This is a genomic window from Myxococcus llanfairpwllgwyngyllgogerychwyrndrobwllllantysiliogogogochensis (genome assembly GCF_006636215.1).
GTDB classification, from domain to species: domain Bacteria; phylum Myxococcota; class Myxococcia; order Myxococcales; family Myxococcaceae; genus Myxococcus; species Myxococcus llanfairpwllgwyngyllgogerychwyrndrobwllllantysiliogogogochensis.
The window spans coordinates 1-57,440 of record NZ_VIFM01000038.1; the positions used below are offsets into that span (position 1 = coordinate 1).

At 68.1% G+C, this 57,440-nt stretch carries 47 protein-coding genes and 6 tRNA genes (1 of these 53 running past the window's edge); 13 read left to right on the forward strand and 40 right to left on the reverse strand.

What is annotated here, in order from left to right; all coding sequences use genetic code 11:
* Positions 1-1,005 (forward strand): sigma-54 interaction domain-containing protein (locus FJV41_RS12195; protein WP_141642632.1); only part of this gene is annotated, 1,005 nt, incomplete at its 5' end.
* A 3-nt stretch (positions 1,006-1,008) separates the two neighbouring features.
* On the opposite strand, the gene FJV41_RS12200 is transcribed toward FJV41_RS12195, so the two are convergent.
* The 4 genes from FJV41_RS12200 to FJV41_RS12215 form a co-directional block, all read right to left on the reverse strand.
* Positions 1,009-2,406 carry a serine/threonine-protein kinase gene (locus FJV41_RS12200; RefSeq protein WP_141642633.1) on the reverse strand — a complete coding sequence of 466 codons (1,398 nt, stop codon included), beginning with the start codon at positions 2,404-2,406 and terminating at the stop codon, positions 1,009-1,011.
* 3 nt (positions 2,407-2,409) lie between these two features.
* Positions 2,410-3,906, reverse strand: a complete 1,497-nt coding sequence (locus FJV41_RS12205; protein WP_141642634.1) for a hypothetical protein — start codon at positions 3,904-3,906, stop codon at positions 2,410-2,412.
* Positions 3,907-4,069: 163 nt separating this feature from the next.
* Positions 4,070-7,951 (reverse strand): serine/threonine-protein kinase, encoded by a 3,882-nt coding sequence (locus FJV41_RS12210; protein WP_141642635.1) that lies wholly within the window; start codon positions 7,949-7,951, stop codon positions 4,070-4,072.
* 15 nt (positions 7,952-7,966) lie between these two features.
* Positions 7,967-9,838, reverse strand: coding sequence for an OPT family oligopeptide transporter (locus FJV41_RS12215; protein WP_141642636.1), 1,872 nt, complete (start codon positions 9,836-9,838; stop codon positions 7,967-7,969).
* Between the two features lie 364 nt (positions 9,839-10,202).
* Between FJV41_RS12215 and FJV41_RS12220 the strand changes: the two genes are divergently transcribed.
* Positions 10,203-11,462: an NHL repeat-containing protein gene (locus FJV41_RS12220; RefSeq protein ID WP_181790585.1), complete on the forward strand. Its 1,260-nt coding sequence runs from the start codon at positions 10,203-10,205 to the stop codon at positions 11,460-11,462.
* Positions 11,463-11,486: 24 nt separating this feature from the next.
* Here FJV41_RS12220 and FJV41_RS12225 read toward each other — a convergent pair whose 3' ends face one another.
* The 29 genes from FJV41_RS12225 to FJV41_RS12365 form a co-directional block, all read right to left on the reverse strand.
* The gene (locus FJV41_RS12225) at positions 11,487-12,491 is read right to left on the reverse strand and encodes a carbohydrate kinase family protein (protein ID WP_141642638.1); all 1,005 of its coding nucleotides are present in this window, start codon (positions 12,489-12,491) and stop codon (positions 11,487-11,489) included.
* 35 nt (positions 12,492-12,526) lie between these two features.
* The gene (recO, locus tag FJV41_RS12230; protein ID WP_141642639.1) at positions 12,527-13,261 is read right to left on the reverse strand and encodes a DNA repair protein RecO; all 735 of its coding nucleotides are present in this window, start codon (positions 13,259-13,261) and stop codon (positions 12,527-12,529) included.
* A gap of 8 nt (positions 13,262-13,269) precedes the next feature.
* Entirely contained in the window at positions 13,270-13,656 is a 387-nt protein-coding gene (locus FJV41_RS12235) for a helix-turn-helix domain-containing protein (RefSeq protein ID WP_141642640.1), read from the reverse strand.
* A gap of 19 nt (positions 13,657-13,675) precedes the next feature.
* A complete protein-coding gene (tgl, locus tag FJV41_RS12240) occupies positions 13,676-14,437 on the reverse strand; it encodes a social motility TPR repeat lipoprotein Tgl (protein WP_141642641.1) in 762 nt (253 codons plus the stop codon).
* A gap of 42 nt (positions 14,438-14,479) precedes the next feature.
* Entirely contained in the window at positions 14,480-14,944 is a 465-nt protein-coding gene (locus FJV41_RS12245) for a social motility and stimulation tgl protein (RefSeq protein WP_141642642.1), read from the reverse strand.
* Between the two features lie 28 nt (positions 14,945-14,972).
* Positions 14,973-15,704, reverse strand: a complete 732-nt coding sequence (locus tag FJV41_RS12250; RefSeq protein WP_141642643.1) for a hypothetical protein — start codon at positions 15,702-15,704, stop codon at positions 14,973-14,975.
* 126 nt (positions 15,705-15,830) lie between these two features.
* Positions 15,831-16,574 carry a lytic transglycosylase domain-containing protein gene (locus FJV41_RS12255; protein ID WP_141642644.1) on the reverse strand — a complete coding sequence of 248 codons (744 nt, stop codon included), beginning with the start codon at positions 16,572-16,574 and terminating at the stop codon, positions 15,831-15,833.
* Positions 16,571-16,921, reverse strand: a complete 351-nt coding sequence (locus FJV41_RS12260) for a phasin family protein (RefSeq protein ID WP_141642645.1) — start codon at positions 16,919-16,921, stop codon at positions 16,571-16,573. The genes FJV41_RS12255 and FJV41_RS12260 overlap by 4 nt, the downstream gene beginning before the upstream one ends.
* Positions 16,922-17,091: 170 nt before the next feature.
* On the reverse strand, positions 17,092-17,577 hold the full coding sequence (locus FJV41_RS12265; RefSeq protein WP_141642646.1) for a hypothetical protein: 486 nt from the start codon (positions 17,575-17,577) through the stop codon (positions 17,092-17,094).
* A 216-nt stretch (positions 17,578-17,793) separates the two neighbouring features.
* Positions 17,794-22,008, reverse strand: coding sequence for a DNA-directed RNA polymerase subunit beta' (gene rpoC, locus FJV41_RS12270; protein WP_141642647.1), 4,215 nt, complete (start codon positions 22,006-22,008; stop codon positions 17,794-17,796).
* Between the two features lie 130 nt (positions 22,009-22,138).
* A complete protein-coding gene (gene rpoB, locus FJV41_RS12275; RefSeq protein ID WP_141642648.1) occupies positions 22,139-26,371 on the reverse strand; it encodes a DNA-directed RNA polymerase subunit beta in 4,233 nt (1,410 codons plus the stop codon).
* Positions 26,372-26,550: 179 nt separating this feature from the next.
* The gene (gene rplL, locus FJV41_RS12280; RefSeq protein ID WP_141642649.1) at positions 26,551-26,922 is read right to left on the reverse strand and encodes a 50S ribosomal protein L7/L12; all 372 of its coding nucleotides are present in this window, start codon (positions 26,920-26,922) and stop codon (positions 26,551-26,553) included.
* Between the two features lie 100 nt (positions 26,923-27,022).
* Positions 27,023-27,544 carry a 50S ribosomal protein L10 gene (gene rplJ, locus FJV41_RS12285; RefSeq protein WP_141642650.1) on the reverse strand — a complete coding sequence of 174 codons (522 nt, stop codon included), beginning with the start codon at positions 27,542-27,544 and terminating at the stop codon, positions 27,023-27,025.
* 388 nt (positions 27,545-27,932) lie between these two features.
* On the reverse strand, positions 27,933-28,646 hold the full coding sequence (gene rplA / locus FJV41_RS12290; protein WP_141642651.1) for a 50S ribosomal protein L1: 714 nt from the start codon (positions 28,644-28,646) through the stop codon (positions 27,933-27,935).
* A 34-nt stretch (positions 28,647-28,680) separates the two neighbouring features.
* On the reverse strand, positions 28,681-29,127 hold the full coding sequence (gene rplK, locus FJV41_RS12295; protein ID WP_141642652.1) for a 50S ribosomal protein L11: 447 nt from the start codon (positions 29,125-29,127) through the stop codon (positions 28,681-28,683).
* A gap of 134 nt (positions 29,128-29,261) precedes the next feature.
* Positions 29,262-29,804 carry a transcription termination/antitermination protein NusG gene (gene nusG / locus FJV41_RS12300; protein WP_011553122.1) on the reverse strand — a complete coding sequence of 181 codons (543 nt, stop codon included), beginning with the start codon at positions 29,802-29,804 and terminating at the stop codon, positions 29,262-29,264.
* Positions 29,804-30,247 (reverse strand): preprotein translocase subunit SecE, encoded by a 444-nt coding sequence (secE, locus tag FJV41_RS12305; RefSeq protein ID WP_141642653.1) that lies wholly within the window; start codon positions 30,245-30,247, stop codon positions 29,804-29,806. The genes nusG and secE overlap by 1 nt, the downstream gene beginning before the upstream one ends.
* A 101-nt stretch (positions 30,248-30,348) precedes the next feature.
* Positions 30,349-30,424, reverse strand: a tRNA-Trp gene (locus FJV41_RS12310).
* A gap of 23 nt (positions 30,425-30,447) precedes the next feature.
* Entirely contained in the window at positions 30,448-30,612 is a 165-nt protein-coding gene (gene rpmG, locus FJV41_RS12315) for a 50S ribosomal protein L33 (protein ID WP_046713307.1), read from the reverse strand.
* Between the two features lie 101 nt (positions 30,613-30,713).
* On the reverse strand, positions 30,714-31,904 hold the full coding sequence (tuf, locus tag FJV41_RS12320; RefSeq protein ID WP_141642654.1) for an elongation factor Tu: 1,191 nt from the start codon (positions 31,902-31,904) through the stop codon (positions 30,714-30,716).
* 17 nt (positions 31,905-31,921) lie between these two features.
* Positions 31,922-31,997, reverse strand: a tRNA-Thr gene (locus tag FJV41_RS12325).
* 26 nt (positions 31,998-32,023) lie between these two features.
* Positions 32,024-32,099, reverse strand: a tRNA-Gly gene (locus FJV41_RS12330).
* Positions 32,100-32,108: 9 nt separating this feature from the next.
* A tRNA-Tyr gene (locus tag FJV41_RS12335) sits at positions 32,109-32,192 on the reverse strand.
* 76 nt (positions 32,193-32,268) lie between these two features.
* Positions 32,269-32,341 (reverse strand) — tRNA-Thr (locus FJV41_RS12340).
* Between the two features lie 136 nt (positions 32,342-32,477).
* The gene (rlmB, locus tag FJV41_RS12345) at positions 32,478-33,281 is read right to left on the reverse strand and encodes a 23S rRNA (guanosine(2251)-2'-O)-methyltransferase RlmB (RefSeq protein ID WP_141642655.1); all 804 of its coding nucleotides are present in this window, start codon (positions 33,279-33,281) and stop codon (positions 32,478-32,480) included.
* A gap of 5 nt (positions 33,282-33,286) precedes the next feature.
* Positions 33,287-33,736, reverse strand: coding sequence for a hypothetical protein (locus FJV41_RS12350; RefSeq protein WP_141642656.1), 450 nt, complete (start codon positions 33,734-33,736; stop codon positions 33,287-33,289).
* 63 nt (positions 33,737-33,799) lie between these two features.
* Positions 33,800-34,801, reverse strand: a complete 1,002-nt coding sequence (locus FJV41_RS12355) for an ATP-grasp domain-containing protein (RefSeq protein WP_141642657.1) — start codon at positions 34,799-34,801, stop codon at positions 33,800-33,802.
* Between the two features lie 84 nt (positions 34,802-34,885).
* A complete protein-coding gene (gene cglB / locus FJV41_RS12360) occupies positions 34,886-36,169 on the reverse strand; it encodes an adventurous gliding motility lipoprotein CglB (protein WP_141642658.1) in 1,284 nt (427 codons plus the stop codon).
* A 253-nt stretch (positions 36,170-36,422) separates the two neighbouring features.
* Positions 36,423-36,815, reverse strand: a complete 393-nt coding sequence (locus FJV41_RS12365) for a hypothetical protein (RefSeq protein WP_141642659.1) — start codon at positions 36,813-36,815, stop codon at positions 36,423-36,425.
* An 82-nt stretch (positions 36,816-36,897) separates the two neighbouring features.
* On the opposite strand from FJV41_RS12365, the gene FJV41_RS12370 reads away from it, so the two are divergent.
* From FJV41_RS12370 to hrpB, 4 genes are all read left to right on the forward strand, one after another.
* The gene (locus FJV41_RS12370) at positions 36,898-37,563 is read left to right on the forward strand and encodes a HEAT repeat domain-containing protein (protein WP_141642660.1); all 666 of its coding nucleotides are present in this window, start codon (positions 36,898-36,900) and stop codon (positions 37,561-37,563) included.
* A 50-nt stretch (positions 37,564-37,613) separates the two neighbouring features.
* Positions 37,614-38,318 (forward strand): HAD family hydrolase, encoded by a 705-nt coding sequence (locus FJV41_RS12375; RefSeq protein WP_141642661.1) that lies wholly within the window; start codon positions 37,614-37,616, stop codon positions 38,316-38,318.
* Between the two features lie 72 nt (positions 38,319-38,390).
* The gene (locus FJV41_RS12380) at positions 38,391-40,019 is read left to right on the forward strand and encodes a hypothetical protein (RefSeq protein WP_141642662.1); all 1,629 of its coding nucleotides are present in this window, start codon (positions 38,391-38,393) and stop codon (positions 40,017-40,019) included.
* Between the two features lie 35 nt (positions 40,020-40,054).
* The gene (hrpB, locus tag FJV41_RS12385; protein WP_141642663.1) at positions 40,055-42,619 is read left to right on the forward strand and encodes an ATP-dependent helicase HrpB; all 2,565 of its coding nucleotides are present in this window, start codon (positions 40,055-40,057) and stop codon (positions 42,617-42,619) included.
* Here the strand turns inward: hrpB and FJV41_RS12390 are convergent, their stop codons facing one another.
* Positions 42,620-43,096, reverse strand: a complete 477-nt coding sequence (locus FJV41_RS12390) for a GNAT family N-acetyltransferase (protein ID WP_141642664.1) — start codon at positions 43,094-43,096, stop codon at positions 42,620-42,622. It abuts the gene before it with no gap.
* Positions 43,097-43,174: 78 nt separating this feature from the next.
* Between FJV41_RS12390 and FJV41_RS12395 the strand changes: the two genes are divergently transcribed.
* The 3 genes from FJV41_RS12395 to FJV41_RS12405 all read left to right on the forward strand — a co-directional run bounded on the left by FJV41_RS12395 (position 43,175) and on the right by FJV41_RS12405 (position 46,363).
* On the forward strand, positions 43,175-44,359 hold the full coding sequence (locus tag FJV41_RS12395; protein WP_141642665.1) for an MFS transporter: 1,185 nt from the start codon (positions 43,175-43,177) through the stop codon (positions 44,357-44,359).
* A 15-nt stretch (positions 44,360-44,374) separates the two neighbouring features.
* Positions 44,375-45,427 (forward strand): hypothetical protein, encoded by a 1,053-nt coding sequence (locus FJV41_RS12400; RefSeq protein WP_141642666.1) that lies wholly within the window; start codon positions 44,375-44,377, stop codon positions 45,425-45,427.
* Positions 45,428-45,562: 135 nt separating this feature from the next.
* Positions 45,563-46,363, forward strand: coding sequence for a hypothetical protein (locus FJV41_RS12405; RefSeq protein ID WP_141642667.1), 801 nt, complete (start codon positions 45,563-45,565; stop codon positions 46,361-46,363).
* 86 nt (positions 46,364-46,449) lie between these two features.
* Here FJV41_RS12405 and fdxA read toward each other — a convergent pair whose 3' ends face one another.
* From fdxA to FJV41_RS12425, 4 genes are all read right to left on the reverse strand, one after another.
* Positions 46,450-46,788 carry a ferredoxin FdxA gene (gene fdxA, locus FJV41_RS12410; RefSeq protein WP_141642668.1) on the reverse strand — a complete coding sequence of 113 codons (339 nt, stop codon included), beginning with the start codon at positions 46,786-46,788 and terminating at the stop codon, positions 46,450-46,452.
* Between the two features lie 108 nt (positions 46,789-46,896).
* Complete coding sequence (asd, locus tag FJV41_RS12415; protein ID WP_141642669.1) at positions 46,897-47,985, reverse strand: aspartate-semialdehyde dehydrogenase; 1,089 nt, start codon at positions 47,983-47,985, stop codon at positions 46,897-46,899.
* Between the two features lie 72 nt (positions 47,986-48,057).
* A complete protein-coding gene (locus FJV41_RS12420) occupies positions 48,058-48,408 on the reverse strand; it encodes a rhodanese-like domain-containing protein (protein ID WP_141642670.1) in 351 nt (116 codons plus the stop codon).
* A 105-nt stretch (positions 48,409-48,513) separates the two neighbouring features.
* Complete coding sequence (locus FJV41_RS12425) at positions 48,514-49,665, reverse strand: acyl-CoA dehydrogenase family protein (protein WP_141642671.1); 1,152 nt, start codon at positions 49,663-49,665, stop codon at positions 48,514-48,516.
* A gap of 148 nt (positions 49,666-49,813) precedes the next feature.
* Between FJV41_RS12425 and FJV41_RS12430 the strand changes: the two genes are divergently transcribed.
* Positions 49,814-49,885: transfer RNA gene (locus tag FJV41_RS12430), tRNA-Cys, on the forward strand.
* Between the two features lie 119 nt (positions 49,886-50,004).
* Here the strand turns inward: FJV41_RS12430 and FJV41_RS12435 are convergent.
* Positions 50,005-51,687, reverse strand: coding sequence for a right-handed parallel beta-helix repeat-containing protein (locus tag FJV41_RS12435; protein WP_246137166.1), 1,683 nt, complete (start codon positions 51,685-51,687; stop codon positions 50,005-50,007).
* A 120-nt stretch (positions 51,688-51,807) separates the two neighbouring features.
* Here FJV41_RS12435 and FJV41_RS12440 point away from each other — a divergent pair, with 120 nt between their 5' ends.
* The 3 genes from FJV41_RS12440 (at position 51,808) to FJV41_RS12450 (ending at position 55,978) form a co-directional block, all read left to right on the forward strand.
* Entirely contained in the window at positions 51,808-53,607 is a 1,800-nt protein-coding gene (locus tag FJV41_RS12440; RefSeq protein ID WP_246137167.1) for a SpoIID/LytB domain-containing protein, read from the forward strand.
* Positions 53,608-53,727: 120 nt separating this feature from the next.
* Positions 53,728-54,972, forward strand: a complete 1,245-nt coding sequence (locus FJV41_RS12445; protein ID WP_141642674.1) for an energy transducer TonB family protein — start codon at positions 53,728-53,730, stop codon at positions 54,970-54,972.
* 70 nt (positions 54,973-55,042) lie between these two features.
* The gene (locus FJV41_RS12450; protein ID WP_141642675.1) at positions 55,043-55,978 is read left to right on the forward strand and encodes a cation diffusion facilitator family transporter; all 936 of its coding nucleotides are present in this window, start codon (positions 55,043-55,045) and stop codon (positions 55,976-55,978) included.
* A 158-nt stretch (positions 55,979-56,136) separates the two neighbouring features.
* Here the strand turns inward: FJV41_RS12450 and gcvP are convergent, their stop codons facing one another.
* Positions 56,137-57,440 carry the 3' end of an aminomethyl-transferring glycine dehydrogenase gene (gcvP, locus tag FJV41_RS12455; RefSeq protein ID WP_141642681.1) on the reverse strand. Its footprint extends 1,603 nt past the window's final position, so 1,304 of the gene's 2,907 nt are visible here — the last part of the coding sequence; its start codon lies beyond the right edge, outside the window; its stop codon occupies positions 56,137-56,139.

The following is a 57,440-nucleotide window of genomic DNA, read 5'->3' on the forward strand; positions in this document are numbered from 1 at the left end:
GGCCGCGTGGTGCTGCGGTTCGACTTCAGCGCGGAGAACAACCGGCTGCCGGTGTCGGAGAGCACGCGCTTCGGGACGCTCGTGGGCGCCTCCGTGGCCATGCGCGTGTGCTTCGCGATGATGGAGCGCGCCGCGTCTCGCGACGTCACGGTGCTGCTGGAGGGCGAGACGGGCACGGGCAAGAGCCAGGCCGCGCAGGCCATCCACGACGCGGGCCGCCGCAAGGACGGACCCTTCCTCGTGGTGGACTGCGGCGCCATCCCCGCGCACCTCCTGGAGAGCGAGCTGTTCGGCCACGAGAAGGGCGCCTTCACCGGCGCCGTCCATCGCCGCGCGGGCGTCTTCGAGGAAGCCATTGGCGGCACCGTCTTCCTCGACGAGATTGGCGAGCTGCCCGCGGAGCTGCAGCCCAAGCTGCTGCGCGTGCTGGAGAACCGGGAGATTCGCCGCGTCGGCAGCAACACGTACCAGCCGGTGGACGTGCGGCTGATGGCGGCCACGCATCGTGACTTGCGCGCGGAGGTCAACGCGGGACGCTTCCGCTCGGACCTCTTCTTCCGGCTCGCGGTGCTGCGCATCCCCCTGCCCCCGCTGCGTCAGCGTCCGGAGGACCTGCCCCTGCTGGTGGAGGGCATCCTCGGCTCGCTGGGCGCGGACCGGGAGCGCACGGCCTCGCTGCGCACGCCGGACTTCCTGGCACGGCTGCGCTACGCGGCGTGGCCCGGCAACGTGCGCGAGCTGCGCAACTACCTGGAGCGCTGCCTCGTCTTCGAGGAAGCCGTGGAGCTGACCGAGGACGAGTCGCGCTCGGGCAACCCCATGGAGGTGGACCCCAGCCTGCCCTACGCGGACCAGCGCCGCCGCGCGGTGGACGACTTCGAGCGGCGCTATCTGCGCGCGCTGCTGGAGAAGCACCAGGGCAAGGTGGCCCAGGCCGCCGTCACCGCGGGCATGGACCGGGTGCATCTCTACCGACTGCTGCGCCGCCACGGCATCAAGCCGTGAGCGTCAGCGTCGGCCGGTGACGCGGGACCAGATGGCTCCGCCGCCCGGCAACGGCGCGGCGAGGAAGCCCGACTCCAAGTCCCTCAGCGCCGCCCCGGTGGCCACCAGCCCCGCGTCCTGGAAGTCCGCGACCCAGCCGGGAAGGTGCAGCAGGCTGCCGTCCGCGCTCCCGCGTCCCTCTGAACTGGGAAGGCGGTCCACGTGGACGGTGATGGCCAGCTCCACGGGCACGCCGTCCGCATCGCGAGAGTCGCGCGCGCCCTCCAGCAGCGACAGGGCCGCCGCCAGCACGCGCTCGCGCACGGCGCGCTCGGAGACGGCGTCGTCGGGCAGAGGCGCCAGCGCCATGAGGCAGCCGCTCCCCTCCAGCCGCACCTCGAGCCCCGCCTCCCGAGCCACCGCGCCGGTCCGCTCCAGCAGGGAGTCCATCCGCTCCAGCAGCGCGGAGTCGGGGGCCCGCGACAGTCGCGCTTCCGCGTAGAGCGCCACCGCGTGGCCCTGGGCCTCGCGCGGCTTCTCTCCTCCCACCGCGCGCCGCAGGTCCTCCAGCAGCACGACGACGTCCGGGTAGCGGTCCTCGCGATTCTTGGCCAGACAGCGCAGCACCACGTCGTCCAGCGCCTCGGGCACCGGGGCTCGCTCGCCGGGCCTCGGAGGGGGCGCGTGCAGGTGCTGCTCCTCGACTTCATGCCGGGTGGCGCCCTGGAAGGGAGGCTGTCCGGTGACGAGCTGGAACAGCAGCACGCCCAGCGCGTACAGGTCCGTGCGGGCATCGGGCGCCTCACCGCGAATCTGCTCCGGCGCCATGGACAGCGGCGTGCCCAGGGCCACGCCCGTATGGGTGAGCGACGAAGCACCGGGCGAGTCCGCCGTCAGCCCCTTCGCCACGCCGAAGTCCACCAGCTTCACCACGAGAGCCTCGCTGCTCCCGGACAGCTTCATCACGTTCTGCGCCTTGAGGTCCCGGTGCACCACGCCCGCGGCATGGGCCACCCGCAGTGCGGCGCCCACCTGCTCCAGCACCTCCAGCGCCTCACGTGAGGACAGAGGCCCCCGCGCCGCCAGCTCCGCGGCCAGGTCCCTGCCCTCCAGCCACTCCATGGCGATGAAGGGCCTGCCATCCGGGAGCTCGCCATAGTCGTGCACACCGACGATGTGCGGATGACTCAGCCGCTGGAGCGTGGCCGCCTCGCGACGGAAGCGGCGCAGCGCGGTGTCCGTCGTCAGCGCCGACGACTGGAGGACCTTCAGCGCCGAGGCGCCTCCGCCTCCCACGTCCCGAGCACGATAGAGGGTGGAGACCGGGCCTCGGTAGTGGACGCGCTCCACCACCCAACGACCCACCAGGGCTCCTGGCCGCAGCTCCTCGCCATAGAGCGACTCCACGCCTCCCGTCGTCATGGACTAGCGCTCCTTGCGCGGTCGCACCGTGCGGCCGCACAGCTTGCCCGTTTGGTCATCGCTCACGGGCCCACACGGGTCATGGAGGAACGTGGTCACCGGCTCCTTCCAGACGTTCCCGTAGGGGTCCTTGCACCGCTCGTAGTCGCCGTCTCCGGGCACCTGCGGGCCGTCATTCACCTCGCACCTGCCTGGCAGGGACGGCTTCACAGCGGAGCCCCAGCACGGCCCCGCGACGGTGGCCGCGCAGTTGGCGCCAGCGTTGGGGAGCGCGCAGACGCGATGCGAGGAGTACGCCGCGCCGTCGCCCCAGGAAGGGTCGTAGCAGGAGTACATCTTCCTGTAGATGGCACCTTCGATGATGGCGTCGTCGCCGACCACGACGAAACGCGGTCGCTCGCCACCGACCTGCACCTCCTCCACGGACACCTTGGTGGCCAGGGCCTTCGGGTCGAAGACGTTGCCGTAGAAGGCGCCCTCGCGCACCGCGAACACTTGCGACTCGGACAGCGCATATCGCGTGGGCGAGTCAGCTGACACGTCCACGCTCGCGGTGCCCGCGTCGTCGCTGTCCCACGGCGCCGTCATCACGCTGTAGTAGCCCTCCGCGGGGCAGGTGAAGGTGACAATGGGTTCCGAGCCCGCGCAGCTCGAGTCCCCTTCGCCCAGATTGGTGGTGCGGGCCGAATCGCAGCCGACGACTCCCGAGCAGACGCGCAACACCATCTGGGCACCCGAGCTGGAACCCACCGCCGGGCCGGGGCACGAGACAACGCCCCCCGCGCCCAACGACACCGTCGACCCCGGGATACACACGCCGATGCCGTCGGCCGTCCAGCCACAGTCGCGCTGAGCGCCCGTCTCGCTCGCGGTACACGGGGCGAAGCTGTCGAGCTTCACGGCCGTGGTCGGCTCGTACTCGGCGGGCTTCGTCATGGCCTCCAGGTAGAAGATGCTCGGGTCTCCTGGCACCTCGCCCCGGATGGACAACTCCACTCGGCGGCCCAGCGCGTTGTTGCGCGACAGGAGGCACGCGGAGACCCGGTTGAGACACGCCTGCGAGGGAGCCGACGTGAGCCACTGCGTGCACAGGCCCGCCTTGCCACCCCACACGCGGGGGCCCGGGTTCGAACCTCGGGGGTTGTAGTACCAGAGCGTCTGGTTGGGCCCCAGCGCGCAGCTCACCAGGTACTCCATGAACTTCTGCGCGTCCGGGTCATGCAGCTGCTTGAGGATGCGCGGGTCTCCTCCCGACACGCTGAAGAGATCCACCAGCTTCGTCGTCGCCAGCAGCCCGTTGGCTTCGGGGTTGGTGCCGATGGCATTGAGGACGAGCGCGTCGGTGGACAGGGAGTTGGCGATGCGAATCTCCGCCTGGCTCTCTCCGACCTCGGGTGCAGGAGGGGTGGTGGGCCCACTTCCTCCTCCACCACAGCCGGCCAGGACCAGGCACAGCACGGACACGATTCCCGACGGGGGGCGACGGACAGTGACACCCATGGACGCTCCTCCAGTGAAAAACACGGAATTGGCGAAATACCCCCTACAGAAGCACGCTCCAGGCCAGCGCGCCGCCGGTCACCTTGCCGTCTCGAAGCCGCCCTGGCAGGTCGCCCGCTGTAGCGCGGAAGGTCACGTCCGCGCGGCTTTGTAGCGGCTCGCGCTACACCCGCCTCGCTACGTCCTGGAGGGCGACGAGCCGGGGGCGCCACAGGGGCGCGGCCGACACAGCGCTCTCGGCCTGGGCCAACCAGATGAGGCCCTCCGCCAGCTTGCGGGCGGCGAAGGCGGAGTGCGCGGCCTGGAGGAGCAGCTCCGCCTTCTCGTCGGGGGAGGCCAGCTCTCGCGCCTCTTCCTCCAGGGCATGCCAGGCCCGGGACTCATGTGAGCCCGCACCGGCCTCGGCCTCCCGCACCTGGAGCTCCACCAACCGACGCATCACCGCGGTGGGAGGCAGGGACGCCGGAGGACAATGGGACTCAATCCAGCGCAGTTGTCGGGACGCCTCTCCCAGGTCGCCCAGCGCGGCGCCGATGCGCGCGAGCAGCAACGCATCCAGGGGCACCGGGTGCTCGAGGAAGAAGCGAACCCCCAGCTCGTGCGAGCGACGCGCCAGCGGCAGGGCCTCCGCCAATCGCCCTTGCATGTAGAGCACCTCCGCGAGGTTGAAGGTGGACCAGCGCTCCACCTGGGCGTGGCCCAGCTCGCGGCCCAGGCCCATGGCGCGGCGCAGGTCTCCTTCCATTCGCGTCACGTCGCCCTGCCCCAGCCACAACAACACGCGGTTGATGAGGGTGGCGGCCAGGTGCAGCGCATCGCCGGCGGCCTCGCAGCGCGACACGGCCTCCTCGAAACGAGCGGCGGCTTCCTCCGTGCGCTGGAGGAAGGTCAGCGCGGAGCCCAGCATGGCCAGGGCGACGACGAGCGTCTCATGCTCGCGCGCGCCCTCGGCGCCCTCGACGACGGAGGAGAGGATGCGCGCCGCCGGGCCCCACTCTCCCTGACGCACGTGCAGACGGCCCCGGGCCAGCGAGCAGCGCAGGGACAGGCGCGGGTCATCGAGGTGCTCGATTCGCTCCAGCGCCTCGCGCGCGCACGCCGTCGAGCCATCCACGTCCTCCATCCAGTCGCGCGCGGTGGCCTCCTCCAGCAGCAGGTCCAACGACAGGGCCATGTCGCCGCGCCCCTCCGCGAGGACTCGCGCCGCGGCCAGGTCTCCGAGCCCTTCATGGAAGCGCTGCAGGCGATGCCGCACACGGCCGCGTCCGGCCAGCGCGAGTGCCCGGCGCCCCGTGTCTTCCTCCAGCAGCAACGAAAGGGCGCGCGTGAAGTGCTGCTCCGCCTCCACCGACTGGTGCGCGCGACGCGCCTCCTCGGCCAGCACCAGGAAGGCGATGGCGGCCTCCTCGTGCGCGCCACAGGCCGCGGCATGGTGCGCGCGACGACGGCGCTCCGCGGGCGAGTTGCCCGAGGTGGCCTGGCGCGCGGCGGCATGCAGCGCACGGCGCGTCGCGGGAGGAAGGAGCGCTTCGAGCGCCTCGCGCAGAAGCGGATGACGGAAGGCGAAGCGCCCCAGGCCCATGGGTCGCAGCAGTCCGGCGCGAGCGAGTCGTTGCAAGCCCGCGCCCGCGTCCAGCGAGGTGGCCACGCCCACCTGCTCATCGCGCGGTTCCAGGTACCGCAGGGCCGCGTCCACGCGCGTGACATCCAGCTCGGAGCCCAGCACCGCGCACAGGCGAGCCAGCACGCCATGGGCCTCGGGCAGTCCCGCGAGCACGCGCGTGGCCAGGCGCTGGAACAGCGGCGTCACCGACACGTCCAGCAGCGCGTCCGGGGCGATGTACCAACCCCCGCCCGGCGCGGCACGCAGCGCCCCGGCGGTCCTCAGTGCGACCGCCAGCTCCACCAGGGACAGGGGCACGCCCTGGGCCAGTTGCTCCAGGCGCGCCAGCACGGGCTCGGGGACATGCTCCGCCGGACGAAGCAGGTGCAGGAGCAAGGCGCGACTGGCCTCGGGCGGCAGGGGCGGCAGGACATGCCGCGACGCGTGCGCGCTGCGTTCGCCCAGGTGAGGACGCAGCCCGAGCAGCGCGGGTCGAGCCACCACGCAGACCCAAAGGGGGGCGGACGCGCCAGCCAGCGTGGCCACTTCCAGCGCATCCAGGCTGGTGGGGTCGGCCAGATGGGCGTCATCCAGCAACAACACGCGAGGTGTCTCTCGCGCGCGGTGTCGGAGCGCCTCGGCGAGCCAGCGCGCGGCGGCGTGGCGAGCATCGGCGAGGGGAATGGGCCCGGAGCGGGGAGTCTCGGGGAGCGGCGATGCGCCCTCGCCGACAGAGGCTCGCAGCACGTCCAGCAATGCCTCCGGAGCCGAGACGTCCGGAGCCGCCGCGCGCAGACGGAAGACCTGGGCACGGCCCTCGGCCTCCAACCGTGTCGCGAGCGCCTCGATGACCCGCGACTTGCCTTGCCCCACGTCACCGGTGAGGACCGAGAAACCGGGTACGCCGAGGGTGAGGCTGCGCGTGGCCTCCTGGACGAGCAGGTCGACCAACGGCTCGCGCCCCACGAGCGGAGGCGGCTCCGACACGGAGCTGGAGGCCCCGCTGTCGAGCAACCGCAGTCGTCCGCCGATGGGCGTGGACTCGACGACGCTCGCCTCCGAGGAAGCCACCGCCTCGGTGGCCCCTGGCTCCAGTCGCGCGGCCGCGGCGGCGGTGACACGTGTCTCTCCCGGCACCCAGTCCGTGGGCCACCAGTCGCCCGTCACGTCGAGGGCGTGCCCCGCCATCCGCAGCGTGGAGGTCCCCACAAGGACATGCAGCTCCGCGAGGTGGAGGACCGCCGAGGACTCGCCCTCTTCCACCAGTCGCCGCGCGGTGAGCGCGCCGGCGCGGACGTTCGCTTCGGCGGTGAGCGACTCGGCGAAGGCGATGACATAGCCACCGCGCTTCACACGCGCGATGATGCCTCCTTGCGGTTCGATGGCGGCCAGCACCGCATCCACGGACAGCGAGGCATGCAGGCCCAGCAGCGCCACGTGCCGGACTCCCGAGCCGACGACCTGGAGCGCCGAGGCGGAGGGGACTTCGCCGGGCTGGACGACGCTCGGTGAGACCGCGACGTGACAGGCCGCATCGAAGGCGGCGAGCACATCGGGAGCCCGGGCGAAGCGCTCCGTCGGGGACTTGGCCAGACACGTGCGCAGCACCTCATCGAGCGCGGGAGGAAGCGCGCAACGCTCCGAGACACGGGGCGGTCTCAAGCTGACGTGGCCGTGGCGGATCTGCTCGGGGCTGCCGACAAAGGGGGGGGCGCCCGTGAGCAACTCGAAGAGGAGGACTCCCAGCGAGTAGATGTCGGCCGACGTGCTGGCGAGCCTGGCATCGAGACACTGCTCTGGAGCCATGTAGAGCGGCGTGCCCAGCCGCTGTCCCGCGGGGGTCACGCCCGGAGGAAGCTCGTCCTCCAGGTCGTCGCCCTCGACGTCATAGAAACGCGCCAGGCCCAGGTCGAGCAGGCTGAGCGCGCCACCTTCGCGCAGGAAGACGTTCTCCGGCTTGAGGTCCCGGTGCGCGACGCCCGCGGCATGCGTCCGCTCCAGCGCCGAGCACAACCCACGGAGCATCTCCCGGACATGCGACAGCGACGCGGCGCCGGAGCCGGGCAGCGCGGCCATCCACGCGGCGAGCGTCTGGCCATGCAGGTGTTCCATCACCAGGAAGGGACGCCCGCGAGCCACGCCGTGCTCGAGCAGCTCCGGCACGGTGGGAGGCCCCACGCGGCGCAGGGCGGTGGCCTCGCGAGCGAAGCGCTCGTGGTGAGGTCCATGGCCCAGCTTCAGGGCCACCTCGCGACCATCCGAGTCCCGATACGCGGTGAAGACCTGCGAGAAGCCACCGCTGCCCAGGGGCGCGGCGACGCGCACGCCAGGAACGTCCGCGAGCGGCAGTCCTTCGTTGGCAGGGCCGCCAGCATCTCGCGAGCCGTGCACGGGACAGGCCGCGCCCGGCAAAAGGCGGCGGTAGCAGTTCGGGCAGCGCATCGGTGGAACGTGACGCTACCAGAGCGTTTGCAGCAGGACGATGGCAACGCCGACCAGTCCCTCGCCCGCGATGGTCCCCGCGGCCAGTGTCGCCACGCGTCCCTCCGCTGTCGTGGATTTCACGTATCCCACCAAGGCGGAAACAAGCCCGCCAAGGAAGAGACTCAGCGAGTACGAGGGTGCCAACAGACACGCGAGCCCCATGCCCAGAGGCGAGGGCACCCAGCGCCGGGCACGCTGGGGGAGCAGCCTCTCCGCGAGGACGAGCACGACGGCGGCGAGCGCGGCCCAACCCACGGCCGCGCGGGTCGCGGGCTCCAGATTTCCCAGCCCGGAGGACAGGACTCGCGCGACGCTCGCGGTGATGAACGCGGCGGGTGCGGGGAAGCGCTCGCCTCCAAGTGCCTCACGGTCTGGCACGAGCAGGAAGAACAGCGGCACCACCGCGAGCGCTCCCACCACCGAGCCGAGCAACTGCGCGAGGAACAGGCGTCGGGGATGCGCACCCAGCAGGTGCCCTGTCTTCAGGTCCGTGAGGAGGTCCGCGGCCGAGGACGCCGAGTTGACGGTGATGCCCGCGGTCGCGAGGTTGGCGTGGATGTTGTGCGGCAGCAGGACGCCGTAGGTGAGCTGGGTCACCTGGCTGAGCGCGCCCACCGGAGTGGCATCCGTCTCGCCGGTGACACGACAGGAGATGAGGCACAGGACGAACGACAGCGCGATGGCGAGCGCCGCGTGCGCGAGCGGAACACCGAAGCCTCGATGGGCCACGAGCAGGGTCGCGGGCGTCACCACGCAGAGGCCCGCGAGGAGCCACCTGTGCGGCACCTGGAGCGCGTCCACGGGATGCGGTGGAGAGGTGCGGCGGGAGAACAGCCCGCGGAAGGCCCGCCGGAGGACACGGCCTTCGAGCAGGAAATGGAGCAAGGACGCGGTGGCGAGCATGGCGGCGCCAGGCCACAGACTCCACTCGAGGAAGTTCCCTTTCTCCACGGACACGAGCCCGGAGGCGAACACGCGCGGCGCCACGACTCCGTGAATCAGCAGCGCGCCCAGCAGGAGCGACGCCGTGGTGCGAGGCCCAAGCAGCGCGCCCGCGCCAATGGGCAACAGGCTCACCTCCAGCCCGAAGCCAAGCCGCTCCAGGGGCAAGCCACCCCACGAGCCCGGAAATGGAATCGAGAGAGGAAGCCGTCCCAGTCCATCACGGACCACGGTGACGAGCCCTGAGAGCAGGCCTCCCAGTCCGAGCAGACGCAATCGAGGCGTCGCTTCAGCCCCCGTCGAATGCAGCGCGCGAATGGTGGTGGCGGCGGCCGTTCCGGAGGCGAAGGGAAGTTGCTCGTGGTCGACGAGCTGCCGCTTGAAGGGCACGGCGAAGAGGACCCCGAGCGCGGACAGGAAGAACGTCCACGCGAGGAGTGTCGGACCGGAGGGATGCTGGCCGGTGACGATGAGCCAGGCGCCCTGCACGGAGACGAGCGCGCCGCCCGTGGCATAGCCGGCCGCGGAGGCCACCGTCTGCGCATTGCACGTCTCCAGCGGAGACAGGGGCGCGCCAGCGAGGCCCGGGGTGAGGCGGCGCAGGAGCCCATGCGATGCATGTGCGAGCAACGCTGCGGTGATGGCGACACCGAAGGCGAGTCCGGTCTTGAGTCCGACGTAGAGGTTGGTGGCACAGGTGATGACGCCGATGCCCGCGCCTAGCAGTACGGAGCGCGCGGTGAACTGCGGCAGTCGGTCCCCCTGGTAGACGTGGGTCAGCCAGTAGGAGTCCGTGGCCTCGGGTGAGTCCCCCGGGATGCTCAGCAGCGTCAGGGACTCGGGAGACGGCGCCAGGGGCGACGCCTCTTCCTCGGGCGAGGCATGCGGTGAGGGCAAGGCCATGGGCTGCCCCATCTTTTCATCCCGACCCCCTCCAGGACGAGCCCCTCCCCGTCACCGGCCCGTTTCAGGAATCCACCGCGCGCCAGTGCGTCGGCGACCATGAACGGCCCTCATGCGCGGGCTCCTCTCCGGCGTCCCGAACAGGTCACAAGAAGTCCTCGTACACGACAGCCGCGAGAGCAGGCGCCTCGACTCCGACATGAGCGGCCCGTGCGCCTTGTATCCGACGGATGGGCCTTTCTAGCCTGTCCGCATGAACTCGATATTCAGGCTTTCATCCGCCCTGTGGCTCGTGGCCCTGGTGGCGGCATGCGATGGCGGCACCGGGGCGGAAGTGGCCACGCCAGCGGAGCCTCTCGCACGGATGCAGCCTCTCGAGCTCAATCGCCGCGAATGGACCGCGACCCATGGCGGGGTCGACGGGTTTGGAGACCTGGCGGTTCAACCGGATGGCCACACCGCGCTCGTGGGCACGGCGAACTCGGACATTCTCGTCGCGCGGTTCGACCCACAGGGGCAACTCTTATGGAGCCGGCGATTTGGCGACGAGAACTACCAACAGGCCACGGGCATCACCGTCGACTCGGAGGGCAACCTGGTCATCACGGGTGACTACTGGGGCTTGCTGGACTTTGGAGGAGGCCCGCTGCCCTGCCGTGGCGAGCCCGGCTACCCCCGCGCCTTCGTGGCGAAGTTCGCGGCCTCTGGCGAGCATGTCTGGAGCCGGTGCTTCGGAGATGGTGGGCAACAGCAGACGGGCACGCTCGCTGTGGCATCCGACGGAGACGTGTACGTGAGCGGCTACTTCGCGGGCTCCATCGACTACGGCGACGGGCCGATTCCGGCGAAGGGGCCCTTGAACCAGTTCGTCGTGCGGCTCGCGGGAAGCAGCGGAGCGCCCGTGTGGAACAACCTCTACGAGGCAGGTCCCGTGAGCACCCTCGCGTCGCTGGCGGTGGACGCGGAGGGCAACCTCTTCATCAGCAGCGGCTATGTGGACACGCTGTCGTTCCACGGCGTGCCCTGGCTGTCCGAGCCGGGCTTCAACGTCTACGTGCTGAAGCTGGACGCCCATGGCGAGCCCCTCTGGGCGAAGAGCTTCGGCCCGCTGAGAAACCAGACCTTCTGGCGGCTGGCCGCGGACCCGTCGGGCAACGTCGTGGCGACGGGCGCGTTCATCGGCACGGTGGACCACGGAGGAGGTCCACTCTCGAGCGGCGACGGCGATGTGTTCGTCGTCTCGCTGGATGGCGAGGGCCACCATCGCTGGAGCCGGAGCTTCGGCGGCCCGGGCTTCGACTGGGGATATGACGTGGACGTCGACTTCGCGGGGAGCGTGGTCGTGACGGGCTCGTTCAGCACGTCCATCGACTTCGGCGAAGGGCTTCTGACGAGCGCGGGCGGCGATGACATCTTCGTGGCGAAGCTGGGCCGCGATGGAGAGACGCGCTGGGGTCGCGCGTTCGGCGACGTCGGCAATCAATCCGCGATGCGCGTGGGAAGCGTGGGGCTGCGAGATGTCGTCCTGTGGGGGCGGCTCGTCGGCACCCTCGACTTCGGCTCGGGCCCGGTGACGGGGAGGTCCTCGTCGGACAGCTTCGTGACGAGAATCACCCCACCATAGGCGAGCCCCCTGCCCTGTCGCGCCTCAACGAGCGACGGGGCGCGAAGGCCACACCGACGTGAGTTCTTCCGCGCGAGGCAGTCCCTCCACGGCACCCGGCTTCTCGACGACACGGGCGGCGACTTCGCAGGCGAACGTTGTCAGTGCCACGAGTTCCTCGCGCGTGGCGGACTCCAGCGCGCGGGCGCCGCCGTACCACCGCACCAGGCCGTGGAGCAGCGCCGCGACGAAGCCATCCCCTGCTCCGGTGGTGTCCACCACCCGGGCCCGTGGCGCGGGGACCTGAACCCGCTCACCGCGCCACAGGAACAGCGCGCCGCGCTCGCCCAGCGTCACCACCGGCAGCCGCACGCCGAGGGACGACAGTCGCGTCAGGGCCTCCTCGGGAGACTCCGTGCCCGTGACGAAGCCAATCTCTTCCTCGGACAGCTTCACCACGGTGCACAGGGGCAACATCCGCGCGAGCAGCCCCTTGAGCTGCTCCGGGTCCTCCCACGCGTGCAGGCGAAGGTTGGGGTCGCAGCTCACGATGCGGTCCGCGTCACGCGCCAGGGTGAGCATCCGCACCGTGGCCGAGCGGGCCTCATCGCGCTGCAAGGAGTTGGAGCCACAGTGCACGGCCCGAGCCTTGAGCAGGAAGTCCGCGTCCACGTCGGTGTCGCCCAGGAGGAACTCCGCGGAGCGCGTCCGGAAGAAGGTGAAGCTGCGTTCACCTTTCGCATCCAGGGAGATGAACACCAGCCCCGTGCGAGCGTCCGGTGTCTGGCGCAGGTGGCTCACATTCACGCCCTCGTGAGCGAGTCGCTCGCGCAGGAAGTGGCCGAACTCGTCCGCACCCACCACGCCCAGCATGGCGGACCGAAGCCCCAGCCGAGCCAGCCCCACCGCGACGTTGGCGGGCGAGCCACCCGGACAGGGATGCCACGCGCCGACCTCGCGCACGCGCTTGCCCTGTTCGGAGGGAAGGAAGTCCACCAGCGTCTCACCGAAGCACACCACGTCCAGCGGCGACTCCTGCCCTTCGCTCATGGTTTCTCCCGAGTGGCGCACGCCGCGCCCCGTCGTCAGTCCAGGCCCACCTGGGCCATGAAGTCCACGCTCTTGAGGCGGCGCCCCAGGTGGTGGGCGATGAAGACGTTGAGCAATCCACGGGCTCGGGCGCGCAGGTCAGCCGGGAGCGGTGTGCGCTCGCCTTCCTGAAGCGCGCGCAGTCCGGAGAGCAGGGCCGCGGGGATGAGGACGGCTTCCCGTGCGCGCACGCTGCACGGCTCGCAGACAGCGCCACCGTGAGCCTGGTCGAACCGGGGACGCTCTCCGGGTTCGCCACCGCACAGCGAGCACGCATCGAAGCGCGGCATCAGGCCTGCGTGGGCCAGCGCCGACAGCTCGAAGGCCAGGAGCGACGTGGGGCCCGCTTCCTTCGCGTCCAGGCGGCGCAGGTAGTTCTCGAGCAGGAAGAAGAGCTCCGGCTGCGGCTCGTGGTCGCGAGTCAGCTCCCGGCACAGCTCCACGGCGTACAGGGCGCGGGCGATGAGCGACAGGTCCTCTCGCGCGGCGTAGTAGCCGGCGACGATGTCCGTGGTGTCCAGCCGCACGGTGGAGCCGCGCGTCTCGACGATGTGCACCCTCAGCCGCATGAACGGCTCCAGCGCACCCGCGAAGCGCCGCTTGCTCTTGCGAGCCCCCGCGGCGAAGGCCGTCAGCTTCCCATGCTCGCGCGTCAGCAGCGTGACGAGTCGGTCAGCCTCGCCGTAGTCCACGGTGGACAGCACGAGCGCATCGTCGTCGTAGCGCTCCATGGCGTCCTTCAACGCGCGAGCGGAGAAGGAAGCTTCCCGCTCAACACGAGGAACAGGTAGATGCCCAGGGCCAGGGCCACCAGGAGGACGGACAGCCCCACGTAGGCCCGCTTGCGGCGCTCCTGCTCGAGCTGCGCGGGCGACGGAGAGGGCACCGAGCGGTCCACCTCTTCGTAGCGCAGCACCGCCTCCTCGGGGGACAGGCCGATGACCTGGGCGTAGGCCTTGATGTAGTTCACCACGAAGATGCGAGAAGGCAGCCGCTCCACCTGCCCCGATTCCAGGGCGGCGATGAGCGTCGGGGGAATCTTGGTCTCCCGCGCGACGTCCTCCAGGGACATGCCCCGGAGGTCGCGCTGCTGGCTCAGGTACTTGCCGAAGTCGACGTGGTCCACGGTACGTCCAGATAGCAGACTAGAGCTTTTCGAGCAGCCTTCGGCAGTCGTCCTTCATCTCCTGCTCGCTGGACTTCGCCTTGGCCTCGCAGAACTCGAAGGCCTGCTTGGCGGCATCCGCCTGCCCCTGCTTCGCCAGACAGACGCCTTCGCGCATGTGCGCTTCGGCCGCTTCTGGACAGTTCTCACGGAAGCGGGAGAACTGCCGGCACGACTCATCCAGCTTGCCCGTCTCGTCGTAGATGATGCCCAGGTTGCGGTAGCCCAGGCAGAAGCCGGGGTTGGTCGTCACCGACGCCTTGAGGCTCCCCACCCCACGCGCCGTGTCGCCCTTCTTGTAGAGCGCCCAGCCCAGGTTGGCCTGGGCGATGTAGGGCGTCACGTAGAGCATGTCGTTGAGGACCTGCTCGTAGAGCTTGATGGCCTCGTCGTAGCGCGCCTGGTCCAGGTGGACGTTGGCCAGGTTGGTCCGGGCCTCGGAGAAGCCGGGCCGCACCTTCAGCGCGTGCTCGTAGTGCCCCACCGCCTCGGCCGGACGGCTGAAGGCCATGTGCAGGAGGATGCCCATGGCGTTGTGGGCCTCGGGGTAGTCCGGGTCGTTGTCCAGGGACACCTGCAGCTCGCGCAGCGCGTCCTGGAGGTGCCCCTGCTGCTGGGCCTGGAGCGCCAGGTCGTAGTGAATCTCCGCGCTGCGGCGCTCCTTCTCCGTGGGGGTGTGGACACAACCGGAGAGCGCCAGCACGAGCGCGAGGGAGCAGGAGGCTGAGACGAGGCGGAGCATGGGAGCGGTTCTCGACGGCGGGAAGGAAGTGGGAGACGGGATTCAGAAGGCCGCGAGGAACCGGCCCAGGGTGGTGGTGACGTTCTTCTTCTCCTCCGCGCGCGCCTTCACCGCCGGCACGAGCTTGGGGTCCTTGAAGAAGACCGGCAGCGCCTTGAGCATTTCGTCCTGCTGCTCCGCCGGCTGCGCGCGCCAGTTGGCGTCATCCATCATGAAGCCGAGCGACTCGACGAAGGCGAGCGCCTCGCCCTCGTCGTCGCGGTACTCGTCCGCCGTCATGTTGCGGCGGCCGGACAGGTACACCGCGCAGTCCTCGGCCTCGGAGAGGTAGAGGTAGACGAAGACGGCTGCCCCCTGCCCTCCGCGGAGGCCCACGACGAACGCCTGTGACGGTCCGGCCTGCTTGCCGGGGATGGCCACATGCGGCGTGTTGAGCGAGGTGTGCAGCGCGAGGATCTGTTCGCGCGTCGCGGGAAGGCCGCGGTAGCGCTCATCCAGGTTGAACACGACGTGTCTCTCCGTGGCCCCTCCCCCGTCAGCGCGTGGTGAGGGTGAATTCCTGTGTGACGTCCTTCGACTCCGCCGCCGTTGTCTGGAAGCGGATGAGGGGGTTGTCGATCATCACGTTCCCACCCCCCTCGTTGCCCTCGCCGATGATGACCCGGAACACGTGCTTGGGCGAATCGCTGCGCCTCGAGCCCGTGCTGACCTTCCGCGCCATCAACATCACCTGGTTGCTCCCCGGCTGCAGGTGCTTGGTGACATCGACGACCACCTGGTCCTCATTGCCACGCAGCTTCCGGAGCCAGCGCGAGTTGACGTACACGTCGATGTCGTACTCCGTCATCCCCGGCACCGTCTGCTCCGTCACCAGCCAGTAGCGCTGGGTGATGCGCCCCGGCGTCGTGGCCACGGCGGGGGTGGCGGCGGCGGGAGGCGTCCCCTGCGCGGCGGCGGGCACGGCCATGGCCTGCGGCGTGGAGGGTTGCGCGGCGGCGGGAGTCGTCCCGGGAGTCGCGGGCGGCGCGGCGGCCTGCGCGGGAGCCGTCGGAGGAGGCGTCACGCTCGATGTCGACGCGCGGTAGCCCGGTGCGTCGATGTGAATGTTGCCGGCCTCGTCGATGCGGACGGTGGCCTTCTCGAACTTCTGGTTGGTGACGCCGTCGATCAACACACCGTTGAGGTAGACGGAGCCCGCAAGGGCCCCCAGCGGGGACAACGCCACCAGGGCGGCGGCGAGTGCCGCGCTCGAAAACGGGCGATTCATGTAGTCACTCCTCGGAATCTCCAACAGTCCCGGGCACTTGCAACGCTTAGCGCACCCTGGGGAACGGGACAAGGCGCACATGTACCCGCTTGGAGCGGGCGTGCGGCCTGGAGATTCACTGACGCGTCAGGGCGTCGGCTCGGCGCTGGGGACCTCGCGCTGCGCCAGGGCCCAGTCTCCACCCAGGCCATGGCCCTCGCGGAAGCGGCGGAAGTCGCGTCGCACCGCCCGCGGGTAGCGCCGGAAGCGCTCCAGCTCGCCCTGCTTGATGGCGTTGCGGATGCGGGTGGGACCGGCGTTGTAGGCCATCAGCGCCAGCTCCAGGTCGCCACCGAAGCGGTCCTGGAGTGAGCGCAGGTAGCGGATGCCCAGCCGGACGCAGAGGGCCGTGTCCGCCGTCACCTCTTCGCGGGACAGGCGCAGCCCTTCCTTCTCCGCCAGGAAGTGGAGCGTGCTGGGCTTGATCTGCATCAGCCCGCGGGCGCCCTTCTCGGAGACGGCCTCTTCGGCGAAGTCGGACTCCACGTCGATGAGGGCCAGCACGAGCAGCGGATCATACCCCGCCGTCCGAGCCTCCTCCGCGATGGCCTGTCCCAGCTGCCGCCGCAGGGTGAGCCCCAGGTCCGGCGCGCGGCGGGACAGCACGACGTCGATGAGGGAGGCTTCCGGAGAAGCACTCTCGGCCCCCACGCGCTCGGGGACGACGGGCTGCACCGGACGCTCTTCCAGCAGCGGCACCAGCCGCGCGGACATGACGAGCGCCACCCCTGCCAGCAAGGGGAGTCGGGAGCAGCCGGAACTCAGGGCGTGGAGAGATTCGAAGAACCGCGTACCGAAAGACCTCCCGCCCGTGTGGGCGGGGGCCTTCACTTACGTTGCTCCAGGGCCTGGATGCGCTCGGCCAGGCGGTCCAATCGGGAACCAAACGCCTGAAGTTCCTCGCGGCGGGGCAGCTTCATCCGGGTCAGCGCGGTACGGACCTTGTCTTCCACGTTGTGCTCCAGGTCCTTGCGGTGACCCGCCAGCCGGTCCGAGAACGCCTGGGCCTGACGCTTCACCTCGTCCTGGCTCCAGCCCGCCACGGCCGCCACCCGCTGTACGGCCCGGGAGGCCTCCTCTTCGGCGGTGTTCACGGCCAGGAGCGCCTGACTCCAGATGCGCTCAAAAGTTTCCGCGACAGGGTTCTTCTCTCGGGGGGCCTCGGGCTTGTTGTCCAATGGGTCTCTCCGGGAGGGGGTGCACCAGGCAAGCAAGCCTGGAACAGTCGAACGGACCTGCCACGTAATCACACCCCCGGGGTGAAGGAAACGAGAACGAGCCCCCTGCCCTGCTCCGTGTCCACTCGTGGAGTAGGTAGGGGGCACCAACCGTCAACCACGCGGCGCTCTCAGGCGCGCGGCGTGGTCTCGGAACCCTTCGCGGCACCGTTGCGGCGGATGGGCTTGAGCAGCGCGTCCACCTTGCGCGACAGCTTGGACAACTCCTTGTTGATTTCCTGAAGCTGGGACTGGCTGGCCACGCCCACCGTCTCCACCACCCTGGCCTGCAGCCCATCCAGACGCTTGCGCAGCTCCGTGCCGGCCGCGTTCACCTTCGTGCCCAGCTCCTTCACGCGGGGGTCCGTCAGCAGCTCACCCGCCTGGAACTTCGTCCACAGCGACTGCGCCTCCTTGGTGGCCTCCACGCGGCGGGCGTCCAGCGCCTTCACCACCTTGCCGGCTTCGCCCTCCAGCTCCTCGATGCGCTTTTGCGCATGAGCGAGCTGGGCCTTCAGGAATACTTCCACGTTCGAAAGACCGCTCTTCACCGCCTCGGCGCTCGCCTCGGTCGTGGTCGTCTCGTTCTTCGTCGCCGCCTGCTTCGTCGTGGCCATGTCGTCTTCCCCTTTTCAGTCCTGGCGTCGCCGGGGGCTCACCCGGCGTGTCAAAAGTCTTCGCGCAAAACTTAACGCAGCGCGCCATCACCGTCAAGGCCAACGTCCGGGAAGTCCGGATTTACTGGGGGCAGAAAATGAAACCGCCGCCCCGGTGCGAACACCGGGGCGGCGGAGGGAAGCAGGTCGGCACGCCCGGGGGGCGGCCGGTGGGCGCTAGGCGGCGCCGGTCGTCTGGGTGCCTTCCGAGCGCTGGGACGGCGGGGCCAGGGGGCCTCCGTCGCCATGGGCGCCCGCCAGAGCGGCCTCCATCTCGTTGACCTCGTCGGTCGGGCTCTCCACCTCGATGTCGAGGTGCTTGTAGTTCGGCAGGCCCGTGCCGGCGGGGATGAGCCGGCCCATGATGACGTTCTCCTTGAGGCCGCGCAGGTAGTCCACCTTGCCGTTGATGGCGGCCTCGGTAAGCACCTTGGTGGTCTCCTGGAAGGAAGACGCCGAGATGAACGACTCGGTGGAGAGCGAAGCCTTGGTGATGCCGAGCAGCAGCGGCTCACCCACGGCCGGGCGCTTGCCCTCGGCCATGATCTTCTCGTTCTCCTCCTCGAACACCCACTTCTCGACCTGCTCGTCGACGAGGAAGTTGGTGTCGCCCACGTCGGTGACGCGCACGCGGCGGAGCATCTGCCGGACGATCGTCTCGATGTGCTTGTCGTTGATCTTCACGCCCTGGAGTCGGTAGACCTCCTGCACTTCGTCCACCAGGTAGCGAGCGAGTTCCTTCTCGCCGAGCACCTTGAGGATGTCGTGCGGGTTGGCCGCACCGTCCATCATCGCCTCGCCGGCCTTCACGCGGTCGCCAGAGTGGACGCTGATGTTCTTGCCCTTGGAGATCAAATACTCCTTGGCCAGGTCCGTGCGCTGCTCGCCATTCACCTCGGGGGTGATGATGAGCTTGCGCTTGCCCTTGGTGTCCTTGCCGAACGACACCACGCCGTCGATCTCCGCGATGGCCGCGGCGTCCTTCGGCTTGCGGGCCTCGAAGAGCTCGGCCACGCGGGGCAGACCGCCCGTGATGTCCTTGGTCTTCGTCGTCTCGCGGGGCACCTTGGCGAGCACTTCGCCCGGGTGGATCTCATCGCCGTCGTTGACGGTGATGATGGAGCCCTGCGGCAGGAAGTAGCTCGCCGGGTTGCGGGACGAGGGCAGGTCCTTCGTGTTGCCCTGGGCGTCGCGGATGGAGACGCGCGGACGCGCTTCCGGATCCTTGGACTCGATGATGGTCTTCCGGGACAGACCGGTGACCTCGTCGAGCGTCTCGGACATCGTCACGCCTTCGATGATGTCCTCGTACCGGACGGTGCCGCCGACCTCGGTGAGCAGCGGAATCGCGAACGGATCCCACTCGGCCACGAGCGTACCCGGCTCGATGCGCTGCCCTTCCTTGATGAGGATGCGGGCGCCGTAGATGATCTGGTAGCGCTCGCGCTCACGGCCGGAGTCGTCGACCACGACGAGCTCGCCGTTGCGGTTCATCGCGACCAGGGTGCCATCCACCTTCTGCACCGTGGTGAGACCCGCGAACTTCACCTTACCGGCGTAGCGGTTCTCCAGGCTGGACTGCTCCGCGCGCCGAGTCGCCGCGCCACCGATGTGGAAGGTGCGCATCGTCAGCTGCGTACCCGGCTCACCGATGGACTGCGCCGCGATGACGCCGACGGCCTCGCCCACGGACACCTTCCGGCCGCGGGCCAGATCACGTCCGTAGCACTCCACGCAGATGCCGCGCTTGGCCTGGCACGTGAGCACCGAGCGGATCTTCACCTTGTCCAGACCGCTGTTCTCGATGCGGCGGACGCGCTCCTCGTCGATCTCCTCGTTGGCGCGCACCAGCACCTCGCCCGTGACGGGGTCGAGGATGTCATCGAGGGCCACGCGGCCCAGGATGCGCTCGCCAAGGGGCTCGATGATCTCTCCGCCTTCGACCAGGGCGCCAATGAACAGACCGTCCATGGTGCCGCAGTCGTACTCGTTGATGATGGCGTCCTGCGCCACGTCGACGAGACGGCGGGTGAGGTAACCGGAGTTGGCCGTCTTGAGCGCCGTGTCCGCCAGACCCTTACGAGCGCCGTGCGTGGAGATGAAGTACTGCAGCACGGAGAGGCCCTCGCGGAAGTTCGCGGTGATGGGCGTCTCGATGATTTCGCCGGAGGGCTTCGCCATCAGGCCGCGCATACCGGCCAGCTGGCGAATCTGCTGGGCGCTACCACGCGCGCCAGAGTCGGCCATGATGTAGATGGGGTTGAACGAGGGCTGCTTGCGCGACTCGCGCTTGCCGTCCTTGTCCCCGGAGGTCTCCTCCTGGGAGATCTGCTGCATCATCTCCTGGGCGACCTTCTCGGTGACCTCGGCCCAGATATCGATGACCTTGTTGTAGCGCTCACCGTCGGTGATGAGGCCCTCGAGGTACTGGTTCTCGATCTCCGCCACTTCCTTGCGCGCGTAGTCCAGGAACTCCTGCTTCTTCGCAGGGATGATCATGTCCTTGAGCGCGATGGAGATGCCGGCGCGGGTCGCGTTGTAGTAGCCGAGGCTGCGGATGCGGTCCGCGAGCAGCACCGTCTCCTTCTCGCCAGTGAGGCGATAGCAGAGGTCGATGAGGCCGCCGAGCGACTTCTTGTCGAGCACCTTGTTGATGGCGTCGAAGCCCACGCGGCGCGGCACCACTTCCCACAGGAGGACGCGGCCGACGGTGGTCTCCTTGCGGACGCCATCGATGCGGCAGACCACCTTCGCCTGCAGGTGCACCTCGCCGTGGTCGTGCGCGGCGCGCACCTCGTCGGGCGAGCTGAACACGCGACCCTCGCCGTTGGCGAACTCGCGGGCGCGGGTCATGTAGTAGATGCCGAGCACCATGTCCTGCGTCGGGACGATGATGGGCTTGCCGTTCGCGGGGCTGAGGATGTTGTTCGTCGACATCATCAGCACGCGGGCTTCCATCTGAGCTTCGATGGAGAGCGGCACGTGCACGGCCATCTGGTCACCGTCGAAGTCGGCGTTGAACGCCGCGCAGACGAGCGGGTGCAGCTGGATGGCCTTGCCTTCGATGAGCACGGGCTCGAAGGCCTGCATGCCCAGGCGGTGCAGCGTGGGGGCGCGGTTGAGGAGCACCGGGTGCTCGCGGATGACGTCCTCGAGGATGTCCCAGACCTCGGGACGCTCCTTCTCCACCATCTTCTTCGCCGACTTGATGGTGGTGACGTAACCCTTCTCTTCGAGCTTGTTGTAGATGAACGGCTTGAACAGCTCGAGCGCCATGATCTTCGGCAGGCCGCACTGGTGCAGGCGCAGCTCGGGACCGACGACGATGACGGAGCGGCCCGAGTAGTCCACGCGCTTGCCGAGCAGGTTCTGACGGAACCGGCCCTGCTTGCCCTTGAGCATGTCGGACAGCGACTTGAGCGGCCGCTTGTTCGGGCCGGTGATGGTCTTGCCGCGGCGACCGTTGTCGAACAGCGCGTCCACCGCCTCCTGCAGCATCCGCTTCTCGTTGCGGATGATGATGTCAGGGGCGTTGAGCTCCTGGAGGCGCTTGAGGCGGTTGTTGCGGTTGATGACGCGACGGTAGAGGTCGTTCAGGTCGGAGGTCGCGAAGCGGCCACCGTCGAGGGGAACGAGCGGGCGCAGGTCCGGCGGAATCACCGGAATCACGTCCAGCATCATCCACTCGGGCTTGTTGCCGGAGACGCGGAACGCCTCGGCCACCTTCAGGCGCTTGGCGTACTTCTTCCGCTTCGCCTCGCTGGTGGTCTCGCGCATGTCCTTGCGTAGGTCCTCGGACAGCCGCTCAACGTCCAGCGCCTTGAGCATCTCGCGGACGGCCTCGCCGCCCATGCCCGTGGTGAAGGAGTCCTCACCGTGCTCCTGGTAGAGCCGGTGCATCTTCTCTTCGCTGATGAGCTCGCCCTTGGTCAGCGGCGTCGACTTGGGGTCGAGGACGATGTAGCTCTCGCAGTAGAGGACCTTCTCCAGCTCCTTGAGCGTGATGTCGAGCAGGTTGCCGATGCGGCTCGGCAGCGACTTGAGGAACCAGATGTGAGCCACCGGCGTGGCCAGGGTGATGTGACCCAGGCGCTCGCGGCGGACCTTCGACTGGATGACCTCCACGCCACACTTCTCACACACCACGCCGCGGTGCTTCATGCGCTTGTACTTGCCGCAGTTGCACTCGTAGTCCTTCACCGGCCCGAAGATGCGGGCGCAGAACAGGCCGTCACGCTCCGGCTTGAACGTGCGGTAGTTGATGGTCTCCGGCTTCTTCACCTCGCCATGGGACCACTGGCGGATCTTGTCGGGCGACGCCAGCGCGATGCGGATGGCGTTGAACGACAGCGGGTCCTTCGGCTTCTCGAAGAAGTTGAAAATGTCCTTCACGTTGCCTCCGAAATCTCGTGAGGCGTCCCCCGTGGGGAACGCCAGCTGATTCGGGCCCCCGCCCCGGACCCGGCCGCGCCCACCCTTTTCAGGGTGGCGGGCGGCCGGTCAGGCGGGCGCTCCGGCTCTCTCAGGCGTCGGTACCGGTCTTCCGGTCTTCGCCGTCACCACCACCACCCAGGAAGTCACCGCCGAAGCTGCGCTGCCGCTCCGGGGGTGCGCTCTCCAGCAGCTCGACGTCGAGCGCGAGTGACTGGAGCTCCTTGAGGAGCACGTTGAACGACTCGGGCAGGCCGCTCTCCAGGACGTTGTCGCCCTTGACGATGGCCTCGTACATGCGCGTGCGGCCCACCACGTCGTCCGACTTGACGGTGAGGAACTCCTGCAGCGTGTACGCCGCGCCGTAGGCCTCCATCGCCCAGACTTCCATCTCTCCCAGTCGCTGACCGCCGAACTGCGCCTTGCCGCCCAGCGGCTGCTGGGTGACGAGCGAGTAGGGACCAATGGACCGGGCGTGGATCTTCTCGTCCACCAGGTGGTGCAGCTTCAGCATGTACATGACGCCGACGGTGACGTTCTGGTCGAACGGCTCACCCGTGCGCCCGTCGAAGAGCACCATCTGGCCCGTGCGGGGCAGCTTCCCCTCGTCCAGCAGCTGGTGGATCTCCAGCTCGTGCGCGCCGTCGAACACCGGCGTGGCCACGTGGATACCCCGCTTGGAGCGACGGCAGAGCTGCTTGATCTCCTCCTCATCCAGCTTGTCGAGGAACTCGCCGAACGCGGTCTCCTCACCGTAGATGGCCTTGAGGCGGACCTTGATGGCGTCAGCGCTCCAGTTGTCCTCCACGTAGCGCTGCAGCGCCTCGCCAGTGCCCTTGGCGGCCCAGCCCAGGTGCGTCTCGAGGATCTGCCCGATGTTCATGCGGCTGGGAACGCCGAGCGGGTTGAGGACGATGTCCACCGGACGGCCATCCTCCAGGTACGGCATGTCCTCCTCGGGGAGGATGCGGGACACGACGCCCTTGTTTCCGTGGCGGCCGGCCATCTTGTCGCCCACGGCCAGCTTGCGCTTGATGGCGACGTACACCTTCACCATCTTGATGACGCCAGGAGGCAGCTCGTCGCCCTTCTTGATACGGGCGATCTTCTCGCCGAAGGCCAGCTTCACGGCCTCCTTCGTCTCCTCCAGGTTGCGGAGGATGTCGCGCACGCGAGAGTCGAGCGGGTCGCCGACGGAGATCTCGCCCCAGTACTTGTAGGGCACGGTGGCCAGCAGCGCGTCGTCGAGGATGTCCCCCTTCTTCAGGAGGATCTTCCCCTTGTCGTCCACGAGCTTGCCCTGGACCTCCTTGCCACGCACCAGCGCGCGGATGCGGCCGATGGCGCTGTCCTGGAGGACCTTGATCTCGTCGTTCTGGTCCTTGAGGAGCTTCGCCTCCTCCATGGACTCGATCTGCTTGGCGCGTTCGTCCTTCTCCACGCCCTTGCGGCTGAACACCTTGGCGTTGATGACGGTGCCCACCACGCCCGGAGGCACGCGCAGGGAGCTGTCACGAACGTCGCCGGCCTTCTCGCCGAAGATGGCTCGCAGCAGCTTCTCTTCGGGAGACAGCTGCGTCTCGCCCTTCGGGGTGATCTTGCCCACCAGCACGTCGCCGGGCTTCACCTCGGCGCCGATGCGGATGATGCCGCTCTCGTCGAGGTCCTTGAGGGCTTCCTCACCCACGTTCGGGATGTCGCGGGTGATCTCTTCCTTGCCCAGCTTGGTGTCTCGCGCGATGCACTCGAACTCTTCGATGTGGATCGACGTGAAGACGTCATCCTTCTGGATGCGCTCGCTGATGAGGATGGAGTCCTCGAAGTTGTAGCCCTGCCACGGCATGAACGCGACGACCACGTTCTGGCCCAGCGCCAGCTCACCCGTCTCGGTGGCCGGGCCGTCGGCGATGACGTCACCCTTCCGGACCTTGTCGCCCTTGCTGATGATGGGCTTCTGGTTGAGGCAGGTGTTCTGGTTGGAGCGCTGGTACTTGAGCAGGTTGTAGATGTCGACCTCGCTCGAGACGTCGCTGAGCGAAGCGGGCACGTCCGCCTTCACCACGATGCGGCCGGCGTCCACGCTCTCCACCGTGCCGTCGCGCTTGGCCACGCACGTCACGCCGGAGTCGCGCGCGACGATGGCCTCGATGCCCGTACCCACCAGCGGAGCGCTGGTGCGCAGCAGGGGCACCGCCTGGCGCTGCATGTTGGAGCCCATGAGGGCGCGGTTGGCGTCGTCGTTCTCCAGGAACGGGATGAGCGACGCGGCCACCGACACCAGCTGGTTCGGAGACACGTCCATCAGGTCCACGTCCTCGGCGCGAGCCTGGACGAACTCACCGCCGCGGCGGCTGGACACGAGCGCGTTGACGAACTTGCCCTTCTTGTCCGTCTCGGCGTTCGCCTGACCGATGGTGTGCTTCTCCTCCTCAAGCGCCGAGTAGAAGGCCACGTCCGTCGTCACGATGCCCGCTTCGACCTTCCGGTACGGGGTCTCGACGAAGCCGAACTCGTTGACGCGCGCATAGGTCGACAGCGACGCGATGAGGCCGATGTTCGGACCTTCCGGCGTCTCGATGGGGCAGATGCGGCCGTAGTGCGTCGGGTGCACGTCGCGCACCTCGAAGCCGGCGCGCTCGCGGGTGAGACCGCCGGGCCCGAGCGCGGACAGACGACGCTTGTGCGTCACCTCGGACAGGGGGTTCGTCTGGTCCATGAACTGCGACAGCTGGCTGGACCCGAAGAACTCCTTGATGACCGCCGTGACGGGCTTGGCGTTGATGAGATCGTGCGGCATGAGCGTCTCGATCTCCTGGAGGCTCATGCGCTCCTTGATCGCCCGCTCCATGCGAACCAGACCGATGCGGTACTGGTTCTCCAGCAGCTCACCCACCGCGCGCACCCGGCGGTTGCCGAGGTGGTCGATGTCGTCGATGGTGCCCTTGCCGTTCTTCAGATCGATCAGGTAGCGGATCACCTCGAGGATGTCCCGCTTGGTGAGGATCTGCCCGTCGAGAGGCTCCTCGAGGCCGAACTTGAAGTTCAACTTGAGGCGACCGACCTTGGACAGGTCGTAGCGCTCGGGGTTGAAGAACAGGTTGGTGAACAGGTTGATCGCCGTCTCCGGCGTCGGGGGATCGCCAGGACGCAGGCGGCGGTAGATCTCCATGATGGACTGCTCGGGCGTCTCGAGCTTGTCCAGCATCAACGTCTCACGCAGGTACGGACCCACGTTGAGGTTGTCGATGAAGAGGACCTTGAACTCCTTGATGTTGCGCTTCAGGAGCTCGTCGACCTTGTCCTGCGAGACTTCCTCGTTGCACTCGAGGATGACCTCACCGGTGTTCTCGTCCACCACGTCGTAGGCGGACACCTTCGTGAAGAGCTCATCCGCGTCGATGGGGAGCGTCTTCATCTTCGCCGCTTCGAGCTTCTTGATGGCGGCGCGGGTGAACTTGCGGTTCTTCTTGACGATGAGCTCGCCCGTCTTCGTCTTGATGTCGCGGGTGGCTCGCTGGCCCGGGAGCAGCTCCAGCTCGACGCTCTTCTCGAAGTCCGTCGCGCTCTGGAGGTAGATGGTCTCCGTGGCGTAGTAGTAGTTGAGGATCTCCTCGGTGGAGCCCTTGAACTCCAGCGGGTTCTTCTTCGCGGTGTCGCTGACGGCGCCCAGGGCGCGGATGAGCACCGTCGCGGGCAGCTTGCGCCGGCGGTCGATGCGCACGTACAGCAGGTCCTTGTGGTCGAACTCGAAGTCGATCCACGAACCGCGGTAGGGGATGATGCGGGCGTTGTAGAGCAGCTTGCCAGACGAGTGGCTCTTGCCCTTGTCGTGGTCGAAGAAGGCACCCGGGCTGCGGTGCAGCTGGCTGACCACCACGCGCTCGGTTCCGTTGATGATGAAGGTGCCGTTCTGGGTCATCAGCGGGATTTCCCCGAAGTAGACCTCCTGCTCCTTCACGTCACGGATGGACTGGGCGCCAGTCTCCTCATCCTTGTCCCACACCACCAGGCGGACCACGACCTTGATGGGGGCGGAATAGGTCATCCCGCGCTGGTGGCACTCGTCGACGTCGTACTTCGGCTTCTCCAGGTGGTAGCTGACAAACTCCAGGGACGACGTCTCGTTGAAGTCCCGAATCGGGAATACCGAGTTGAAGACACCCTGAAGTCCGACGTCCTCACGCTTCTCCGGGGCGATATCGGCCTGGAGGAACTTCTCGTAGGACTGCTTCTGGATGTTGATAAGATTGGGAATGTCGATGATCTTCGCGATCTTGGCGAAGGTCTTCCGCACGCGGAAATTGTTCTGGATCTGCGTCGGCATTCTGGCTCCGGGGACGGCTGCTCGGGCGGGGCAAACATCAATAACGCGCGGCGGCGCCGGGAAATTTGCAACTGTCAAATGGGCAAAGCCGGCAGCCCCCCTCACTGGGAGCGCCGGCCTGCTCATTCGGTCAGGAAGCTGCTTGGGAATTCCCGGAAACCAAGCAGCTCCTGTTCGACTTACTTGACGTCGACGGTGGCGCCAGCGGCAACGAGCTGGTCCTTGATCTTCTTGGCGTCGTCCTTGTTGACGCCTTCCTTGACCGTCTTGGGCGCGCCCTCGACCAGGTCCTTGGCCTCCTTCAGGCCCAGGCCGGTGATGGCGCGGATCTCCTTGATGACGTTGATCTTGTTGGCGCCGGCGTTCGCCAGCACCACCGTGAACTCCGTCTTCTCCTCAACAGGAGCGGCGGCGGCCGCCGCGGGACCGGCGACAACGGCGGCGGCGGCGGCGGAGACGCCCCACTTCTCCTCGAGGGCCTTCACCAGGTTGGCGGCCTCGATGATGGTCAGGGAGGAAAGCGAATCAACGATTGCGTTCAGGTCAGCCATGGAACTGTGTCCTTCTTGGATTGACTAACGGCCTTACTCCCAAAGGGAGGAACGGCCGAAAAGGTGGGTGTAGAAAAACTTCTCGGACAGATGAGGAAAACTACCCCTGCGACTTGTCCGCGTGGGCCTGAATGACCCGCGCGAGCTGCGTACCCGGGGCGGCAATCGTCCGAACCAGCTTGGTGGCCGGCTGGGTGATCATCCCGAGCAACTGCGCTCGGAGTTCGTTGAGACCCGGCAGCTTCGCCAGCTGCTTGACACCGGCGGCGTCGACCTTGCGGCCGTCGACCACGGCGCTGCGGATCTTGATCTTGTCCTCGAGGTCCTTCGTGAACTCGGTCAGGATCTTCGCCGGGGCCACCACATCGCCGTAGCTGATGCACAGCGCCACGGGACCCGTGAAGTCATCAGCGATGACAGCCACGTCCGTGCCCTGCGCCGCACGACGCGCCAGCGTGTTCTTGATGACCTTGTACTCGACGTTGCCCTCACGGAACTTCCGGCGCAGCTTCGTCACCGTCTCCACATCCACCTTGGAGAACTCGGCAACGACGGCCGACTTGGTCCGCGAGAACTTCTCGTGGAGTTCCTTGATCATCTCCTCCTTCTCGCTCTTCAGCACTTTGACTCACCTCCTTACTGGCCCGTCTTCCGACGGGCGTGATGCCTGGGCCAAAGTGGCAGAGCGAGAGGAGTCTCCGAGAGACACCACAACGCACCTCCAGTCTCGGCAGGGCTGGCCTTTCGGCCGTTTGAACCCGACAGGGGAAGCCATGCCCCGACCGGTTGTCCGGTTCCCAACGGGGCACTTCTCCTCTGACCGGGTCCCTGCTGTCATGAACCAGGTCGGAACACCCGTCTCACGACGTGGCGCTCCAATTGCAAAAGCCGGGGGCCTATACCCCCGGCTTCAGCAAAGATCCAGAACTTTCGAACCTGAGACGTCAGGCGAGCGGCGCCTCTGACACCCCCTGTGCGGGGATGGGAGCGCCGCCCTGCCTGCTGTCCGCCTAGCGGTGGCGGGCCAGAATCTCCTGGGTATCGATCTTGATGCCCGGGCCCATCGTCGTCGAGATGGCGATGCCCTTCAGGTACACGCCCTTGGCGGTGGCCGGCTTGAGCTTCATCACCAGGTCCACCAGCGCGTTGAAGTTGCCCTCGAGCTTGTCCACCGCGAAGGAGGCCTTGCCCATCTTCGCGTGGACGATGCCGGCCTTCTCCGCGCGGAAGTCGACCTTACCGCCCTTCGCGTCGCGGATGGCCTTGGCCACGTCCATGGTCACCGTGCCGACCTTCGGGTTCGGCATGAGGCCACGGGGACCGAGCACCTTACCGAGGCGACCGACGATACCCATCATGTCGGGCGTCGCGATGACGGTGTCGAAGTCGAGGAAACCCTCCTCGATGCGCTTCTGGAGATCCTCCGCGCCGACGATGTCCGCACCCGCGTTGCCAGCCTCGGTGGCGCGCTCGCCCTTCGCGAACACGGCCACGCGCACGGTGGCACCCGTGCCGTTGGGCAGAACCACGGCGCCACGGACCATCTGGTCCGCGTGCTTGGGGTCCACACCCAGGTTGATGGCGACATCGACCGTCTGGTCGTACTTCGACGCCCGCGCATCCACCGTCTTCTTCAGGAGCTGAAAGCCCTCGGCGATGCTGTAGCGCTTCTCGCGATCCACCAGCGTGGCGGCCGCGCGGAACTTCTTCCCATTCTGAGCCATGACAGAAATCCTCGTCCGTGAGTGGGGCGGCGGCTTAGCCGACGACTTCGATGCCCATGGAGCGCGCGGTGCCAGCAATGGTGTTCATGCAGGCCTCAAGCGACGCGGCGGTGGTGTCCTGAATCTTCTTCGTGGCGATCTCCTCGAGCTGCTTCCGGGTGATCTGCCCCACCTTCTCCTTGCCAGGCTTCTTCGCGCCCGAACCCTTCTTCTTGTCGGTGTGCAGGCCCGCCGCCTTCTTGATGAGGACGGCCGCCGGAGGCGTCTTGAGGATGAAGGTGAAGGAGCGGTCCTGATAGACGGTGATGATCACCGGGATGATCAGTCCCTCCTTGGCCTCCGCCTGCGTCTTCGCGTTGAACTGCTTGCAGAACTCCATGATGTTCACGCCCTGCTGACCGAGCGCGGGGCCGATCGGCGGAGCGGGGTTCGCCTTGCCGGCGGGAATCTGCAGCTTGACCTGACCTGTGACCTTCTTCATCGGCTGACTACTGCCTTTCGAGGGGGTGGTCCTGACGGGCCTCCAGACGGGGAGGCCCTCCCACCCATGGAACCGCGCCCCGAAGGGCGCGGAAGGTGTGCGAGGCGCGCTCTACCCGAGCCGCCCGCGAAAAACTAGCCGGTGGTCTTCTCCACCTGCATGAAGTCCAGCTCCACGGGAGTGGCGCGACCGAAGATGCTCACGAGCACCTTCACGCGACCCTTCTCCGCGTTGACCTCTTCCACCGTGCCGTTGAAGTTGGCGAAGGGCCCGTCAATGACGCGCACCGTGTCACCATCGTCGAACTGCACCTTGGGCTTGGGCTTGAGCGTGCCCTCGGAGATCTGCGACGTGAGCCGCGCGACCTCCTGGTCCGAGATGGGCAGGGGGTTCTGGTTCTGCACCGTCCCGGGGAAGCCGGTGATCTTCGGCGTGTTCTTCACCAGGTGGAGCGTCCGGTCGTTCAGCTCCATCTGCACGAAGATGTAGCCCGGGAAGAACTTGCGGCGAGACGTCTTCTTCTCGCCCTTCACCATCTCCACGACCTGCTCCATGGGGATGAGGATTTCACCGAACTGGTCCTGCAACCCCTCGAGCCGAACCTTCTCCTCCAGGCTCTTCTTCGCCTGGTTCTCGAAGTTCGAGTAGGTGTGGACCACGTACCATTTCATGGCCATTACAGCTTCCCCCACAGGGCCGGCAGCCACTCCACCATCAAGTTGTACGCGACGGTGTCGATGCAGAAGAGCAGCACCGCGGCGACAAGCGAGGCGACGACCACGGCCATGGTCGACGTCCGGGTCTCCGGCCAGGTAGGCCAGGAGACCTTCATCAACTCGGACGCGACCTCCATGGAGAGCGTGTGCGTCTTTGGATGGAAGAATCCGACCAGCGCAAGCCCCACGGCCACCAGGTAGCCCACGAGGGTGGACACCTTCCAATCCAACCCCTCGATGAGAACCGAGTCGGGCCATCCGAAGCTGGCCCACAACGCCCCAAAGAGGCGCTCCAGGAACAGCGCCAGGATGATGCCGGCGAGGAGGTAGAAGATGACCACGAGCCGCTTCGGATCCATCGCCGAGCGGTTAGCCTGCTGGCTGGCCTCTGATGCCGTCGCCATGGTGCCTCACGAGGTACTGCGAATGCGAAATTTTACGAACTGCGGAAACACAGGAACCCCCGGTACCTCCAGGTACCGGGGGCCCCGCTCCCACTGAGACTTGGCAGGCCAGGAGGGATTCGAACCCCCAACACGCGGATTTGGAGACCGCTGCTCTACCGTTGGAGCTACTGGCCTAGAAACTCTCAGGAACTACCGACCTAGACCTTACCTTCCTTGTGGTCCGTATGCTTGCGGCACTTCGAGCAGAACTTGCTCAATTCGAGCTTGTCCTGGCTCTTCCGCTTGTTCTTCGTGGTCGTGTAGTTCCGCTCCTTGCACACCGTGCACTCGAGCGAAATAATGGAACGATTGCCCTTCGGCATGACCTACCTCATCAGACACGAGAGGGGAAGGCTACCAGAAGGTGCCCTCCCCTCTAAATCCGGAAAGTGGAGCCAGGAGACCCTACGGCCTCCCAGGCGTATTACTCGATGACCTCGGCCACGACGCCGGCGCCCACCGTGCGGCCACCCTCGCGAACAGCGAAGCGCAGCTCCTTGTCCATCGCCACCGGGGTGATGAGCTCCACCTCGATTGCGATGTTGTCGCCCGGCATCACCATTTCCACGTTCTCAGGCAGCTTCACCGTTCCCGTCACGTCCGTCGTGCGGAAGTAGAACTGGGGACGGTATCCCTTGAAGAACGGGGTGTGGCGACCACCCTCTTCCTTCGACAGCACGTAGATCTGCGCCTTGAACTTGGTGTGCGGCTTGATGCTGCCCGGCTTGGCCAGCACCTGCCCGCGCTCCATGTCCTCGCGCTTCAGACCACGCACCAGCGCGCCGATGTTGTCTCCCGCCCGGCCCTCGTCCAGCAGCTTGCGGAACATCTCCACGCCCGTGACGACGGTCTTCTGCGTGTCGCGCAGACCGACGACTTCGACTTCCTCGCCGACCTTGATGATGCCGCGCTCGACGCGACCCGTCGCCACCGTTCCACGGCCGGCGATGGAGAACACGTCTTCCACCGGCATCAGGAAGGGCTTGTCCGTCGCGCGCTGCGGCGTCGGGATGTAGCTGTCCACCGCCTCCATCAGCTTCAGGATGGCGCCCTCGCCGACGTCGCTCGTGTCACCCTCGAGCGCCTTCATGGCGGAGCCAGGGACGATGGGAATCGAGTCGCCCGGGAAGTCGTACTTCTTCAGCAGGTCGCGAACTTCCATCTCCACGAGCTCGCGCAGCTCGGGGTCGTCCAGCAGGTCGACCTTGTTCAGGAAGACCACGATGTACGGAACACCGACCTGGCGCGCCAGCAGGATGTGCTCACGCGTCTGGGGCATCGGGCCGTCCGCGGCCGAGACCACCAGGATGGCGCCGTCCATCTGCGCCGCGCCCGTGATCATGTTCTTCACGTAGTCGGCGTGACCCGGGCAATCCACGTGCGCGTAGTGCCGGTTCTTCGTCTGGTACTCCACGTGCGCCGTGGAGATGGTGATGCCGCGCTCACGCTCTTCCGGCGCCTTGTCGATCTGGTCGTACGCCAGGAACGTGGCGCCGCCGGTCTTCGCCAGCACCTTCGTGATGGCCGCCGTCAGCGACGTCTTGCCGTGGTCCACGTGTCCGATCGTGCCGATGTTCACGTGGGGCTTGTTACGCTCGAACTTCTCCTTGGCCATGACACTCCTCTAAAAAATGGAGCCCTGAACCAGGATTGAACTGGTGACCTCATCCTTACCAAGGATGCGCTCTGCCAACTGAGCTATCAGGGCTTGGCGATGCTATGAACTACAACGTTTGGAGCGGGAAATGGGATTCGAACCCACGACATTCAGCTTGGAAGGCTGACGCTCTACCAACTGAGCTATTCCCGCGTTGCCGAGTGGAGGGAGATGGATTCGAACCATCGAAGGCGTAGAGCCGGCAGATTTACAGTCTGCTCCCTTTGGCCGCTTGGGTATCCCTCCGCACTTTTACTTCAGACTGCGTACTGCACCCCATACTGCTCGTCTCGGGCCCTCATCCGCGGCCCCCGTCCTGCTTGGCCGGCGGCGGGACTTGAACCCGCGACCTACTGATTACAAATCAGTTGCTCTACCGACTGAGCTACACCGGCACTCATCCGGCTCCTGCCCACCGCCCTACCCCACCTCCACCGAACCCGTCAACAACCCGGCTCCGATGTGCGAGGCGCGCCCTTTTAGAAGTCCCCATCATCCAAGTCAAGGGGATTGATCCCAGATGATGGCCGACTAACGGGAGGCGCTCCCCCGCTGCCGGGCGACCTCGTATAGCAGAATGCCGGCAGAAACGGACGCATTGAGTGAACCGACCTGACCCGCCATCGGAATCCGCAGGCGATGGTCGCAGTGCTTGAGCACTCCCTCCCTCACCCCTGCCCCCTCGGCCCCCACCACCAGGGCCAGGGGCCCGTCCAGTCGGGCGCTCCACATGGGCTCGGTCGCGTCCACGTCCGCCGCGGCCACCCAGAGCCCTGCTTCCTTCAGCTCCTCCAGGGCGCGGGAGATGTTCACCACCCGGGCGATGAGGCAGTGCTCCACCGCGCCTGCTGACGCCTTGGCCACCGTGCCCGTCACCTGTACGGCGCGGTCCTTGGCGATGACGACCCCATGCGCTCCCAGCGCGTGGGCCGAGCGGATGATGGCGCCCAGGTTGTGCGGGTCCTGGATACCGTCGAGCACCACGACGAGGGGAGGCCGCTTGCTGGCCTTGGCCGCGTCGATGATGTCCTCCAGAGCCGAGTACGTGAAGCCTCGAAGCTCGAGCACCACGCCCTGGTGGACCCCGCCGTCGGCCATGGCGGCAAGGCGCTCGCGCGAAACCTTCTCCACCCGGACACCCGCGTCCCGGGCGCGGCTGAGCAGCTCACCCGCGGCCTTGGCGGCCAGTTGCCCCTCCACGATGAACAGCCGCTCCACTTCGTCCGGTCGGGCCCTCAGGGCCTCGAGGACCGGATTGACGCCATAGACGTGACGCGCCGGGGAGTCCCCGCCCTCACGCTCGCCTCGACCACCCTTGGGGGGACGCTCACGCATGGGAACTAGAGGACCTCGACGGGAACGGAGAGGGTCTTCTGCTGGCGCGCGCAGATCTTCTCCGTGCAGATGAAGAAGACGAGCTTCGCGTCCACCGAGCCCTTGCCCGCGGCCGTGGCGGAGAAGGGAATCTCGAAGCGAGGGTCCGCGAACTCCTGGCCCGCGGCCTTCTTCGCGACCGAGTCCTCTCGTCCCAGCTTCTCCTTCGCGACGGAGACCTGCGTGCCCTTCACCTCGAGCTTCAGCGGGGCTTCCTCGGAGACATGGGCGCCGGGCTTCGTCTTGACCGAGACCACGAAGACGCCCTTTTCCCCCGTCTTGACCTGGCTGGAGGAGCCGTCCGTGGACACGTCATAGAGGCTGGCGGGGTCCACTTCGTCGGCGGACGCCGGGGCCGTCCAGACACAGGCCACCAGCAACGCGGCAACGGAGGTGAAGCTTCGGATGTGCGACATGGCGGGTCTCCTGAAAACGGGTGCTGCCTATCATGCCTGCGACGTGGGGCGCCGGCATTCTCTTCACGTGCCCCCTGCTCCGCTCGTGGGCGTACGACTCGTGCGCTTCCTGCGCGGTGCCGGAGATGTTGGCAGCCCCGGCGAGGGAAGACTTCGAGGTGGCAGGAGGTCTGGCACGGACACGGGGTCCGCGCCCGCGACCAGTTCCTCGGCGCGGATGATGATGGGCGTCGCCAGGTCCATGCCCGTGACAGCCTCCATCTCAGGCAAGGCGGGCGAGCTGTTCACCTCGAAGACCTTCGATTGGCCCTGGACGTCCAGCAGGTCCACCGCAGCCACCTCCAGCCCCACCAGCCGTGTGGCCTTCTCCGCCGTGGCACGCTGCCCAGGCGACAGCTCCATCGCTTCCAGTCGAGCTCCCTTGATGAGCGTGTGAGCGAACCGACCCGGACGCGCGCGGCGGCGCACCGCGGCCACCGCCTTGCCACCCACGACGAGCACACGCACGTCCTGGCTCGTGCTCTTCACGTACTCCTGCATCACCAGGTTGTGGCCGAGGCCAAGCACCGCCTCGAGCGCGGCCTCCAGCGACTGGAGGCTCTCGCACACCATCACCCCGTGATTCTCCTGCCCCTGGAGCAGCTTCACGAGCACGGGCACCCCACCCACCAGCCCCACCATCTCCTTCAAGTGGGCTGCGTCCCGCGCCATCACCGTGGCGGGAATGTCGATGCCATGCGCGGACAGCAACTGCAGTGAGCGCATCTTGCTGCGCGACTGCGCGATGGCCTGGGCGTGATTGACGAGCGGCACTCCGCCCAGTGCGAACTGATTCACCACCGCGAGCCCGTACGTGTTGATGGATTGGGCGATGCGCGGAAGGACCACGTCCGTGGGCGAGAGCTTCTTGCGGTCGTAGTAGAGCGTGGCGCTGCCCCCGTCCAGGTGCATCTGCACCCGGAGCGGGTTGAGCACGCGCATCTTGTGCCCCCGCGCGCGGCCCGCCTCGACAAGACGCCGAGTGGAGGGAATGGAAGCGGACCGCGAGAGGAGGGTGACTTTCATGGGCAGGGGACGGCAACCGGGCCGGAGGCGAGGGGACCTATAATCCCCGCACCGTCCCGGGTAAAGCCGCCCCCGGCCGCCTGCCTAGCGCTGACGGATGGCGCGAACCTCGACTTTGATGGGCGCTTCCGGTCGGGAGTTCTCGATGCGCTCGCACGCCGCGCCGTTGAAGAGAACGCCGTCCGACGTCAGCGACCAGGTTCCGTCACCCGCCAGGGTGCGCTCACCCTCGATGTAGACGACGATGAGCTTCGGGTCCGAAGGACGCTCAGGACCATCCAGGGGAATCAGGCAAGGCTCCGGGTTGATGACATCGTTGCTGATCTCCTCCAGCGCGGCGGCCAACTCCTCCTGATTGCCCGCCTGGTAGAAGGACCGGCCGCACAGACCCGTCGCCGCGATGCACGTGTCGTTGGGACCGCAGGCCGCCGGGTTCTTGTTACAGGTGCGGGCGAAACCACCCGCCGCCGCCATCGCCTGGAGCACCGCCGGACCATCCCCCGACGCCGTCTCGGCCCCGAAGCCGATGACGATGGTCGTGACCTTCTTGTCGCTCAGCGCCTGCACCGCCCGCACGGAGGCATTGGTGTCGAGGCAGCCACGCTTCTCGAAGGCGGTGGAGATCTGCGAACCGCAGAGATTGCCAGCGATGGTGCACTTGCACAGTTCCGGTTGATCTCGGCCGGAGTACTCATTCTCCGGGTTGCAGTTGGGCAGACCATCCGTCAGCAGGATGACGAAGTTCTTGCGGTCCTTGTCCTGCAATCCAGGCATGGACCCGATGAAGTTCAGGCTTCCGCTCGTCGGTGTTCCACCCACCGGCTGCCCGGTGCCGTGGTTCGGAATGCCCTGGATCAAATCGTTGATGGAGTTGGCGTGGGCCAGCAGCGACGCGTCGTCGTCGGCGACCGGCAGGTCCTTGCGGACCGACGTCGCGGTGGGACCAGTGCAGGCCTCGATGCTCGAGCCCGTCGAGGCCTCGGGATAGGTCGTGAGCGCGAAGCGCACGTAGGGACCACTGTTCGCGAGGAACCGAGGCACGGCGGCCTGCAGCTCCGTCCACCGAGTGGGGCACGTGGCCGTGGGGCACGCGTTCTCATTGCCACACAGCACCGTCAAGCCGTCCTTGTCCTGCACCTGGCAGGACGGCCGCGACGTGTCCACCGGGAGCGTCATCGAGCCGGAGATGTCCACCAGCATCATGATGTTGGGCTTGCTCGCCAGGGCGGAGATGGTCTCCTCGACCGTCGTCTGTGCGATGGCGAGCGGCTCCACCGGCTCGAAGTCGTAGGACTGACAACCCGCGACGACGACACCCGAGAGGGCGCCGAGGACGAGAGCGCTCAGGAGGGGCAACTTGGCGCGCATAGGTAATGAATTCCTTCTGCTTCTCATGGGGGGACGCGGAGCTCCGCGCGGCCGGGCTCTTCAGGGGACGGCTTGGGTGAAGAGTATCGCGTGACTCCCCTCGGAGGCTACAGCCTCAAATGGACGGCTGCATCCGGTTCAACTGATACTGCGAGGTTACAGCAGGAACCGATGGGTTCCCCTCGACAGGCACACACCTGGTGTGGCGTGGACGACATTGGCGCCTGCCTGATCCCTCTTCACTACGGCTCACCTAGAGCGTCAGCGTGCGCGCCCCCTGCGTCAGCCGCCATAGGGAGGCCAGCCCCATCACCTCGTCCAGGGGGCCCTGAAGCGCCTCGGGCTCGAAGCCACACAGGCGCACCGTCGTGTCGCAGGCGATCAACTTCGCGCCCAAGGCTCTCGCCTCCTCCATCATCTTGCTGGGAGCCGGTACGCCCAGGGTCTCGCCTCGGGCGTGCTCCTCTCGCTCCCGCTCACCCTCGGGCTGACCGAAGGTTCCGCCCACCCAGGAGCGGAGCGCGTCGAAGGCGAAGACGAAGTAGACCTCGTCACCCATGGCCACGGCGGTGATGCCCATGGAACTCGCCTGGAACGCCGGCTCATACGTGGCGTGCTGCAGAAAGAAGAAGACGCGTCCAGCCATCAACGCAGCACCATAACGGGGTTCGAGTCCGAGCGGGCAACCGGCATATAACCGGGGACGATCCCCTGCTCGAGGCGCCCCCATGCCAACACCGACCTCGCCGCCACCTTCTCGCACCATCGCGCTCCTCCCCTCTCGCGGACGCCGGTGGTGGCACCTCCTGCTCGGAGCGGGGCTGATCGCGAGCTCCGGGGGCACCGCGCTCGCGTACTCACACGCCTCGGGAGAAGCCTCGCCGGCCGTGCCCACCGCACCCGCCCCAACTCCGGTCCCGTCAGCTGATTTGCGGGAGCAGGTGCTGATGTTGCTCGACCCCTCCCAGGGACCTCTTCGAGAGGAGCAGTGGCGTCAGCTTGGGCCCCAGGCCGTGCCAGTCCTTCGCTCGCTCGTGGTGGACCCGGCGGTTCCCTCGACTCGACGCGCTCGTGCCATGGCATCGCTCGCCCTCATCGACCCGCCTCAGGGCGCCCCTTCCATCCAGGAAGTGCTGGAGGATCCCCGTGCTCCCGTGGACGTGCGCGCCAGCGCCGCGGGTGCCCTGGCACGCTGCCTGGGGACCGCGGCCATTCGCCCTCTCGCGGCTCGACTCATGGACCGTGAGGACCCCGTTCGGGAGGCCGTGGCCCTGGCGCTCGGGCGGCTGGGTGGACAGCAGGCCCGTCAGGCTCTCGAGGAGCGACTCCCTATCGAGGAACGCCCTCTCGTGCGCGAAGCCCTCCAGCGAGGTCTCAGCCTCGCGGAGCCCTGAGCGCCCGTGACGTGACTTCCGGACTCGCGTCGGCCCGAGGCTTCCGTTAGATGGGGGCCATGCGCCCCACGGTCCTCCTGTTCGATATCGATGGCACCCTCGTCACCACCGGTGGAGCGGGACGCCGTGCCATGGACCGAGCCTTCGAGCAGCTTCATGGTCGCCGCGATGCCTGCGACTCCTTCCACATGTCCGGCATGACGGACCGAGCCATCGTCCGCACCGCTCTGCGCATCATCGGCGTCGAGGACACCGAGGCCGCCATCGATGCCGGCATCGCCGCCTACCTCGCGCACCTCGCGGATGAAATCCAGAAGGTCGAAGCCCCTCGCTACCGTGTGTTCCCCGGCATGCGAGAGGCTGTACTCGAGGCGCGAAGCCGCCCCGGATTCGCCGTGGGACTCGGCACCGGCAACGTCCGCGACGGCGCGCGCCTGAAGCTGGAGCGCGTGGCCATCCATGACCAGTTCGCCTTCGGCGGCTTCGGCTGCGACCACGAGAACCGCGTGGAGCTGATCCGTCGAGGTGCCGAGGCGGGCGCGGCGACGCTCGGTGTCCCGCGCGAGCAGTGCCGGGTGGTCGTCATCGGAGATACGCCCAAGGACGTCGACGCGGCCATCGGCATCGGCGCCGAGTGCATCGGCGTGGGCACCGGGACCTTCACCGCCGAGGCCCTTCTCCAGGCCGGCGCACATGCCGCCTTCCCTGACTTCTCGCACCGAGCGGCCCTTCCGACGCTGCTCGGCGGAAGCTGACGCCTCCCACCCGCGCTCGGAGCCGAGCCCGGCCTGTGGTATCTCCCGCCGCCCTTCCGAGGAGCCCGTCGCATGTCATCCACGCTCGAGTCCTATGAGCTCATCCGCTTCGCCGAGGCCTTCGAAGGTCGGATCGCGACTGCGGGCGAGATGCTCGCTGGCCGCCCCGGCCTGGAAGCCGAGAAGAGCTGGCTGACCACCGCCTTCGAGTTGGTGCGCACCACTCGCGCACCCGCCGCTGGCGTGGTCGACCGCGTCAAGGACCTGCCCGAGCTGGATGAAGCTCGCGAGGAATACGCCTTCCATCAACAGGGCCTGTGGGTCGATGCCCTGGAGAAACTGCACGCGGGCATCACCTTCACCGCCAGCAGCCGCGCTCCCGTCATCGAAGCGCTCTTCCCCCACCTCAAGTTCGCCCAGCTCCGACGCGCGCCTCGCGAAGTCATCTTCGAGTACGCCACGTCCTACGAGCGGCGCACCCGCAGCTCCTACGTCTCCCGCATCTTCGCTCGCGAGGACTTCGCGCTCGTCCGTCCCGTGATGGACCAGGTCGCCGCCGCGCATGCCGCGTGGCGCGCCAGTCATGAGCCCGCGCCCCTCTCGCTCGAACAGGAGGCCGTGCTCCGCGAGGAGTTGGTGAACCTGGGGCGCAAGCTCGAAGTGGCGCTGCGACAGGCGCGCCTGCTCTCCGAGGCCGCGCTCGTCCCCGTGCCCAGTGTCCATGAAGCCGCCGCGCTCGGCCTCAAGCCCAAGCGTAAAGCGGGTCGCGGACTGGCTCCCTCCGACGATGGTTTGGGGGCACTGGACCTCGAGCCTTCGGACTCCATGGAGCCCACCGAGGCCGAACTCGCGGAGGTCGCTGCCCTGGATTCGTCGTCCGACGACGCGGAGCCTTCCGCCCTACGGCACAGGGCTGGGAGCAACCCGGCGGCGACCGAACCGCTCGATACGGATGAGCCCGTGGACGTCGACGTGCACTCGACTCGCGGCAAGAACGAGGCACAGTCTGCCCCCGCTCTCGAGGGTGTCGAGGACGCGTCCGTGTCCGAGGACCTGGGGACGAGCGAGCCGGCGCCTTCCGCTGTCGAGAGCCCTGCGTCCGAAGGCGGACCGGTCCAAGTCGGAGCTCGTGGCCGCAAGCGCGATGCGAACGCCTTCGCGCCCGTCGTCGAGTCCGGGTCTGACGCAACGGGCGTCCCCGCTCCGTCGGGCCGGGATTCGCCTCTCGAACTCGATGGCGGCCACGCCCCCATGGATGAGCCCGTGGACACGACGGAGGAGCCGCGTGCCTCGGGCCCTCGTGGACGCAAGCGTGACGCCGAAGGTGCCCCCACGTCAGTCGCTGAGGGCGCGGACATCGCAGGGACTTCACGTCCCGCCACGGGTCGCGGGCGCAAGCGCGGCACGGAACCGGGTTCGACGTCTGCCGACGCAGCCAGTGCGCCCGAAGGTGTGCGCGGACAGGTGACTCGTGGCCGTGCGCGTGATTCGAGTCCGCTCCCCACCCCTGGTGGTGACACTGCTGACGTATCGGCGGACTCGCGTGCCCAAAGTTCCCGCGGACGTGCTCGCGATTCGAGCGCACCCTCGGCATCCACCGATACCGCGACCCCGGAAGGCTCGCGTGCCCAGGCTCCCGCCGTGCGCAAGAAGAAGGGCGTGACGTCGACCCCTGGCGCGGCAGGCACCGAGACCCCCTGAGCGAGCCTCGGCTCGCGCGTTCAAGGAACCCGGACATGGCGGACGCCGCCCTTCCCATCGACCCGCTCCTTCCGGAAATCGTCTCCACCTTGCGCGGTGCGCGCTCGCTCGTGCTCGAGGCTCCTCCCGGCGCCGGAAAGACGACGCGCGTGCCTCGCGCACTGCTGGAAGCCGGGCTCGGCGGGGGCAAGGAGATCGTCGTCCTCCAGCCGCGACGCCTCCCCACTCGACTCGCCGCCCAGCGCGTGTCCGAGGAAATCGGAGAGCGCGTGGGCGACACCGTCGGCTATCAGGTCCGCTTCGAGGACGTGCGCAGCGCCAAGACCCGCCTGTCCTTCGTCACCGAGGGCGTACTCGGACGCCGCCTCCTGTCCGACCCGACCCTTCGCGACGTGGGCATCGTCGTGCTCGACGAGTTCCACGAGCGACACCTGTCCGCCGACATCTCTCTCGCGCTGCTGCGCCGCCTGCAAGAGACTCGTCGCCCCGACCTCAAGCTCGTCGTCATGTCCGCGACCCTGGAGGCCGAACCCGTCCGGGCATACCTTGGAGGTTGCCCCTCCCTGCGCTCCCAGGGCCGACGCTTCGACGTCAGCGTGGAGTATCTCCCCGCTCCGGACGACCGGCACCTGGACCTGCAGGTCCTCTCCGCAATCAAACGCCTGTTCACCCACGGCGTGGATGGCGACGTGCTCGTCTTCCTTCCCGGCGCCGGAGAGATTCGCCGCACCCGCGACGCCTGTGCGGAGTTCGCCGAGCGCCATGACGCCAACGTCCTCCCGCTCCACGGAGACCTGTCCCCCGCGGAACAGGACCGCGCCGTGCGCAGGAGCTCGCGCCGGAAGATCATCCTCTCCACCAACGTGGCGGAGACCTCCGTCACCATCGACGGTGTCGCCGTGGTCATCGACACCGGCCTCGCACGTGTCGCCAGCCATTCGCCGTGGTCCGGGCTGCCCACCCTCAAGCTGTCCAAGGTGAGCCGTGCCTCCGCCATCCAGCGCGCCGGACGCGCCGGACGCACCCGTGCCGGCCACTGCATCCGCCTCTACACGCAGCACGACTTCGATGGCCGTCCGGAACAGGAGGCCCCTGAAATCCGCCGCATGGACCTGGCGGAGACCGTGCTCTCGCTGCGCGCCTCCGGCGTCGTCGACCTCGGTGCCTTCCCTTTCTTCGAGCCACCTCCCGCGGCGTCACTCGACGCGGCCGAGACGCTGCTTCGCCGTCTGGGTGCCGTCGACCCGAAGGGCATCGTCACGGACGTCGGACAGCGCCTGCTGCGCTTCCCCGTCCACCCCCGCCAGGGCCGGGTCATCGTCGAAGGTGAGCGCCGGGGAGTCGGCGCCGAAGCAGCCACGCTCGCCGCGCTCATGGGCGAGCGGGACATCCGTCGAGAGGCCCGCGCCAATCTGGGCGGAGGAGGCCGCGCCGCCGCCGTCGTCAGTGGACCCTCGGACCTGCTCGAATTGCTGGAGCGCTTCCGCGAGGCCGAACGCGCGGGCTTCGCGTCCGGTCGACTGCACTCGCTCTCCCTCGAACAGGGCGCGGTGCAGTCCGTGGACCGCGTCCAGAAGCAGCTCCGACGCACGGTGCGCAGCCAGGGCGAGAAACCCCACCGCGCGGAGGACATCGAGCAGGCCCTCATGCTCAGCGTCCTCGCCGGCTATCCGGACCGCGTCGCGCGCAGACGCAGGCCTCGCTCTCCCGAGCTGCTGCTCTTCGGCGGCGGCACCGCGTCCCTCTCCGAGCTGAGCGTCGTGCAGGACGCGGACTTGATGGTGGCCGTGGACGCCGAGGAGCGCCCTGGCAAAGGCGCCGTGGTGCGACTGGCCAGCTCCGTCGAACCCGAGTGGCTGCTGGACCTCTACCCCGAGACACTCGAAGAGGTGGACACACTCCAGTGGAACGCCGAGGCACGACGCGTGGAACGCCTCACGCGCCTCTCCTACGGCAACCTCATGCTCGAGGAGACCCGCGCCCCCGCACCCGCCTCGGAACAGACCGCGCGGGTGCTCGTCGAAGCGGCGCTCGCGGCGGGCCCCGGACGGTTCGCGGACCCCGAGGCCCTGCAACAGTGGCGCACGCGCGTGGCCCTGCTCACGCAGGCCTTCCCCGAGGCGAAGTTCCCCACCGTGGATGACGCCTTCCTGCGCGATGCGCTCGCATCCCTGTGCTCGGACGCGCGCAGCTTCAAGGACCTGGAAGGCGTGTCGCTCCTCGACGCGCTCTACGCGCGACTCACCTCCGAGCAACAACGCCTGCTCGCCACCCACGCCCCCGAGCGCGTCACGCTGCCCGGAGGCCGCGGCGTCAAGGTGAACTACGAGCCGGGCAAACCACCCTGGGTGGAGTCACGCCTGCAGGATTTCTTCGGGATGGCCCAGGGCCCCAGCGTGTGCGCCGGCCGCGTGTCGCTCGTGCTCCACCTGCTCGCGCCCAACATGCGCGCCGTGCAAGTGACGACCGACCTGGCGGGTTTCTGGGAGCGGCACTACCCGGCGCTCCGCAAGGAGCTGGGACGCAAGTACCCGCGTCACTCGTGGCCCGAGGACCCGAGGCACGCGCAACCGCCCGCGCCCCGCCCTCCGCGCCGCTGACTAGAAACGCTTGCGCATCTCCAGGTGGTCGATGCCGCCTTCGAGGAAGACGGTGCCCATCTCGGTGTAGCCGTGCTTCTTGTAGAACTCGAGGGCGTAGAGCTGCGCGTGCAGCATGATGCCCTTGACGCCTCGTCGCCGGGCTTCCTCCTCCAGCGACGTCAACAGCAGCGAGCCCACGCGTGCCTTGCGATGCGCCTGGAGCACCGCCATGCGCCCTACCTGGCCCCACAGGCCCTGCTCACCCACGGGAGGCTGAGGCAACATCACCAGCCGCCCCGTGCCGATGGCGTGGCCTCCCTGGTTGGCGATGATGTGGTAGGCGTGCGCGTCTTCTGCATCCCGCTCGATGCCCTCGGGGACGTGCTGCTCCTCGATGAACACCACCTCGCGGATGGCGAGCGCCTGCATGAGCTCCGCCTCACTCTTGATCTGAGTGATGGAGACGGGCGCGGAAGTATCCGTGGGACTGGCCATGTCGCGGGCAAGGTACACAAAAGGACGCGAGGTCAACAGGCGGAAAAGCACCCGGACATGTCAAGGTCCCAACCGTCCATGAACCCCCGCCCCGTCGCCAGCCGTCTGCCGCTGGCGGGCTTCTACTTCTTGTACTTCGCCACCGTGGGCATCGTCCTTCCGTTCCTGCCCGCCTGGTTCAAGTCCCTTTCCCTCTCCGCGACGCAGGTGGGGCTCCTGCTGTGTCTCAGCCCGTGCATCTCGCTGCTCGTCCCCTCGTTGTGGGGGCACCTCGCCGACCGCACCGGCCGTACGTCCCGCGTCCTCACCGTGCTGGCGCTCGGCGCGACGCTCGCCTTCGGACTGGTGGCCAGCGCTCGCACCTTCGAGACACTCGTCCCCGCCATGGCGCTGTACGCCTGCTTCGCCTCCGCGTTCACGCCGCTCGTGGACAGCCTCGCCCTGCACCACGTCGCGCGCACCGGTGACAGCTTCGCGCACGTGCGGCTCTTCGGCTCCGTGGGCTTCATCGTGTCGTCCGTTCTCTTCGGACTGCTCGCCACGGATGTGGACCGGACCGTGGTCCTCGTTCCACTCGCGCTGCTGGCCATGCTCGTCCCCTGGAGCCTCGCCCTGCGCGACACCGCGGCTCCGAGCCGGGGGCTGAGCCCCTTCGCGGGACTGAAGCTGCTGCGTCACCGCGACGTGCGCTGGCTGCTCGCCGCCACCAGCCTGCACTGGATGGCGTGCGCGCCCTTTCACGGGACCTTCTCCATCCACGTCATGGCGCTGGGCTTGTCCCCCGCGGTGGTCGGAGTCGTGGCGGGCCTCGGTGTCCTCGCGGAAGTGGGAGTGATGGCGCTCTACCCTCGCGTGGCCGGCGGGCTGGCGCCGCGCCTCGTCCTCGCGGTCGCCTTCGCCGCGAGCGCGCTGCGCTGGGGCGGCATGGCCCTGGTGTCGTCTCCCACTGGCATGGTGCTGCTCGCGCCCCTGCACGGCCTGACGTTCGGCGCCTTCTACGTGGGCAGCGTGGCCTTCCTGTCGCGACGCGTGCCCCCGGAGCTGCGGGCCTCCGGACAAGCCCTGTTCGCCGCCTTCACGTTCGGCCTGGGCGGCCTGGTGGGCTACCTGTCCGCGGGGGCCGGCTACGACTGGCTGGGAGGACACCGACTCTTCGCCGTCGCCGGGGTGCTGGAGCTCGTCGCGGCCGGCCTGGTCCTGAGGGCCTCCATCCTGCCCGCGGAGCCTGCGTCGGGACCCCTCTCCGCGGGGGTCTCGGGGTGATAGGCTGGGGGCCTCATGCGTATCGCCCGACTGCTCGCACTCGCCCTGGGCCTGCTGGCCGGCCCCGCCACCGCTCAGCCGGAGTTCTTCTTCGGCACGGGTGAAGCCCCCACCTTCCGCGAGGAAGCCGTGGACAAGCGCTTCCTCCGCACGCGCCTGTTCCAGGCCCTGAACCAGGGCACAGCGGATGCCGCCTGCGCACAGGTGCTGGGCGCGTACCTGACGCTGCTCGGCGAGGTGGGCACCCAGTTCCACAAGCGCGACGAGAACTTCATGCTGGACCCCGCGCTGGTGCAGGCGCTGAGCACTCAGTTGGTGACGGACCGCTTCCCGGGCAACAGCTTCTTCGTGGCCATGGTGCGCCGGGTGCTCATCGACAAGCAGCTGCGCACCGACTGGCTCCAGACGGCCGAGTCACTCGTCCCCTTCTATCCCGCCATCGACATGGCGCGGATGCGCTTCCTCGCCGATGGCGTGAAGCCGGTGGACAGCTTCCTGCTCACCCTGCCCGTGTTGCGTGAGCGCTATGCGGAGGAAGTCAGCCGCGTCAACTCGGTGGCCGTCTCCACCGCCGAGGCCCTGTTCCGCGACAACTACCTGGACCACGACGTGGCCTTCAGCGGCATGGAGCTGGTGGACGTCAAGCTGGAGAAGCCCAAGAAGAAGAAGCTCAAGAAGGGCGAAGAGCCCGAGCCGGAGCGCATGGTGGCCCGCCTCGTCTGGGTGGAGCCCGAGCCTCCCGCGACGGCGACCTACGAGTTCCAGTTCGGCAAGCCGCGCAAGCGCGAGCGCGTGGACATCGTCGCCATCCTCCAGGACAAGCAGTACGTCGACCTCAACAAGCTGCTCAAGGGCAACCGCGTGCTCGTGCGGGGGCGCTTCTGGGAATACAAGAAGGGCCTGTCGTCCGTCGAACTGCGCGACGCCCTGCTCTTCCAGGAGCGGGACTGGGCACGCGTGGGAGCCCTCGTCGAGCCGATGGCGCTGGCCACCTGTCCCCTGGCCGTCAACGACCTGTCCGGCATCGCTCCTGTCCAACCCGGCGCATTCAACAGCAGACCGCGCTGAGCCCCCGTCCCTCGCGGGAGCCCCACCTCCGCGAGGTGGGATGGTGACGTCGGCCTTCGACACGTCGTTCCCTGGCGTCGCATCCCTGGCATGACGGCTGCTTCGTCCCTCGCGCCAACGCCAGCGAGGGATGACATGAAGGTCGACGCCGAGGCCCCAGCCGACAGCACTCCGACGAAGCAACGCCCCGACGCGGAGCGGTTCCAACGGGCACTCCAGGAAGCACCTCAGCGAAGCGCCGCGCTGCCCGCGTCCAGGCCGCCGGCCACGCTCGCTCCCGTCCGTGCGCCGGCCCCCACGCTTCGCGCCCCGCCCCGCGCGGAGGCACTCATCGCCGCGCGCGCCACGTCGCCCGTCCTCGCGACCACTCGGGGCGCACTGGCCAGTCCAGAGCGCCTCGCGGTGACACGCCAGGCGATGCATGCCGAGTCCTCCCGCCTGGGCAGCGTTCGCGGTGAAGCCCAGGCCTCAAACCAGGAGCGCACCGAGCACCGACTCACGGACCTCCTCGCCCGAGAGCTTTCGCGCGAGCCCCGGGTGCCCACGAGCCCCCCCCTCAAGACGGAGTCGGTGCTCGCGCCACCCGAGGCCCCTCGGCTCGCCGCTTCGCCAGAGAGCACGGGGACAGAAGGACGCATGCCAGCGACAGGCGCAGGCAGCGCGGCACGGAGCGAGGCGTCCCCCACCTCCCGCGTCGATTCAGCGCTGGAGCTCATCGAGCGCATCGAGGTCTTCGTGAAGTCACAGCGTCCCGCGCTGAGCATCAGCGTCCGGGGAACCCTCGACGCGACGGTGGAGGTGGAGCGGACGGGCCCTCGCGAAGTGGTGCTGCGCATCCAGGGACACCACGGGCCGGTGCCCACCCGGGATGTCGCTCGGCTGCGGGATGCCCTGGAGGCACGCGGGCTGAAGCTCCGCTCGCTGCGTGCTGGATGAGCGGGCCCGGAACGACAAAGGCCCTCTCGCCAGCGACGGGCGGGAGGGCCTCCACGAGACTCACGGGCGCGAACGGCGCCAGTGGCCTACTTGCCGGGCGCGGTCTCCAGCATCGCGCGCTTGCCGTCCTTCTCCTTGTACTCCTCGGCCTCGGCGAGCGGCGCCTTCTTCTCCGCGATGTTCGGCCACTTATTGTTGGAGAAGTCGGCGTTCAGCGCCTTGTACTCCGCCCACTTCGCGGGGAGCTCGGTCTCCGGGAAGATGGCCTTGGTGGGGCACACGGGCTCACAGGCGCCACAGTCGATGCACTCGTCCGGGTGGATGACCAGGAAGTTCGCACCCTCGTAGAAACAATTGACCGGGCAGACCTCGACACAGTCAGTGTACTTGCACTTGATGCAAGGGTCCGCGACGACGTAGGCCATGAAAGCTCTCCTCTAAATATCTTCAGCGCGTCCGTGGGCGCGCAGACTAATGGTTCGTTCCAGGGATGGCACCCTGAATTTGTGACACCTGTCCGACGCGTGTCGCTGTCAGCCGAGCAACCCCTGGGCCCGCAGCTGTTCGGCCACGAGGATGGACCCGCGCGCGGCCCCCATCTTGGTGTTGTGGGAGACGAGCACGTACTTGAAGCCGTTCTCCAGCACACCATCCTCGCGCACGCGGCCCACCGTGGTGGCCATGCCGCCATGCGTCTCCCGGTCCAGCCTCGGCTGAGGACGGAAGGGGTCGTCCATCACCTCAATCCAGCGAACAGGCGAGGAAGGCAGGTCCCGGGCCACCTCGGCGCCGCGCCACTCGCGCATCGCCTGGGTGACCTCCGCCACCGTGGCCTTGGAGCCGAGCGAGACGAAGACGGACTCGGTATGCCCCTCCATCACCGCCACGCGGGTGCAGGTGCAGGACACCCGAATGTCGTGGGGAGTGAGGGCCGCGCCACCCGCGTCCAGGGCACCGAGGATCTTCTTCGTCTCCACCTCGACCTTGTGCTCCTCCTTCGGGATGTAGGGGATGACGTTGTCGATGATGTCCATGCCGATGACACCCGGAGAACGTCCAGCGCCGGACATGGCCTGCAGGCTGGTCATCAGCACGGCCTTCACCCCGAAGCGCTCGACGAGCGGGGCCAGCGTGACGGCGAGGCCCGTCGTCGTGCAGTTGGGGCTGGGGACGATGAAGCCCTTCCAGCCCCTCTTGCGCTGCTGCTCGCGCACGAGCGGCGCGTGCGCGGCGTTGACGGGAGGGATGAGCAGCGGGACGTCGTCGTCGTAGCGGAAGGCGCTGGCGGCGGAGAAGACGGGGATGTCCCTGGCCAGCCGCGGCTCCAGCTCACGCGCAACGTCCGCCTCCACGGCGGAGAAGACGAGGTCGTAGTCCCTGGCCTGGAGCGCATCGCCGCTGATGACCTGCATGCGGGCCGTCTCGGGCGACAGCGGCTCCGAGACGAACCACGCCGTCATGCCGTTGGCCGTGCGCAGGGCGTCCCCATAGGATTTACCCGCCGAGCGAGGCGACGCGGCCAGGCCGGTCAGCTCGATGAACGGGTGATTCCTGAGGGCAGCGATGAACTGCTGCCCCGCGAGTCCGGTGGCGCCAACGAGGGCGGCACGAAGCTTGGCCATGGGGACGGTTCTCCAAAGGAGGAAGTCCGCCGCTCCATACACCCTTTGACGACGCACCGCATCCACCGAACCTCAGCGGGGCAGCGCCACCTGGGCACGGACATGGCGCTCGGTAGGGTAGCCCCCCCGAATCCAGCCCGAGAGGCCTCCGTCGAGACACACCGCCTCACGCCCATGCATGCGCAGCAGGCGGCAGACCCGGCGCACCTCGGACCCGTCGTGCGTGCCACCGCACAGGACGATGAGCTCGTCGTCGGGAAGCATGCGGTGGTCCCGGGCCACCTCCATGGGGGTCATCCTCAAGGCGCCGGGGATGTGCAGATCATGATGCTCCCATTCGGACGAAGCGCGACAGTCGATGACGAGGACCTCGTCATCTCCCAGGCGCAGATACAGCTCGGTACACAGGATGCTGGGCTCCACGAGGACCTCCGCGGGGGGCTCTCGGGGCTCAACCCGGGACCCCGCGGACCTCTTCCATCCCGCCTGGTCGCCTGCCCCTCCCCGGTCGCACCGGGGCCGGCGGGCCTACAGGCCGAGCTGCTTGGCGATGATCTCGTTCATCACCTCGCTGGCCCCGCCACCGATGGGACCCAGGCGGGCATCCCGCCAATGACGCTGGATGTCGTACTCCATCATGTAGCCCGCGCCCCCGTGGAGCTGGAGGCACTCGTCGGCGACGCGGCACGCGGTCTCCGTGGCGACCTTCTTCGCCATGGAGGTCTGCGCCACGGCCCACTCCCCCGCCGCGTGAAGGCGCAGGGCGTGGTAGGTCAGCTGACGGGCGCACTCGCGGGCGGTGAACAGGTCCGCGAGCTTGTGGCGCACCACCTGGAGCTGACTGAGCGACTGGCCAAAGGCGCGGCGCGACTTCACGTGCTCGACGACGCGCTCCAGCATGTCCTCCATGGCGCCCACGGCCCCCAGCGCGAGCGACAGGCGCTCCCACTGGAAGTTGCCCATGATCTGCGAGAAGCCCTGGTTCTCCACCCCCAGCAGGTTCTCCACGGGGATGCGGCAGTCCTCCAGGAACAGCTCGGCGGTGTCCGAGGCCCGCCACCCCAGCTTCTTCAGCTTGCGGCTCACCGTGAAGCCGGGCGTGTCCTTCTCCACCACCAGCATGGACAGCCCCTTGTGCCCCGCGGAGGTGTCCGTCTTCACCGCCATGACGACGAAGTCCGCGCGCACGCCGTTGGTGATGTACGTCTTGGAGCCGTTGACGACGTAGTGGGCGCCATCGCGCCGCGCCGTGGTGCGCAGGCCCGCCACGTCCGAGCCGGCATCCGGCTCGGTGATTCCCAGCGCGCCAATCTTCTCGCCCCGAATCGCCGGGGCCAGCCAGCGGCGCTTCTGCTCGTCCGTGCCGAACAGGTGGAGGGGGCCGGTGGCGATGGTGAACTGCGCCCCCAGGCCCGCGGACACTCCGCCCGAGCCACACCGCCCCAGTTCCTCCAGCAGCACCGCCTCGTAGAGGGGGCCGGCGTCCGTGCCGCCGTACTCGACGGGGTACTTCAACCCCAGGAAGCCCAGCTCACCGAAGCGCGCGAAGAGCTCCCGGGGGAACTCCTCCGCCTCCTCCCAACCCGCGACGTGGGGGAGGATCTCCTTCTCCACCACCGCCCTCACCGTGCGGCGAAAGGCGTCGTGCTCTTCCTCGTACACCCCATGACCATGCAGCATCTGGAAACCCCTCGGCCCATTCGAGCGCGCGAAGCCCAGCGACGGGCACCGCTTCTGACGCGAATCGTACCGGCCGGAGCCGCCCACGGCTTCCGTTGAATCTTGACCGGGCGGCGGAGGGCTGCGTATAAACCCGGCCCCAGCCGTTGGCGCCATAGCCAAGTGGTAAGGCAAAGGTCTGCAAAACCTTCATTCCCCGGTTCGAATCCGGGTGGCGCCTCAATGAAAAAAGGCCCGATGCGGAAGTCACTCCGCATCGGGCCTTTTCATTTTCCGCGGGCCCAGTGGCAGGCCGGTCGTACGGAGGCCCGGCACTCCCCCTGGAGACGGTTCAGCGGATCAGCAGCCCAGTTCCACGGCGCCGATGTCGGGAGCACCGCCGCAGAACGGCAGGCCCACGTCGGTGCCCTTGTCCACGGCCAGGGCACCCGGGCCGAAGCCCTCGCCCAGGTCCGCGGAGCCGCTGGCGGACGACGCGTCACCCGTCGTGGACTTGAACTGGTCCACGCTCACCACCGCGCCGTTGCTCTTGAACTGACCACTGGCGGCGAAGAGGTTGTTGCCCAGCTTCATGCCCGGCGCCTGTCCGCCCACGTCCACGGAGATGGCACCGTCCAGGATGTTGTTGCGCACCACCGGGGACTGGGTGGGGCCGCCCGTGCCGTGGCCAATGACGAGGCCGGTGGACACGTTGGTGACGGTGTTGTTCACCACCACGGTGCCCTTGGAGTTCTCCAGGCGGATGCCCGTGCCCTCCCCGCCGCCCGCCGCGGTGATGTCATGCACGCGGTTGCGGCGCACGACGATGCCGGAGGGCACGGGTCCCTCGTGATTCCCACCCACGGAGATGCCCTTGGCGCCGTCGTAGATTTCATTGTCCTCCACCATCACGTTGTTGGCGGAGTAGTGCACCACCACCACGTCGCCCTTGGCGGTGCTCGACGGGCGGAACTGGTGCATGCGGTTGTTGCGGATGACCACGCCGTAGCAGGTCTTGATGTCCACCGCGTTCTCACGGTTGTTGTAGAAGTGGTTGTTCTCCACCAGCACCCCGTCCGCGGGCGGCAACGAGCTGAAGCCCTCGGGCCCCAGGCACTGCACGGAGTCACCCGAGTTGTCGTGGATGTCGTTGTTGCGGACGGTGATGTCCTTGGACGTGGGCTGCACGACGACGCCGTGCGAGTCCTGGTTGCCCGTCGTCTTCAGGAAGTCGTGGATGTGGTTGTTCTCGATGATGGCGCCAGTGGCCTTGTTGTAGGTCGTCACGCCCGCGCCACCACCGCCGTGGTGCAGCTCCGAGTTCACCAGCGTGGAGCCGGCGACGTTGCCCTCGAAGGTGACGCCGAAGATGGGCTGACGCTGCACGTCCAGTTCGAAGCCGTCGATGACCCAGTGCGGCTGACGCACCTGCACCATCGCGCCACTGCCAGCACCAGGGATGATGCGCGGGCTGCCCTCGCCCTGGAGGGTGATCTTCCCGCCCTCGGTGCCCGGCTTCGCGTTGGCGCCGATGATGACGCGCTCGGCGTACGTCCCAGCCTGCACGCGGATGACCTCGCCAGGGCCCGCCTGGCTGATGGCCTTGTTGATGGTGCGCAAGGGCTGCGCGGCGCTGCCGTCACCGGCGTCATTTCCAGAGGGGCTCACCACCCACTCGCGGGTAAAGGACTTCGCTGACGCGGGCGACAGCGCATTCGCCTGGATGCCCGGCTGGGGCGAAGGCGTGGCGATGTTGGAGTGGTCCGGATGCGACGGCAGCGCGGCCACGGGCGTGTTGGGGACGGCCTGGACACCGATGGGAGGCAGGCTGCCGGTCGCCGTCGGGGCGCCGGGCGTCGACGGATTGGCGGGCGTCGAAGGATTGGAGGGCGTCCGAGTCACCGGAGCACCGGGGATGTTCGGAGTGGGAAGGAAGGCACCCAGGCCCGCTGCGTGAGCGGTCGAACCGAGCATGAGCAGGCTGGCGGCCAGGGTGGCCACGGGAGTCTTCAGCTTCAGGTAGTTGCCTTTGAAAATTCGCATGAGCAGGACCAACGCGAGACGCGCCGCGTTCTATTCGCCACGTGCCAAGCCCACCCGAACGAGCCAACGGGCGTCCGGTCCGTGACAGGCCCCGCCCCGGCGGGTACGGTGTCGCCCCCCGTGCGCACCGCCGTCCTGCTCCTGCTCTCCGTCGTGCTGTTCGCCTCCTGCGCGAGCCCCAAGCCACCACCGAACCTGGCCGGCGCCTCGATGGACAGCCCGGCCAGCGAGCGCCAGGACGCCGGAACGGATGGGGGCTCCGTGGCGCCGCTACCCGTCGAGGACGCCGGGACGACCGACGCGGGCGTGGAGCCCTCCACGGCCGTGAGCACGCCCGGAGAAGACCCGCTGGCCCAGGGCATTCCGGGGCCCGGCGAGCTCAAGCGCCTGGACTTCCGAGGCGGAGAGCCCCGGCTCCCCATCAAGCTCATGGAAGGACGGCGCGAGGCGACGTTCTCCCCCCGAGGCCGGATGCGGATGCGCTTCGGTGGGGCGGTGGACAAGGTGCTGGACGCCGCGGCGGGAACGCGGTGGACGGTGCGCGTGACACAGGGCGAGCCGGCGGTGCTCGCCGCGCGCGTGCAGTTGGGCGAGCACCGGTTCGCGGACCGGGAGGGTCTCGCCGCCGCGCAGGAAGAGTGGAAGGCGCGGGGCCTCGCGGTGCGCGCGCAGGTGCTGGGCGCGGTGTACGGCATCGCCGGCAAGGTCATCGACAACCGGCGCTCGCTGCTCCTCGTCGATGAAGTGCTCACCCCCGAGGACGCGGCGACGCGACAGGCGGAGCTGCTGCACCAGTTCGGCGCCAGGACGACACTCTTCGAGGAGGTCCGCACCCCGGCGCGCGCCATCCTCGAGGTGCGCGACGAGTCCGGCGCGGTGGTGGGCCTGGCGCAGGACCGACTGGACGCGGACTCACCGGACGGCGCGGGCTTCGACGTGCGTCAGGTGGAGTTCGGCGTCGGCTACGACTTCCACGGCTTCGAGGACCGGACCTTCCGGGGCGCGCTCCAGTTCTCCGTGGACCGCGCGGGCCTGCTGGCCGTGGTGAACGTGGTGCCGCTCGAGGACCTGCTCAAGGGCCTGGTGCCGGCGGAGATCTTCGCGCGGGCCCACTCGGAGGCGCTCAAGGCCCAGGCCGTCACCGCGCGCGGCGAGGTGCTCGCGAAGGTGGGCATCAAGCACCTGGCGGACCCGTATCTGCTGTGCTCGGAGCAGCACTGCGCGGTGTACCGCGGCCGCACGGGCGAGGCGGCCAGCACCTCCGCGGCGGTGGAGGCGACCCGGGGCGAGGCGCTGTTCAGCGCGGACGGTCGGCTGGTGGACTCCGTCTACAGCGCGGTGTGCGGCGGCCACACCGAGGACAACGACATCGTCTGGGGCGGCCCACCGGACCCGAGCCTGCGCGGACGCCCGGACATCCTGGAGCCCTCGGAGGCCTCCCCTTCCCCCTCGCGGCTGGAGGCCTGGCTGGCCACGCCCGACGTGGGGGCCGCCTGCCGGCTGTCCAGCTTCGCCCAGCCCAGCAAGTTCCGCTGGGAGAAGCGCTTCACGGCGGCGCAGGTGGACGCGCTCGTCGCCCGGCTGGGCGTGGGCCGAGTCCAGGCCATGAGCTTCCAGGAGCGGGGCGTGTCCGGGCGGGCCCGGGTGCTCGCGTTATCCGGGGACCTGGGGGCCACCCAGGTGCGTGGCGAACTGAACATCCGGCGGCTCTTCGGGATGTTGAACAGCAGCATGGCGGTGGTGGAAGCCGAGCGGAACGCCGAGGGCCGGCCCACCCACTGGCTTTTCCGTGGCGGAGGCTGGGGCCACGGAGTAGGGATGTGTCAGACGGGCGCCATCGGCCGAGCGGAGGCCGGGCAGCGCTACCAGGATATCCTCCGTCACTACTTCAATGGTGCTGAAGTCGCCCCTATTTACTGACGTGAAGAGGGGGCGCGCCTGCGGAACAGTGCACGTCTCGTGAATGTCCTCCCCTGCCCACCTGTTCTGCCGCGAACGGGACGGGACTAGGCAGCGGGCCCGGAGGTTTATCATCGCGCCGTGAGCACGGGTTCCTCTCCGAAGACAGACTGGCGCCGCAAGAGGCGGCGGCAATCCCCGTGGCGAGTGGTCGCCGCGGTGCTGCTTGCCCTGGCGGTCCATGTCGCCTACCTGTCGGTCGTGCTCTTCACGGGAACGCTTCCCCCCACGGGGCGTGAGCGCAAGCCCGTCACGCGTCCTCCCACGTCCGTGGCCGTGCGGCCCCTGACGGAGGACCAGTGGTCCCGGAACCGGGGCAAGACGGACTCGAAGACGCAGACGACCCAGAAGCCCCGCGTCCAGGACAAGAAGCCCGAAGAGAAGAAGCCGGAGACCCGGCCCAATGGGCAGGTGGTGGACCTGGCGCCGGGCAACGAGCAGGAAGCCCCCGACGCGAAGTACCTCGCGGAGCACAACAACCGCGTGGACAAGGAGACGCGGGCCCGGGAGCAGACGCCCTTCTACCGGAACGCCATGCCGCAGCGCACCGCGCCCCAGGAGCAGAAGGGCGCGGACGTGGAGCCACAGGCGCCGCGCATCGCCGGCAACAACGGCATGGGCAACGATGACCGGCCGCTCGCCGAGGGTGGCCAGAAGTTCGCCTTCGAGATCCCCGACATCCACCGCAAGAACGAAGTGAAGGTGAAGACGGACCCGAACACGCCCGGGGGCGTGGCGGTGAACAACCAGAACGAGAGCGACGAGCTGTCGGGCAACGCGAAGCGGCTGCGAATCCAGCCGGGCGACACCGGAGGCGAGGAAGAAGGCTCCGCCGGACGCGTGGGCTCGCCGGGCATCGCCGCGTTGATGCCGTCGCGCGCGGTGATGGACAAGGTGGTGGGCGCGGCGCCCAATGACCACCTGCGCGACGTGGACGAAGGCGACGGCACGCTGCTCAACTCTCGCGAGTGGAAGTACGCCAGCTTCTTCAACCGCGTGAAGCAGAGCGTGGGCATGCACTGGAAGCCCAACGAGACGCTGCGCCGCAGAGACCCCACCGGCAACATGTTCACCGGGAAGGACCGGCACACGATGCTGGAGATCACGCTGGACGAGAAGGGCCGCGTGACGAACATTGAGGTGGAGAAGAGCAGCGGCCTGGACTTCCTGGACATGGAGGCCGTGTCCTCGTTCCAGCGCGCGCAGCCCTTCCCCAACCCACCGCCAGGGTTGTTGAACGACGACTCGAAGGTGCGCTTCTCGTTCGGCTTCTTCCTGGAGATGGGTGGCGGCCCGCGCATGCGGCTGTTCCGTCAGCCCAACTGACGTTCGCTTCACCACGCGTGGCGTGCGAGGTCCTCGCGGCCGGACGCGGTTCCCACTACGGTGCCGCGCCGTGGACACCTCCCCCGCCGAGAGAAGCGTCGCGCTCCAGCAGCGCAGCAAACGCATCCGCTTCGTGTTGCTCGCCATCCTCCTGGCCAACTGGGTGGTGGCCGGCGCGAAGCTCATCTTCGGACTCATCAGCCAGTCCGCCGCCGTGACGGCGGATGGACTCCACTCGTTCATCGACGGTGGCTCCAACGTGCTGGGACTGGTGGCCATGGGCGTGGCCTCGCGGCCCGCGGACGAGGACCACCCCTACGGGCACGGCAAGTTCGAGGCGCTCGCGTCGCTGGGCATCGGCGCGATGATTGGCATCGGCATGTTGGAGTTGGGGCGCATGGCGCTCGACTCCCTGATGCATGACCGTCACGCGCAGGTGACGCCGGCCATGGCGGTGGTGATGGTGCTCACCCTCTGCGTCAATCTGGTGGTGACGCGCGTGGAGGGGCACTACGGGCGCAAGTACAAGAGCAGCCTGCTGCTGGCGGACGCGAGCCACACGATGTCGGACGTCTTCGTCACGCTGGCGGTGCTTGCATCGTTGGGACTGGTGGCGATGGGCTACCCCAAGGCGGACGGCATCATCGCGCTGGGCGTCATGGTCTTCGTGGCCTGGGTGGCCTACGGCATCGTCCGGCAGGCCGTGGGCATCCTCTCCGACACGGCGAGGTTGGACCCCGCGCAGGTGGCGCAGCACACCGTGGGCGTGGCCGGCGTGCGCAGTTGCCGAGACGTGCGCAGCCGGGGCATGGAGGAGAGCGTCTACGTGGACCTGAAAATCGAGGTGGACCCGAACCTCACCACCGCGCAGGCCCACGAGGTGGCGGACCGGGTGGAGCGCACACTCCACGCCGCCTATCCGCAGGTGGTGGACGTCGTCGTCCACGTGGAGCCGGAGCACGACGGCGCGGACCGCGCGCAAGGTGCCACGCCGCACGTGAGCTGAGTCGGCGCCCCCGCGTGACGCGTGGGAGCGCGACGGCCCCGCGAGAGACAAGAGCCGCATGCTCTCGTGGGCCGAGGCAAAGGCCCCGCGTAACGACAAGGGCCGCCTCCCTACGTACGGGAAGACGGCCCCAGGAAGCACCCGGCCTATACGGCCCGTCAGGCGACGGCGGGCTTCGGCTCCGGCGTCATGTAGTCCTCGATGGGCGGGCACGAGCACACGAGCTTGCGGTCCCCGAGCACGTTGTTCAGGCGTCCCACGGACGGCCAGAACTTGTTGTCGCGCACCCACGGCGCCGGGAACACCGCCAGCTCTCGCGAGTACGGACGGTTCCACTCCGGATTCGTAATCGTGCGGACCGTGTGGGGCGCGTTCTTCAGGACGTTGTTGTCCTTCGGCATGCGGCCCTCCTCGACCTCACGAATCTCCTGACGAATGGCGATCATCGCGTCGCAGAAACGGTCCAGCTCCGCGCGGGACTCGCTCTCCGTCGGCTCGATCATCAGCGTGCCCGCGACGGGGAACGACACCGTCGGCGCATGGAACCCGTAGTCCATCAGCCGCTTGGCCACGTCCTCGACCTCGACACCCGACGTCTTCTTCAGCGGGCGCAGGTCGACGATGCACTCGTGCGCCACCCTGCCCCGCTTGCCCCGGTACAGCACCGGGTAGTGGGGCTGGAGCCGCTCGGCGATGTAGTTGGCGTTGAGGATGGCCAGCTTCGTCGCCTTTGTCAGACCCTCCCCGCCCATCATCGCGATGTACATCCAGGAGATGAGCAGGATGCTCGCGCTGCCCCACGGGGCCGCGGAGATGGCGCCGATGGCGTCCGCCCCGCCCGTCTGGATGACCGGGTGTCCCGGCAGGTACTTCACCAGGTGGCTCGCCACGCAGATGGGACCCATGCCCGGGCCACCACCGCCGTGCGGGATGCAGAACGTCTTGTGCAGGTTGATGTGGCAGACATCCGCGCCGACCAGCCCGGGCGCCGTGAGGCCCACCTGCGCGTTCAGGTTCGCGCCATCCATGTACACCTGCCCACCGCGCTCGTGGATGATGGAGCAGATCTCCTTGATCTCCTCCTCGAACACGCCGTGCGTGGACGGGTACGTCACCATCAGCGCGGCGAGCTTGTCCTTGTGCTCCTCCGCGCGGGCACGCAAGTCGGTCAGGTCGATGTTGCCGTTCTCATCGCACTTGGTGACGACGACCTTGTAGCCCGCCATGACGGCGGAGGCCGGGTTGGTGCCGTGCGCCGAGGACGGGATGAGGCACACGTCGCGGTGCCCCTGCCCTCGCCCCTGGTGGTACGCGCGGATGACGAGCAGGCCCGCGTACTCGCCCTGGCTGCCGGCGTTCGGCTGCAGCGAGCAGCCCGCGAAGCCCGTGATTTGCGAGAGCATCTGCTCGAGCTGCTCGAAGATGACCTTGTAGCCGGCCGCCTGCGAGGTGGGCGCGAAGG

Bases quoted from the DNA above. Each gene is read 5' to 3' on its own strand.
- FJV41_RS12200 (WP_141642633.1), bottom strand. From the start codon at position 2,406: ATGACGACGGGAGGCGTGGAGTCGCTCTATGGCGAGGAGCTGCGGCCA.
- FJV41_RS12205 (WP_141642634.1), bottom strand. From the start codon at position 3,906: ATGGGTGTCACTGTCCGTCGCCCCCCGTCGGGAATCGTGTCCGTGCTG.
- FJV41_RS12210 (WP_141642635.1), bottom strand. From the start codon at position 7,951: ATGCGCTGCCCGAACTGCTACCGCCGCCTTTTGCCGGGCGCGGCCTGT.
- FJV41_RS12215 (WP_141642636.1), bottom strand. From the start codon at position 9,838: ATGGCCTTGCCCTCACCGCATGCCTCGCCCGAGGAAGAGGCGTCGCCC.
- FJV41_RS12220 (WP_181790585.1), top strand. From the start codon at position 10,203: ATGCAGCCTCTCGAGCTCAATCGCCGCGAATGGACCGCGACCCATGGC.
- FJV41_RS12225 (WP_141642638.1), bottom strand. From the start codon at position 12,491: ATGAGCGAAGGGCAGGAGTCGCCGCTGGACGTGGTGTGCTTCGGTGAG.
- recO (WP_141642639.1), bottom strand. From the start codon at position 13,261: ATGGAGCGCTACGACGACGATGCGCTCGTGCTGTCCACCGTGGACTAC.
- tgl (WP_141642641.1), bottom strand. From the start codon at position 14,437: ATGCTCCGCCTCGTCTCAGCCTCCTGCTCCCTCGCGCTCGTGCTGGCG.
- FJV41_RS12250 (WP_141642643.1), bottom strand. From the start codon at position 15,704: ATGAATCGCCCGTTTTCGAGCGCGGCACTCGCCGCCGCCCTGGTGGCG.
- FJV41_RS12265 (WP_141642646.1), bottom strand. From the start codon at position 17,577: ATGGCCACGACGAAGCAGGCGGCGACGAAGAACGAGACGACCACGACC.
- rpoB (WP_141642648.1), bottom strand. From the start codon at position 26,371: ATGCCGACGCAGATCCAGAACAATTTCCGCGTGCGGAAGACCTTCGCC.
- rplL (WP_141642649.1), bottom strand. From the start codon at position 26,922: ATGGCTGACCTGAACGCAATCGTTGATTCGCTTTCCTCCCTGACCATC.
- rplA (WP_141642651.1), bottom strand. From the start codon at position 28,646: ATGGCTCAGAATGGGAAGAAGTTCCGCGCGGCCGCCACGCTGGTGGAT.
- rplK (WP_141642652.1), bottom strand. From the start codon at position 29,127: ATGAAGAAGGTCACAGGTCAGGTCAAGCTGCAGATTCCCGCCGGCAAG.
- nusG (WP_011553122.1), bottom strand. From the start codon at position 29,804: ATGGCCATGAAATGGTACGTGGTCCACACCTACTCGAACTTCGAGAAC.
- secE (WP_141642653.1), bottom strand. From the start codon at position 30,247: ATGGCGACGGCATCAGAGGCCAGCCAGCAGGCTAACCGCTCGGCGATG.
- rpmG (WP_046713307.1), bottom strand. From the start codon at position 30,612: ATGCCGAAGGGCAATCGTTCCATTATTTCGCTCGAGTGCACGGTGTGC.
- tuf (WP_141642654.1), bottom strand. From the start codon at position 31,904: ATGGCCAAGGAGAAGTTCGAGCGTAACAAGCCCCACGTGAACATCGGC.
- rlmB (WP_141642655.1), bottom strand. From the start codon at position 33,281: ATGCGTGAGCGTCCCCCCAAGGGTGGTCGAGGCGAGCGTGAGGGCGGG.
- FJV41_RS12350 (WP_141642656.1), bottom strand. From the start codon at position 33,736: ATGTCGCACATCCGAAGCTTCACCTCCGTTGCCGCGTTGCTGGTGGCC.
- FJV41_RS12355 (WP_141642657.1), bottom strand. From the start codon at position 34,801: ATGAAAGTCACCCTCCTCTCGCGGTCCGCTTCCATTCCCTCCACTCGG.
- cglB (WP_141642658.1), bottom strand. From the start codon at position 36,169: ATGCGCGCCAAGTTGCCCCTCCTGAGCGCTCTCGTCCTCGGCGCCCTC.
- FJV41_RS12365 (WP_141642659.1), bottom strand. From the start codon at position 36,815: ATGGCTGGACGCGTCTTCTTCTTTCTGCAGCACGCCACGTATGAGCCG.
- FJV41_RS12370 (WP_141642660.1), top strand. From the start codon at position 36,898: ATGCCAACACCGACCTCGCCGCCACCTTCTCGCACCATCGCGCTCCTC.
- FJV41_RS12375 (WP_141642661.1), top strand. From the start codon at position 37,614: ATGGGGGCCATGCGCCCCACGGTCCTCCTGTTCGATATCGATGGCACC.
- FJV41_RS12380 (WP_141642662.1), top strand. From the start codon at position 38,391: ATGTCATCCACGCTCGAGTCCTATGAGCTCATCCGCTTCGCCGAGGCC.
- hrpB (WP_141642663.1), top strand. From the start codon at position 40,055: ATGGCGGACGCCGCCCTTCCCATCGACCCGCTCCTTCCGGAAATCGTC.
- FJV41_RS12390 (WP_141642664.1), bottom strand. From the start codon at position 43,096: ATGGCCAGTCCCACGGATACTTCCGCGCCCGTCTCCATCACTCAGATC.
- FJV41_RS12395 (WP_141642665.1), top strand. From the start codon at position 43,175: ATGAACCCCCGCCCCGTCGCCAGCCGTCTGCCGCTGGCGGGCTTCTAC.
- FJV41_RS12400 (WP_141642666.1), top strand. From the start codon at position 44,375: ATGCGTATCGCCCGACTGCTCGCACTCGCCCTGGGCCTGCTGGCCGGC.
- FJV41_RS12405 (WP_141642667.1), top strand. From the start codon at position 45,563: ATGAAGGTCGACGCCGAGGCCCCAGCCGACAGCACTCCGACGAAGCAA.
- fdxA (WP_141642668.1), bottom strand. From the start codon at position 46,788: ATGGCCTACGTCGTCGCGGACCCTTGCATCAAGTGCAAGTACACTGAC.
- asd (WP_141642669.1), bottom strand. From the start codon at position 47,985: ATGGCCAAGCTTCGTGCCGCCCTCGTTGGCGCCACCGGACTCGCGGGG.
- FJV41_RS12425 (WP_141642671.1), bottom strand. From the start codon at position 49,665: ATGCTGCATGGTCATGGGGTGTACGAGGAAGAGCACGACGCCTTTCGC.
- FJV41_RS12435 (WP_246137166.1), bottom strand. From the start codon at position 51,687: ATGCGAATTTTCAAAGGCAACTACCTGAAGCTGAAGACTCCCGTGGCC.